This is a genomic window from Flectobacillus roseus (assembly GCF_030056595.1).
Taxonomy (GTDB): Bacteria; Bacteroidota; Bacteroidia; order Cytophagales; family Spirosomataceae; genus Flectobacillus; species Flectobacillus roseus.
In genome coordinates this window covers 1-57,671 of sequence record NZ_JASHIF010000017.1, presented here as the reverse complement: position 1 = coordinate 57,671, position 57,671 = coordinate 1, and the positions used below count along the sequence as shown (strand labels likewise).

Below are 57,671 nucleotides of genomic sequence, written 5' to 3'. Positions count from 1 at the left end.
TGCCCTTGGAATCAAAAATAAGAAAGAAGTCAGCACCCTTGTTTTTAAATCAAAACGACCTTCCAGAAACTCATAAGCGGTATAAACGTTGAGTTTTTTAAACATCGGGATAAAGGTCACCGACAGTACAATCATGGCTAAGGGCAAACCAAAATAAAATTGCACAAAGCGCATACCGTCGGTATATGCCTGCCCTGGAGCCGACAAAAAAGTAATAGCACTTGCCTGTGTAGCCATTACCGAAAGTGTAACATGATACCAAGGTAATTGCCTGTCAGCCAACAAGAAGCCTTCAATATTTTGTCTAGAAGCACGCCCCTTCCACATACCAAATCCTACAATTCCCCCAAGGGTAGCTACCAAGACCAACCAGTCGATATTCTTCATCTATTTAATCAGTTATAAAATCAAAGCTTGCGATTTAGAAATACAAAATTCATAAACTATAACCAAGCTTTTACTAGTGGTATTTTAGTCTAGCGAAAATATTCGCTGAAAAGTTGGAATAAACATATCATCAGTACAAGGTTGACGACAACAATCCAATATAATTGCTTCCACGAGGAAACAAACGGTGGTAATGCTTTATCTTTCTTAGTTTCTGGTTTCATAAATCATTAATCAATAGTCCATATTCAATCAGCAATAAACCTTCTGCAAGATAAGACATTTGAAATGGAATTGAAACATCGTTTACAAAGTGCTTATATCTTGTGTTTTTGAAAAAATACTTTTAAATTTAGTATGCAAGCATAATATTTTATCCTAAAACAATCTTAACTATCGAACCAATGAATGCCAATCAGATTTTTAGTCTTGAAAATAAAGTAGCCCTCATCACAGGTGCCAGTAAAGGAATCGGAGAAGCAATAGCCCGTCATTTTGCAGCGTGTGGCGCCAAAGTGGTCATCAACTCTCGGAAACAAGAAGAGTTGGATAAAGTTGCGGAAAGTATTCGTGCCGAAGGTGGATTCTGTGTAGGTATGGCAGCTAATGCTGGCGATATCCCTAGCTGTAAAGCGCTTATTCAAAAAGTAGTTGATGAACTGGGCGGTATCGACATTCTTGTCAACAATGCAGCCACCAATCCTGTATATGGTCCAGTATTAGACTGCGAAGAATGGGCATTTGACAAGATTATGAACATCAACGTAAAAGCCCCTTTTGAAATCAGTAAGTTAGTTCACCCAATCATGAAACAACGTGGAGGAGGTTCTATCATCAATATTAGCTCTATCGCAGGTCTCACCCCCGACCCAGGCTTAGGCATTTATTCAGTATCGAAAGCAGCATTAAATATGCTGACAAAAGTTACTGCTAAAGAATGGGGAAGCGCTGGTATCAGAGTAAACTCCATCTGCCCGGGGCTTATCAAAACCAAGTTTTCAGAAGCACTTTGGCAAAACGAACAAGTACTCAATCATTTCGTAAAACGCCTGCCCATTGCTCGCATGGGAACTGTAGACGAAATAGCTGGTCTAGCACTTTTCTTAGCTTCCAACGCCTCTGGCTATTGCACTGGAGGCATTTACGAAGCCGACGGCGGGACAACAATATAACTCGAACAGAGAATTGGTAGTGTATGAAAGGAACTAGGATTTGTCAATTTCGGATTTCTGATGTCGGATTTCGGAAGTGTAATCCACCTGTTATATGGTATTTCATAAAACAGAAAAGTTTTGAAAAGTTTTACTTTATTTCCGAAATCAGAAATCCGATATCCGAAATTATTGGAAATCCTTCGTACACTACTAATTCACAATTCACCAACTCACAATTCACTAATTCTCTAACTCACTCAACAAATCTACTCTGTATCTTTCCATTCGCCTTTTTTGAAATAGACATGATGATATTTTTTTGATTTAAAAACTAAAAATAGTTCGTTGTCTTTCAAATACAATCGTGGATTTGTCTTGAGAATATGGTGCGTTTGGGGCTCCATGTGTAACACCAAATTTTCATTAGTATCTAATTTGACAGTAGAAATACCTCCACGATAGGTCTTGTTGATTTTTGTCCCATTAGTCAAATGGAAATAGATAGAGTCATTATCTTTTATTTCAAATCTAAAATGGTCGTATTGCCAGTCTACTTGCTCACCCGAAAAAAACTCTCTCGCAATGACATAGGAACCATAATAATGCTTTTTCTCAATAGGAATATTTACCAGTTTTTCTTCAGGAGCAGAACCACGTCTACTATATAGGTATACAATCCCGACGCCTCCCCACAATAATACCAGAAGCCATAGGTAGATTTTCTTTTTGGTAAGATCCCAAGCACCCACAAAAATTCCAGATATAGGAATGATGATTAGAATAAATACCCAATTCGCACTAATTTCCATGTTTTAAAAGTTTATCAATTTTAGGCAATAAAGACAGTCAAAATTGCTTCCTATTTCTCAAACTTATTAGTCCGAGTTATTATTCGGCTTCTTCAACTTAAGTTCTCAGAGAATTCTGTAATTTCAAGATAACATCTCTAAAAACTGTACTATTTTCATGAAATCTCTATTTAGAATACTGTGTAAAAGTATTTTCTTACTTCTAACTTTTCACAACGGTCAAGCACAAACGTCTCCTGAAGGCATTATACAATCAGAATTCATTTTTCCAACAAATGAATTTCCCGAATGTCATGCTTCAAGTATTGTCCAAACTAAGGATGGTTTCTTGGTTACGTGGTTTGCGGGTACACACGAAAAAAATCCAGATGTTTCTATTTATGCTAGCAGATATAGCCACGGAGCGTGGTCTAAGCCCATCGAACTAGCCAATGGTATTCAATCTTCGGATGTGCGTTACCCTTGTTGGAACCCCGTGTTGTTTCAGGTGCCCCAAGGTGATTTATTATTATTTTACAAAGTAGGTCCCGACCCTGTACATTGGTGGGGAATGATTAGACGGTCAAAAGACGAAGGCAGAACTTGGTCTGAACCCGAAAAGCTTCCAGAAGGAATTTTGGGTCCTATCAAGAACAAACCCGTTTGGTTACAAAACAACACAATCTTATGTCCTACTAGCACCGAGCTAGATGGCTGGAAATTGTACTTTGAATATAGTAAAGATTTAGGAAAAACATGGCAAAAGACGGCATTTTTAAACGATGGCAAAAATATTATGGCCATCCAGCCAAGTGTACTGTTTCACCCTAAAGGCAAACTCCAGCTACTTTGTCGTAGTCAAAACGATGCAATTTTAGAAGCCTATTCAAACGACAATGGTATGACGTGGAGTGAAGTTCAAAAAACCAACCTTCCTAATCCAAATTCAGGAACAGATGCCGTTACACTCAAAGATGGTAGACATTTATTGGTATATAACCATACCATCAGATACGCAGGCAAATGGGGAGGCCCTCGCTCTCCCATCAATGTTGCCATTTCATCTGATGGTAAAAAATGGCTAGCAGTGGCCGAATTAGAAACCGAACCTGGGGAATTTTCATACCCTGCTGTCATTCAATCGACCGATGGAATGGTACATATCATCTACACTTGGAAACGCAAAACAGTCAAACATGTAGTTTTAGATCCCAAAAAGATTTCAGGTAAAGAAATCATGAATGGACAATGGCCGAAGTAATTGACAAAGTAGCGTAGATTGAACATTGAAACTACATGAATATATCTTATCGTAAATTTTTATTTTATTTTTTCAAAAAATATCTCGAAACAATCTACTGAAAGACAATTAGTTGCAACACAAACAACAAAAAACAGAAAAAATATTTTCATTTTTTTTCGTAAAAAGTTTGGAATGACGAATCTCTTCACTAATTTTGCAACTCCAAAACGCAAGCGGGCGTGGTGGAATTGGTAGACATACCAGACTTAGGATCTGGCGCCGCGAGGCATGGGGGTTCGAGTCCCTCCGCCCGTACTATCTCAAAGCCCTCTCAACCGACAAGGTTTTGAGGGCTTTTTTGATTGTGGATACACGGGTTGCGGATATCAGATTTACACATTTAAGTAAACGAAAATGTAGAAAAGTTTAGGACAGCCTACAGATAAAGCGCCTATCCATTTCTATATCCTCCATTTCAGAGATGACTCATTCTCGCATTACTTAAACGTAAATTTTTGATTTCAACAATTATCCACCTTCAAGTATCAAGCCGCAATCCTTAATTGCAAATCAGAAATCTCAAGAAAATGAACATTACGCTCGAAAAAAGTAGCAACGTAAACGCCAAGCTTATCGTAGCATTGGTTGAGGAGGATTACAAATCACAAGTTGAGAAAACACTTAAAGATTACCGTAAACGTGCTAACATCAAAGGTTTCCGTCCTGGAACTGTACCAATGACTGTTGTACAAAAAATGTTCGGTAAATCTGTTTTATTAGATGAAATTAACAACTTGTTGGGTAGTTCTGTTCAAGAATATATCAAAGAAAGCAAGTTGAATATCGTTGGTGACCCAATGCCAGTAGTTGAAGACCAAGAGTCAATCGACTGGAACACTCAAAAAGAATTTACATTCACTTATGAGTTGGGCTTAGCTGGAGATTTCACTGTAGATTTCGACGCAATTCCTGCTATTACTTCTTACGAAATTCAAGCAACTGAGAAAGAAGTTGAAGAAACTATCGACAACTTGAAAAAGCAATTTGCTGAGCAAATCCACGCTGAGTCAGTTGAAGATGGAGATATGATTTTCGGAACTTTCTCACAAGGTGAATGGTCAGAAAAATCTGCAATTCCTACAAAATCAATCAAAGACGAAGCTAAAGCTACTTTCGTAGGTGCAGCTAAAGGAGCTACTTTGACATTTGATATCGACAACGTATTTGTTGACGAAAAATCAAAAGGATTAGCTACTAATAAAAAAGGTGACGATGTTGCAGCTTTGACTGGTGAAGTATCTTTCGCTATCGAAGACATCACTCGCCAAGGTGCTACTGAGTTGAACCAAGAATTGTTTGACAAAGTTTTAGGTGCAGGTAAAGTATCTTCTGAAGAAGAATTCAGAAAAGAAATTCTTTCTATCATCGAATCTAACTACGTTCGTGAATCTGAGTATTTGTTGAGAATCGACGCTGAAAAAGCACTTCTTGAAAATATCTCAATCGAACTTCCTGAAGAATTCTTGAAAGAATGGTTGGTGAAAGTAAACGAAGGTAAATTTACAATGGAACAAATCGAAGCAGATTTCGAAGCTGTGAAGCGTGACGTTCGTTGGAACTTTATCAAAAACGAAATCGCTGACAAATTTGAAGTAAAAGTAGACTATCCAGAAGTAATCGAAAAGACTAAAGACATGGTTCGTGGTCAATTCGGTATGTACGGTCCTGGCGATGCTCAAATGGAAGAAATGATTGAGCGTATCGCTAATGGTTACTTGACTGACAAATCGAAGAAAGACAACTTTATGAATATGTTCAACCAAGTATATGCAGACAAAGTAGCTGCTGTAATTGTTGAAAAAGTAAAAGTTGAGAAAAAAGCTATCGATGTTGAAGAATTCAAAACTATCGCTGGTGCATAATTAAGAATTTGAATAGTAAAAAAGGCTAAATCATATGTGATTTAGCCTTTTTTATGCCAACTTACTTTTGTTTTACTGTATCGGATGATTCTATCGTACTAGTAGAATCTCCCCCCCAAGCCCTTACAAGTTGTTTCTTCTTATTCCATGGGGCAGTGGTATTTCTAGCCATATCAATAGCAAGAATTACGACAATAGTTGTAAAAATAACAAATACCCAACGAAGAATTTTTTGATTTTTGTTCATAACACTCTAACATTTTTGTTCCAATAAACTAGAGAGACTCTACGACTATTTGCTGTAAATGTAATATTGACTAGCCTATTTTTGGTAAAAATACTACCAGATTTGCATCTATCCTATCGTTATTACGCACACTTTACCATTAGCATCATAGACGAGATATCTCGATAGTTTCTACCATTTACCTCAAAATGTCTATGTCTAAAAAACTACTTATTTTTGCTCTGCTACTTTGCTCTAACTTATGTTTTTCACAGCAGTTTTATTCCATTTTTTTTGAAGAGTTACCAAGAGACTGGCAACTTTACCCTCGTAACAACAACAACCTTGCTATTATTCCAATAAAAGGGCGTATCGAAATTCCAAACTGGAAAAGTATGTCTGTACAGGTTTTAAGAAACAAAAAGCCGTATTCTTATCAGAAAGTTGCTATTAATTACACCGCTAGTAAAGATACTGGAACCTTTGTGCTATCGCCAACTATCAAGGCTGAATTGGCAGAATATGATGTCAAAGTGTATGCTATTCACAACGATCAAGACTCTGTATTGATGGTAACCAGAGAAAATCTTGTGGCTGGTGATGCATATATTATTTATGGTCAATCTAATGCTCGTGGATGGGAGGAACTTGACCCCTATACCAATGAATTTTGTAGAACCTATGGATTCGGCTATGACACCAATCAGTTTAAATGGGGACTTTCTAATTCGGACTACACTGGTTATAGTTTTGATAGGCAAATCGTAGGTCAATGGGGTATTAGTTTTCAAAAATATATTATGAATACCTATGGTATTCCTACCTGTGTTATCTCTCATGCCTCTCCTGGACAGCCAATTCGTAATCTTGTAGAGCGTAATCCCACTAATCATGCCGATATTAGTACCCAATATGGTCGATTACTAACTTATGTCACACAAGCTAAACTCAATAATGCAGTAAAAGGACTTTTTTATTGGCAAGGAGAAACAGAAGCTTCGCATATTCCTAGCGAATGGAAACCATTATTTGACAAACTTTATAAAGAACTTATTGAAGATTACCCATCGATACAACAATATTATATTTTTCAACTTCCTTTATTTGGGGGGGCTTCATACAATGAAGAAGTCGGTGTTATGCGCGACTATCAACGACAGTTGGAAGATATTTATCCTAAAGTAAATAGCTTTGCTGCTTTAGGAGCAACAGGATGGGACGGTTTTCATTATAAAACTGCAGGCTATCGCCAATTAGGAACAGAATTAGCCAAGATGACATCTTTCCATTTTTATGGAGAAAATAAAAAATATGCTTCTCCAAATATTCGTCGTGCCTACTACTCTTCGCCTACTCGTGACGAGATTACCTTAGCTTTTCAAGATGACCAAAAGGTTATCTATCCGAATGATACAACGACTGATAATTTTATCATCAATAAAACAGGAACACTTAGTCTAAAAGACTTTTTTTATCTTAATGGAAGGTGGAAAAAAGTAGCAACAGGGTACGCTTCTGAAAATAAAATTATCTTAAAGCTTAAAGAACCTGCTTCTTTACAGGATACTTTAATCAAGTATTTACCTTCTGTATTCCCCTATTCTGGCGACTATGACTATGTGAGCGATATGCCATGGGTATATCTTGGACCTTTCATTAAGAATACAGATGGCTACAGAGCTTTTGCCTTTCACAACGTAAAAATTGGTAATTATATCGAAACACCAGTTTTGTTTATCGACAATACCACACACAACCAAATCACCTTGAAATGGGAAGTGAGAGATAATAACCTAAAATATATTTTAGAAAGACGAATAAAAGATATTGGAGACTTTGTTCCAGTATTCGAAACATCTCGGGCAAATAGTTTTATCGATAATGATCTAGAGCCAGATCAGGTTTATGAATATAGATTGAGGGTGCAAACCAATACAAGTGAAGCTAGCTCAATAACAGAAGGTAAAACACAAATCCCGCTTGCTACCTCAGCTGAACTTAATCCTTCAGTGTTAATTTATCCCAATCCAGCCAGAGGTATAGCTCATATCACGTTGATTAAACCTATAAGTGGTGAGATACAAGTTTGGGATTTAAGCGGGCAATTGCGGATTAATCAAAAGATTCAAAATCAGGAAAAGATAGCACTTTCTTTATCTAATCTTGAAAGTGGTACTTATACTATTATGGTTAAATCGTCGATGAATGATGCAATCTATAGCCACAAACTAATGGTGATGTCTGAATAAAAATCAAACATGCGTCATCCAGAATTTTCTCATGAAAAAGTAAACTTTAAAAGATTTCAACGTTTTGGGATTCGTTCTCCTCCTTACTTTTTGCCTTGATGCAAAAAGTAACAAAAAAATCAAGAATTCCTAAACTCGCTTCGCTCAAACAGTAGGAATTCGTTACTCTCCAATCATAAAAAAGCAGTCGAAAAACTAATTTCGACTGCTTTTTTATGATTTTTAAAATTCGGGATGACTCATGTTTGATGCTGCTATACTAGAAATTAATTGGCTTAAGACGCAATCATTGCGTCTCTACTGATGGAATACATTTTTTTACATAATCTCTCACTTGCTCAATCACTAAATTAGGGATAAGTCATGTTTGATAACTGGTGAGATATTTCACATATCTGAGCATTTGGGCTTTCGGCAAAAATATTCTCAATGAATTCAAACAAGCATTTTGACTTAATTTCTAAAGCCTTACAGCCTATAGAATATTAATGCAATTTAATGCTATCCAATACTTTTAAATATATGATTGTCAAATAATTATATTCAAATTCCACAACATAGCATTCATGCTACTCTATTAGTCTAATTTTATTCCTAAAATCGAATCAGGCGAATCATAAATAAACATATCTCCTGTTCTTTTAGAAACTTCCGCCCATGTTAAGTTCTCAAATGTCATTCCTACAACTGCACAAGTTGGCATTGAGCCGATATCTTCATGTGTTAGATACTCAGCAAAATAGCTGATACTTGGATTATGTCCGACCAACATTGCCGAGGTAATGTTTTCTGGTATGGCATTGATGGCGTCGAGGTAATATTTTGGGGTACTTTCATACAAAGAAGCCTCCTCTTGAATTATTCCCTCATCCAACTTCAATTGTTCACAAAACACCTGCGTTGTCATACGTGTACGTTCCGAATTTGAAGTAAGAATTAACTGAATGCCTGCCAATTTATCGGCTAAATGTCTGCTCATACGTGCGGCATCAATCATTCCACTTGGTGTAAGGGGACGAAATATATCTGGACTTACCGAACTCGACGCTTGTGCGTGACGCACCAAAAATAATGTTTTTTTCATAGACCAATAGCGGTTTAAAATTGTTGGTAATACCTGTTAAAAGGCTATATATTATCTAAAAATCTATCTCTTTATCGAACCACTACCGTTCCTAATTCTTTGGCTATCTGTTTCTCTACTTCCTTGGCTTGCATAAACTGCATTAACAAAGTATTTTGTTCTTGCGGATCTTTGGTTTGCGATAGTTGCTTCATCAATGAGCTTAAGTGATCATCATTAAATGACTTTTTCAAACGCAAAATATTTGTATAAGCCATATCTGCCAGTTTATCCAATTCGGTTGGCACAAATATTTCATGCTTACTCAACCATGCCTCCGAAACAGAGTGCTTTTCGGCTACTAGGTTGATTGATTCAGACTGTATTTCTGCAATCGGATGTGATAAAAAGTATTGTGTATCTGCCACTGTTCCTTCCAGAAATTTCTGACGACACAGCATCAACATTTCTTGATAAATAGGAGTATTAAATTGTAATCCGTCTATTTCACCCAAGACATATTGCATAAGCGTAATGCCAGGGGCAACTGCTGGATCGACCTCTCGGGTACCATGATTAATCAATAAACGAATACACTCTTGCTCATGTAAAGTGGTGGCATAATGTGCTATCTGAGGTAAAGGGCTAGGCTCGGGCGTAAGTGGCGCAGTGGCTGGTGCTCCTCCAAACTCTTCATAACCAAAATTATCTTCTTCCGAAAAGCTCATCATACCTTCATCAAAAGAAGGCAGGTTGTTTGTTGATAAGGTTATTCCCGAAGGCAAGTCATTTTGAAGCCGTTGGCGATTGGTATCTCTTTGTGCGTCTTTTTCTTTTTGCTTAGCTTTTTCAAGTGTCAACTTATTGCTTTCTGTAATCAATAATGCCTCATCGATTTGCATTAAGCCTGCTGTTTTTTGAAAAAACACTGAGCGTTTTATTGAGTCTGGAATTCTGGAAATACTTCCTACCATATCCTTAATCAACTCGGCACGCTTGAAGGGGTCGTTACCCGCTTCTTTCAGGAATAATTCGGCTTTAAAAGTAATAAAATCGGAGGCGTGGTCTGCAATATATTGCACAAATGCATCAGAGCCAATCTTTTGAACATAACTATCAGGGTCTTCTCCTTGTGGGAAAACTACCAATTTCACATTCAAACCTTCCTCCAAAATCATATCCATTCCTCTCAATGATGCCTTGATACCTGCAGGGTCACCATCGTAAAGAACCGTAATATTTTGTGTAAATCTCGCAATCAAGCGTATCTGCTCAAGCGTCAAGGATGTTCCTGAGGACGCCACTACGTTTTCGATACCTGCTTGATACAATGAAATCACATCGGTATATCCTTCTACCAGATAACAAACATCCTTTGAACGGATTGCATTTTTGGCTTGGTAGATTCCGTAAAGAATATTGGATTTGTGATAAACTTCTGTTTCGGGAGAATTAAGATATTTGGGTTGATTTTTATCCGCTTTGAGAATCCTAGCCCCGAAAGCAATCGTTTTACCCGAAACATTATGAATAGGAAAAATGACACGATTTCGGAATCGGTCAAACATTTTGTTTTCTTCTGGCTTCCGAATTGTCAACCCTGCCTTTTCGAGTACATCGATACTATAGCCATTCTTGAGAGCATCTTTGGTAAAAGCATCCCAGATATCGAGACTATATCCCAACTCGAAAGCTTTGATCGTTTTATCAGAAAAACCTCTTTCTTTAAAATACGGATATCCTATTGACTGCCCTTCTTCATGCTGAAACAGGTTATTTTGGTAATAGTTCTTGGCGTAGTTCAAAGCTATATACAAACTCTCCCGTGCATTTTGAGCTTGTAATTGTTCATCCGTCAAAGGCGATTCTTGAATAGCGATACTATATTTTTTGGCAAGGTGACGAAGTGCTTCGCCATAACCTAAACCCTCGATGTCCATAATAAAGCGAACCGAATCGCCAGCTTTTCCACAGCCAAAGCATTTGTAAATACCCTTGGCTGGAGACACCGAAAATGACGGTGACTTTTCTCCATGAAAAGGACAACAAGCCCATAAATTCGCCCCTTTCTTCTTCAACGACACATAGTCGCCTATCACATCTGCAACTTGGGCAGCCTGTTTGATTCGCTCTATGGTTTCTTGGTCAAGTCTCATTTCAATAATTTCTAAAAATACTTACAACTTAAGGATTCGCTTTTACAAGCATGATGTCTTCTTTACTAAAAACAATACTAAATTAATGAATGTCTCATAGATTTTGTCGAAATCCTTAGTTATTCCATAAAACGGTCTATTTTTTCATTTGAGTATCTTCTTAGAAATCTACATTTACCAAACCATCGTTTTGATTTATATCATCAAAACAACACATTCTTAGGCATTATTTTTGTGTGGAGATAACCTTGAAAGCAACCGCCCATTACCAATCACACTACTTTTAGTGGTAGTTTACGAAAGAATATGATGAAAAAAAAATTACTTCACTCCAGACTGTCTGTAGTTAAACAGCTGTTTGTACTTGGTCTCTTTACTATTTTTCTTGTAGGATGTTCTAAAAACTCTGATGTTAATCCCTCAAATACAACTAATCCAGCTGATGCCTTCACATACGAAATAGCCTCTAATTGGGCAGAATTGCAGCTTAATCTCACCAAAAGTACCAGTGGATATACTCCTCCTGTAGCTGCCAGAGCTTATGGCCTTGGCGGACTTACGATGTACGAATCTATTGTTCCTGGTTTGTTAGATCATAGCTCTTTAGCTGGTCAACTTTCTAATTTAAGTAAACTTCCAACCATCGAATCTGGAAAAAGCTATAACTGGGCATTGGCACTCAATGCTGGACAAGCCACTATCTTGAAAGCACTATATGCTGAAAGCTCTTTAGCACAGGCTTCTAATAATCAAAAGAAAATTGACTCGCTCGAAACGGCTATGACTGCTGCTTTTAAGGGTAGCTCCAATACCGATGAAATCGAACGCTCTACTACTTTCGGGAAAAACATAGCCAATGCCATTTTCGAATGGTCAAAAACCGATGGTGGGCATGAGGGATATAAGCGTAATTTTCCTTCAAACTACATAGTTCCTATTTTTCCTGGGGCTTGGCAAGCTACCGAGAATGGGCAAAAAATCCCTATGCAACCCACATGGGGCAACAATCGTACTTTTGTTCCCGTGAATGCCTCTCTTGTTCCTCCAGCGCCAATTGCTTTTTCGACTAGTATTACATCTCAGTATTTTGCACAATATTTGGAGGTTTATACCAAAAATAAATCTTTAACGTCTGAAGAAAAAGAAATTGCCGTTTGGTGGGCCGATAACCCCGTCGAAACTTTTACACCTCCTGGGCACTCATACAATCTGGCTAACATTGCAGCCAAAACCTCAAAAACTACTTTGGGCAAAGCTGTTGAGGGATTTGCTCGCACAGGAATTGCTGTTGCAGACGCATTTATCCTTTGTTGGAAATGCAAATTTCTATTCAATAACGAACGCCCTTACACTATGGTGAGAAGATCCATAGATCCAACATGGAAACCTTTCTGGCCCGCTCCACCTTTTCCTGGGTATTCGTCGGGGCATGCAACTCAGTCAGGTGCTGCCGCCGAGGTTTTGACGTATGTATATGGAAACAACTTTAAATTCGTAGACAATTCGCACGTAGGTCGAGGAAACGATGCTGCTACAGGTACGCCTTTTAAGGCTAGAAGCTTTAATAACTTCTATGAATTTGCCGACGAATCGGCCATGTCACGTTTTTATGGCGGCATTCATACTCGTCAGGATAATGAAGTTGGTTTAAGAGAGGGTAAAAAAGTAGGAAGAAACGTCAATAGTTTAGCTTTCCTCAAATAACATACAAGGTTTATTCTAAAAAAAGCCCTAATCACAACAACAGATTAGGGCTTTTTGCTGATAGAAATAATCAGACAAAACTAGTTTTATCTCCATCAAGTGCCCTGTAAAACTTGTACATTCCTAAGAATCGAATTTTACCCTGATTTTTTTGGTATATTTTTCTGTAAATTTGTTCTAGAATCATTGTGCAAATATCTATCCGTTGAAACGTATTCTTTCCATATTACTGGTTGGGCTCCTTCTGTATAACATGATGGGGTATTCGGTAGTCTATTGGTTTGAGACCAATAGAGCCGAAAGTTCGTTTGCGCATACGGTTCAGCCTATTTCAGGGAAAGAAGACTATGTGCTACTCAAAATGCCATTATCGCTTCCTTACCAAACGGATTGGAGCACAGACAAAAAAGTAAGTGGGACTATCAGACAAGGAGATGTTCATTATCAAATGATTTCTCAGAAATTGGTCAATGATACCCTTTATACGGTTTGTAAAATAGACAAATCTGCTCGTGATCGCTTTTTCAACCTCGCATCGCACATCAACGAGCATGTGGCAGATAAAGCTGGCGACTTCTCTAAAAAGTCATCTTCTCAATTACTCAAAAACTTCTTGAAGGAATACATGTCTTCTGACAAGAAGCATATCGTATTCGTCATTGACTGGGTACAACCACGTCAAAACACCATTCATTTATTCACGCCAGAAACTCGTTCTGTCGATACTCAATCGCCGCCTCCACGGCAATGCTAATTTGTACGATTTGTTGGCAGTAGCTGTAGCTATTGCATAGGTTGTCTTGGATAAATTTTATCCAACAGAGCCTCTATGTCCATACAAAACGCTAAAATTCAGCATTATATGAAAAAATTCTCCTCAATCGCAATTATCTTTTTTTGCATTTTTCTAATAAATTTTAAAAATTTTTCACAAGGATGTGTAGCTGTTCGTCACATGAGCTGCTCAACAGGTAGCGGAACTAGCTCTTCATCGATGTTACAGCCAGGGCAATGGCAAGTTTCATTAGGGTTTAGAAACCTTCATTCGCACAGACATTTTGTGGGTACAGAAGAACAAACCCAAAGAGCTCTAAACAATACTGAAGTAATCAATGATTCTCAAGGTTTTGATTTAGGCATCTCTTATGCCTACAACAGTCGCTTGAGTTTTGCATTGAATGTTCCCTTTGCTGTCAATGTTCGTGCCTCCAAATATGAACACTACGGCAATACCGCTGCAAATTCTCAATACTTTGATACTCATTCAACAGGTATTGGCGATATGCGTCTGACTGCCACTTACTGGTTATTAGATCCATTAGATCATGCAAAAGGCAATATTGCTTTAGGTCTTGGTGTAAAAGCACCAACGGGCAATTCGAACGTACAAGGTCAATTTCATAAGCTAGACAAAGAAGGAAAAGATTATCTACTTACTAAGGCTGTAGACCAATCGATTCAGCTTGGAGATGGCGGATGGGGTGCAAACCTAGAAATTCAAGGTTATCAACAAGTACTTCCTAAGACTGTTCTTTATTTCAACGGATTTTATTTATTCAACCCACGTAATGTAAACAATACTTTGAATGCTGTTTCTAAAGAAGCCGCTGCCAATGAGATTGTGGTATACCATTCAGTAGCAGATCAATTTGCAGGTCGTGTTGGAGCAAGTTATGCACTACTTCCAAAAGCTGGCTTAGCGGTAAGCTTTGGCGGTCGTATCGAGGGTGTTCCTGCACACGACGTTTTTGGCAAAAGCGAAGGTTTCCGTCGTCCTGGTTATATCATCTCAGTAGAGCCTGGAATTGTTTACTCAAAAGGGAAAAACACCTTTGCTCTCACAGTACCTATTGCTACTACTCGTAACAGAATTAAGAGTGTAGCAGACTTGAAATACGGTAAGCATGGCGATGCCGCTTTTGCGGATTACTTTATTTCGGCAACCCTTTCTCATCGCTTCTAAACTCTATTTAGACGGGTCGGGGTGCTCTCAGATGCACCCTATGACCCAATGATGAACTATTTTGATAGTAAAATACCAATTTATATATAACAGTATGAAATTTAGACTATTACTCGTATCAAGCATTCTTGCATTTAGCTCATCGCTTTTTGCACAAAATATGACGGATGGTATTTTCATGGCAAAAAACAATTTTTGTGGTGGAATTGGCTATACACATGACACATGGAATAAATACTGGGAGGGCACACTTTTCAGAGAAAATAAAAACTTAGGGAATGTAAATACCCAAACTATTACAGCCATGGGTAACTATGGTATTTCTGACCGTTTCAATGTACTATTTATGCTTCCGTATGTAAAAACCGAAGCAACCAAAGGTACTTTGAAGGGTATGAGTGGAGTACAGGACCTTACGTTGGCCTTGAAATATAGACTCGCTCAAATCAAAAACTTATCAGTAATTGGCTCTGTGGGTGGATCTCTTCCTACCAATAACTATGTTGCAGACTTTTTGCCATTGGCAATAGGTATGCAAAGTAAAACCGTTTTCGCTCGTGGAATTTTGTATTATACACTTCCTCACGAATTGGCACTAACAGCTCAAGGCGCTTATATTCATCGTAGTAATGTTCGTGTTGACCGTGAGATGTATTTTTCTGACCAAGCATACTTCACGAATGAAATGATGATGCCAGATGTGGTAAACTTAGGTGCTAAGTTTGGTCACTATTCATACCGTTGGCAATTGGAAGCCACTTATGAGCAAAATATCGTAAATGGAGATATCGACATTCGTAGAAATGATATGCCAGGTTTATGTGCCAAAATGGACTTGACTCGTATTGGTTTAGTGGCAGCATATCGTATTCCCCAATTGAAAGACTTACAAATTATGGGAACAATTGGACAAGTAGTTGCAGGTAGAAATGTGGGAAAATCTACCACTTTCTCCATTAGTATTCTTCAATATATCGACTTGCGTAAAAACAAAGGCGGTGGCGGTATCCCAACAGGTCCAATTTGTCGTCCTGGTGATGTTAATCATATGAGCAATATGTCGACAGATGAACATAAAGACGGGCATAAATAAATGGGCAGCCTCAAGAGTGTAAAATTTTGATTATCATTTCTGTTTGGTAAATCAAACCTTTTCTCACACTTGATTAGCTATCTCTTAAGGTTTTTAAAACCTTTTCTTGATAATATTCCTTAATCATTGAAATTTTTGAATCATGAAATCTTCATTCATATCTATAAAAAAGCTTTTTGCAGCAGTTTCAGCATTAGTGGTTATTTGGGCTTGTGAAAAAAGTTTAGATAAAGACGGAACAGAATTAGAAACCCTTGTACCTACGAAAGTAGATGCTGATGCAGGTACTTGGAAACCATATATTTTACAGACAGCTACCGAAGTAGCATTAACGGCACCTGAAGATGTAAGTTCAGCAAACTATCAAAAAGAGCTTCAGGAAGTAAAAACAGCGATGGGTAATATTAGCGACGAGCAGCGCTTGGCTATCCGTTATTGGGCTGGCGGTGGAATTTTACGTTGGAACCAGATTATGCGTAGCTTGGTTGCTAAACGTAACCTTCCTCCTGCTGAAAATGCCACTGGTGAGTACCCTATTCCAAACTCGGCCAACCCAAATGCAGACCCTATTTTCCCATTTGCCAATCCTCCATATGCATCGCGTGCCTATGCATATGTATCCGTGGCACAGTATGATGCCTTGGTAGCGGCAATGGCTTACAAACAACAATATAAAAGAAAAGCACCTTATCAGGTAGATGCTAGCATTACTCCTGTAATTGTGAGTAAGTCTACTTTGCCCTCTTTTCCTTCTGAGGATGCTGTTATGGCAGCGGTTTCTTATGAATTCATGAAGCGTTTATTTCCTGCAACAGAAGATACTTTATTCTTGTATAAAAAGAAAGAAGAACAAAAATGGTTTAAACTGTGGGCTGGTGCTTCTACTCGTTCAGATATTGAAGCTGGTGAAAAATTAGGAAAAGCAATTGCGACTAAAATTTTGGCTCGTTACAGTTCAGACGGTATGCGTAATGCCATTGGTGTAAAAGCACAATGGGACAGTCTTGCAAAACGTGTTGAAGTAAAAGGTGAAGTTGCATGGAAATCATTAGAAGATGCTCCTCGCCCTCCTATGCTTCCTTTCTTTGGCAATGTCAAGCCATGGAATATGACTAATCCAGAATTGCAGCAATTGAGTGTGCAGTTCCCTCCTCTTTCATACAGTTCTGAGGAATTTAAAAAACAAGTAGCTGAAGTAAAAGAGTATGTAACGACAAAAGCTACGCGTGAAAATATTGCTATTGTACATTTTTGGGCAGATGGTGCTGGTACTTATACTCCTCCAGGCCACTGGAATGCGATTGCAGAAAAATATATTGTGGCAGATAAACAGTCGGAGTTTCGTACTGCACGTAACTACGCATTGTTGAATACCGCCATGATGGACGCAGCGATAAGTTGTTGGTATACAAAAACCTACTATTACTTCCCTCGTCCTAGCCAAGCAGACCCAAGCATCAAAACGCTTACGGGCGTACCAAACTTCCCTGCTTTCTCGTCAGGACACTCTACGTTTTCAGCAGCAGCAGCTACAGTATTGGGATATTTATTCCCTTCTGATGCTGCCAAATTCAGCGCTATGGCTTCAGAAGCCTCAATGTCACGTTTGATGGGTGGTATTCACTACCGTATGGACTGCGAATTTGGATTGAAATACGGTAAGCTTGTGGGAGATAAAGCAGTAGCTCGTGGGCAACAAGACGGCGTAAAATAATTGAAATTGAAATTTGAAGAATAAAAAAATCACCTGTCCTTGGGAAGACAGGTGATTTAACCTCTAAATAAAGATAATATATAAATGGTTAGTGAACGACACCTGTCTGGATATTCTGGGCAGGTGTTTTTATTTTCTAACGATTTACTTTAGCCTCTACTTCCTGCTGAAGTTTGGCATTTTCTTTTATCAGTGACTCTGCTTTGAAATAGAAGTACACAGCCAAAACCAAAAATATTTTTGATAACACAAATACCGCAATAAAGGCAGGGCGCCAAAACTTATGTACTTTTATGTGTGTATTGTCGTATTCTACCTCCAGATAACTAGCATCTTCTTTAGGCTTTTCTTGATGCTGTCTACCTTGCTCAGTAAACTCCCATTTTTTGAGGTCATTCGTTTCTTCTTTGTATTTCAATCTATCACGAATCACTGGAGGAGGGGGTACCGCTTGTACCATAAAGTGCTGATTGATTGTCACACTCAGTTGGCTAAGGGCATCGGCAATTTCTGGAAACTCATAAGCATATTGCTCTACCTGTTGTTGCTCTGACTCATTAGCCACGCCCAACAGATAGGCCTCCAAAACGCCACTTTCTATGTATGTTTGCGTATTCAATTTGGTTCAAAATTAGGATTAACGAAATAGTTTAAAATACTCGTTGAAAGCCTTCAATACCCTTTCTCTTGATATATTGAGTTTTTCGGCAATCACTTCAGGCTTTAGGCCTTGTCTAAACGATAAGTCAAACACTAGTTTTGGGATGGCGTCTTCCGAAACTAGGTTTTCGTTAATGGGAGGTGAGGTAGAACTCGTGTATTTTGCTTTATATTCAACGGCTTTTGCTCGTGCATTACGTATAATACAAATAGTTTTATTCACGACATTTTCATTGCATCCATGCAAGGATACTGAACTAAACAGCGACACTAGCACCTCCTGTGCTAATTGTTCATTGGGAATAATTTGAAGAATTACCCCATAGGCTAATGCTCCATACTGATCATACATAGTAAGATGATCAGAGTAAACAGCTGGCTTTTTTCCCAATAGATGATTATTGTCTGACGGCTCCAATATACTCATTTGGTTTGATGAATTTTACCCTAAGGGAAATGATTAAAAGGTGGTAAAATGACCAGAATGGTCAATAAATGATATCAATTTGGTTTATAGATAATCTAAGTAAAGCTAAGTATTATGCCGTGGGTTTCCAAATTTAGTGATGCTTTTCCATCCCCTTCTTAGATTGATTCTAACCAAAATCAATTTCTATATCTACACTTAAGAATTTTTAACACAAAGTATCAAATATTTTTTCCAACTTTGTGTTATAATAAGGTATACGTATAGAATCATACCTTGTTGAGTGTCAATTATTGACCTATTTTTTTACATATTCAAAAACATTTACATTCATGAAAAAGGCTTTACTCGTAAGTTTACTACTGGGAGGTGCAAGCACAGGCACAATTGCTCAGTCCGTGGATGATTCAAAGCCATTGACGATCACACCTCAAGTATCTATTGAACAGTTTAACTGGATTGAAAATTATACGACAGGAAAAGCAGGAATAAAGTTTGAGCTAAAACCCTCCAACAAACTCAACATCAATCTGGATTTAGGAGCTTATAAAAATATTAACAAACCTTATGCCACACAGTCAAGTGGAAATGCCTTAAGCATAAACTTTAGCGATTATAAGACTTCTCCGCCTTATTCTGCCAGTATTAATCCGCTTTACAATCAACCGAAAGCTAATCTCTCAGGCTTTTATGCTAATATAGATGCTGGTGTTCCTTTCAAGCTTAGTGATACCTCAAGAATAAGCATCGAGCCATTTATCGGTTTAGAAGGCAAAATGTGGAGCCGCTCATTGATTTATGGACAGGAAGGAGAGCAAACTATTTTTGAAGAAAAATATAAGTTTCTTTCTCCAAGTCTTGGAGCCAAATTGAATTATACATCCAAATCAAAAGTTAAATTAACCTTGAGGATAGGCGTAAGTTATCCAGCTGTTTCAAAGCTAAAAACGGATGAAAAAAACCTTACTGCTCCTAATACAGAATTTAATTTATCAAAGCATTTGTCACCTTCAATAGAGGCCGCTGCAAAGATCAAAAAGCTTACTATTAAGATTCGATATGAAAGGCTAAACTTAGGCTCTACAGACTCATTAAAAGGTGTTACACAACCTTCTACCAAAGCCAATGTAACAGGATTCTCGATTGGCTATGATTTCTAGGATTTCAGCTTGTAAATTGACATTTTATCTAAAAGATATATCAACAAAAAAGGGAGCTTGCGGCTCCCTTTTTTGTTGATATATCTAAACTTTAGAAATTTCTTTCTCCTGCTTCTCTCTTACCTAACATTACTGCACCTACCATTGCAACAAAGAACAAGATAGATACTAATTCAAAAGGAAGAAGATAGTTACGATACAAAAGCTTACCCAAATTCTCAACCATACCCGTTTGAGAATCATAAAGAGCGTTATCAGCTCCTGTACCTAGATTGATCTTGCGTGTTGCTGCAATGATGATTACTAATACTGTACCTCCAACAACAGCCCCAGCCAACTTAGTTAAGTTAGTTTTCGAATCAGGGGAGTTGCGTCGTAGATCGAGCATCATGATTACAAACAAGAACAATACCATAATAGCACCAGCATAAACGATGATATTGACCGCCATCAAGAACTGTGCATTAAGCAATACATAGTGTCCTGAAATACAAAAGAACGTAAACACCAAATACAATACACTGTGAATTGGGTTTTTGGAAAGTACAACCATCAACGCACTAATTAACGTAAGGGCTGTAAGAAAGTACCAAAATTGCATATTTTTCGAATTTAAACAGGTAAAAATACCTTCTGCTGTTAAATCTATAAATGTTTCTTATTTCCAACCATCACGTAGATAACGGTCATCCATTTTCTCTACAAGTTTATCTTTACCGAAAATCACTTCGTTACGGTCGTTGAAAACAGGTACCATTTTGTCGTGACGCAAGAAAATAGCTTCCTTAGGACAAGCTTCTTCGCAAAGTCCACAGAAGATACAACGAAGCATATTGATTTCATATACTTTAGCGTATTTCTCTTCACGGTACAAAGTTTCTTCTCCTTTTTTACGTTCTTCGGCAACCATAGAGATTGCTTCAGCAGGACAAGCTACGGCACAAAGACCACAAGCTGTACAGCGTTCTGCTCCGTTTTGATCTCTTTTCAAGATATGGTGCCCACGAAATACAGGACCTAAATATCTTTTTTGCTCAGGATAACGAATGGTTACTGGCTTTTGGAAGAAGTGCTTGAGGGTAGTTAACATCCCACCTGCAATCGCTGGCAAATAAATACGCTCTGCTAGCGTCAATTCTTCTTGTTCTAATACTTTCGTTCTATTACTTAATTTCATACTAAGTCAGTAAAAGTTGGGATATTGAAGGCTATTAGGGATTAACGAGCCAATGCTGTTTTCTTTTTCTTTCCTCCAGCAATCGAGTGATAAATAAACAAACCTACAATCAAAACAGGAATACCTGCGATTGCGATACCGATTGAAGCCAAGCTCGACAAATTAAATTCAGCTGGTAACAAAATGATAAGACCAGTCCAAACTACATTGAACATTGCGATTGGAATCAAACCTGTCCAGCCTAAGTTCATCAATTGGTCATAACGGAAACGTGGTAATGTCCAACGAACCCACATAAACACAAATACAAAGAATAAAGCTTTTCCGATTAATGCTCCAAAACCAATAAAGTTTGCCACATTTTCGCCAAATGAATTTACTACAGTTTCGTAAAAAGGATAGTCATAACCTCCGAAATACAAAGTAGCCATCACAGCACCTGAAACAAACATGTTGATGTATTCTGCAAATAAATAGAAACCTAATTTCATTGAAGAATACTCTGTGTGGTAACCACCAATCAACTCAGTTTCACATTCGGGTAAGTCAAATGGAGTACGGTTACATTCTGCAAAAGCACAAATGATAAAAAGAATAAATCCAACTGGTTGGTAAAGGATATTCCAATGTCCATTTTGCTGTGCTTCAACGATTGCCTTAGTTGACAAAGACCCTGTCATCATCAAAATAGAGATGATTGAAAGACCCATAGCCAATTCGTAAGAGATATTTTGCGAAGCCGCACGAATAGCACCCAATAACGAATATTTGTTATTTGATGCCCAACCTCCTACTAATATACCATAAACACCAAGTGATACGATACCAAATACCCACAAAATACCAATATTTACATCGATACCTTGTAAATCAAATTTCACACCATTACCCAAGTCGATTGTATCGCCAAAAGGAATTACAGCCGAAGTCATTAGTGCTGTAAACATTGACAAGCATGGACCTAGAATAAAGAGCCATTTACTTGAATTAGCAGGAATAAAATCTTCTTTCATAAACATCTTAACAGCATCGGCAAGAGGCTGTAAGATACCAAATGGTCCCGCTCTATCTGGACCAACACGGTCCTGAAAGAAGGCAGCAAAAATACGCTCGAAATAAGTAGAGTACGCTGCTACGCCCAAGGTGATAGCAAAGATAACACCTACATATATGGCTTTTGCGGTAAATACTGTGGATGTAAGTTCCATGAATATACAATATTAGTGCTATTGACTACTGTTGACAGTAGCGACAAAAATTATTTCAACTGCTTTTGTGGTTCCAAGAATGAACGATCACGATTATCGTCAATTTGCTTATACTGTTCAGCAGCTTGTTTCAATGGGAAAGCAGGTTTAATAGAACTTCCTCCATATTTGTTCGCTGAAATCACAGAATGACGAGCTACTTTCATTGGTCCTTCGATAGTCCAATCAGAAGTTTTCTTACGCTCAAAACGACAAGTATTACAGATAAAGTCTTGTACTTCGCCCCACTCATTTTTACGAGCAGTTACACGAATTACCTCATCGCCACGATACCATAAAGTTACTTTACCTGAACATTTGCCACAATCACAGTGAGCATCTACTGGCTTAGTAAACCATACACGGTTTTTGAAACGATACGTTTTATCAGTCAAAGCACCTACTGGACAAACATCAATTACGTTTCCTGAAAAATCGTTATCAATCGCCTTCTCGATATAAGTACTAATTTCGGCATGGTCACCACGGTGCATTACACCATGAACACGTCCTTCAGTAACTTGATCTGCTGTGTACACGCAACGATAGCAAAGTACACAACGATTCATATTCAATTGGATATATGGACCCAAATCCTGTGTTTCGAATGTGTTACGCTCTTCGATGGTACGAGTTTTTGATACACCATGCTCGAACGCAAAATCTTGCAAGTGACATTCCCCTGCTTGGTCACATACTGGGCAATCAAGTGGGTGATTCAACAACAAGAATTCAACTACACCTTTACGAGCATCAAGCACTTGTGGGTTAGTTGTATTTTCCACAATCATACCATCTTGTACCTGAGTAATACAAGAAGGCACTAATTTTGGCATAGGACGAGGATCTTTTTCAGAACCCGCAGTTACTTTCACCAAACAAGCACGACATTTACCACCCGAACCTTTGAGTGGTTCGTAGTAACACATCGCTGGAGGGGCAACATGCGCACCGATTTGACGAGCCGCCTGCATAATGGTGGTACCCGGTTCTACCTCAATAGTGATGTTATCAATAGTTACTTTCATTGTTCTCTTATTTGAAGATTTGAGAATTTGAAGGTTTTTCCTTAAATAATCAAATTTTAAAAGACTTATTAATAGAAAAATATGGGCAAATCTTACAATGTCCAACTAGCGCCTTCACGCATAAACACCGCACCTGGCTTTGTAGCTTCTTCTGGGTGTTTTACGTGCCATTCAAACTCGTCACGGAAGTGACGGATAGCTGCAGCCACAGGCCATGCTGCTGCATCACCTAATGGACAAATTGTATTTCCTTCGATTTTCTTCGCAACATCAACTAACAAATCAATGTCTTCCATACGGCCTTTTCCATGCTCGATACGGTGAATCACTTTATCCATCCAGCCCGTACCTTCACGACATGGAGAACATTGTCCACAAGATTCGTGATGATAAAAACGAGCAAATGTTAAGGTATTATGCACGATACAAGTAGTTTCATCCATTACAATAAAACCACCAGAACCTAACATTGTACCTGTTGCAAAACCACCATCAGATAACGATTCGTAAGTCATCAAACGATTTTCACCGTTAGTTGTTTTCAAGATTAATTCTGCTGGTAAGATAGGTACTGACGAACCTCCTGCTACAACAGCTTTGAGTTTGTGTCCATCACGAATACCACCACACCATTCATCAGAATAGATAAAATCTTCTACGGTAATACCTAGTGGAATTTCATAAACACCAGGTTTGCGTACGTGTCCAGATACCGAAATCAATTTGGTACCAGCACTACGTCCTACGCCTATTTTAGCATATTCTTCGCCACCATTGTTTACAATCCAAGATGTAGCGGCAATAGATTCTACGTTATTAACTACGGTTGGGCACTGATACAAACCTTTTACCGCAGGAAAAGGAGGCTTGTTGCGTGGATTACCACGTTTTCCTTCCAAAGACTCAAGTAGAGCAGTTTCTTCACCACAAATATATGCACCACCACCTGGTTGTACAAAAAGGTCAAGATCATACCCTGAACCTAAGATATTTTTACCTAATAATCCTTTGTCGTAAGCTTCTTGAATCGCTTTTTCAAGGATGTTAATCACATACATCAACTCACCACGTACATAGATGTATGAAGTATTGGCACCCAAAGCATAAGAAGATACAATCATACCTTCGATTAAGGTATGTGGCGACTTCATCATCAAATAGTGGTCTTTGAACGTACCAGGCTCTGATTCGTCGGCATTACAAACCAAATAGCGAGGTACACCCTCTGGTTTAGCCAAAAATGACCATTTCATTCCTACAGGGAAACCTGCACCTCCACGACCACGCAAACCTGATTTTTTCACTTCTTCAGTTACTTCATCTGGCGCCATTGTCTTGATGGCTTTTTCTACCGCTGAATATCCACCATGCTTACGATAAACGTCGATGGTTTCAATACCAGGTACATCAATATGTTGGGTTAATATTTTCATGTGATTAAAAAATACATTAAAGCATGAAATGTTATTTTCAAAAAAAGTAGGAAGTGCTTATTCTGTCCAGTCTTTTCCTTGTGAAATAATATCTTCTTGTGCCAAATTTGCAGGGTTTGCATAAATTGCTACCCCATTATAATAGCTTGTCTGAGACACATCTTTAGTTTCTGCACGATGCTTAGGTTGTGCTTGTACTGTCGAATAATGACAAACAAATGACTTACGTGTCATTTCAGCATTATTGATACGACTTCCGCCATGTGCTAATGCTCCGTGCCAAATCAAAATATCGCCTTTTTTAATCAAAAGTACTTTCTTTTGAATGCCAAACTTAGCACATATTTTGTCCAAATATTTACCAAATTGATCTGGGCTAAATAGTGACAAACCATGTTTGTACAAAATTCCCGTCACGCCAAAATGAAACTTTGGCAATTTATGAGAACCCGGATAATAGAACAAAGGTCCAGAATCAGGGTGTACATCTTCTAATGGAATCCAAGCAGCAGCTAAGTGGCTCGGTACACCTGATGTTACCCAAGGATAATCTTGGTGAGTACTTTGTTGGCTACTATACTTGAATATTAGGCTTTGAAAAGCAGTGAGGTCATTATCTAACACTGCACGCAAAAAGGCTACAATATTAGGATGAGTCATCACCTTTTTTGCTCCAATTGAAGCATTGTGATAATCATTGATACGAGCCCCTATGCTTTTAAGCTTATCTTTTGGTATATCCTTTAGCTTCGCATCCTTAGTATTATTAAATTGATATACTAAGGCTGTCATATCATACTTCTCATGATTCTCGATTGTTTCCTCGACTTCATTCCAAAGGTTATCTAACCATTGGGTTGGTAAAACATTTTCAAGAACCACAAAACCATTCTCTCTCCAGAATGCTAGCTTTTCTTTTAAATCGAAAGGCAAAGACCCTTCAATTTGAACTTTATCAATTACTTGTTCTAATGAAACATCCTTATCAACTAACGGTAATGTTTCGCTATCAAAGTCCTTTGGTCCTTGGGGCGCAACATAATGTCTAATATGGTGATAAGGTCTTCTAAAGGTATTTTTCAAAAAAGCTATCATTGGGTAGAGGAATTAAGTATCAAATGGTTTATTACAGTTATTTCGAAAGCTCTTCGATGATGGCATCTACTTTTTCAGTCGTAAGATTCATATAGTATTTCTCACGAATCTGAAAAACTGGTCCCCAGCCACAAGCAGCCAAACATTCTACTTCTTTCACTGTAAACTTTCCATCTGCTGAAGTACCACCAGTATCAACTCCCAATTTTTTCTTTAAGTGGTCATATACTTCACCACCACCCATTAGGCAGCAAGGTCCTGTACGGCAGTATTCAATTACGTGTTCACCTACAGGTTCAAGGTGGAACATAGTATAAAATGTAGCTACCTCATAAACCTCAATTGGTTTGATATTTAATAAACCAGCTACGTAATCCATCACTTCAGGACTCAACCAACGCCACTCAGCTTGTGCTAAGTGTAAAATTGGAAGTAAAGCTGACTTTTGTTTACCTTCTGGATATCGTTTGATAATTTTGTGTACCCTCTCCAACGTATCTGCTGGAAACTGAACGGTTTGTGTGTTCGTCATGTTCGGTATTAGCATTTCGGAAGGAATATTTTTAGATATTCCTTTTCGCTTCTAACTAAATATTTCTACTAAAACTATTGGGTCGATTTATTTGAAATGGAAATACACTAGGTATCCAATTCTCCAGCAATCACGTTCATAGATGACATCGTAATAATGGCATCAGAAAGTGTTGATCCTTTAATCATTTCAGGGAAAGCCTGATAGTAAATGAAGCAAGGGCGACGGAATTTCAAACGGTAAGGTGTACGTCCACCATCCGAAACTAGATAGAAACCTAACTCACCATTACCTCCTTCTACAGAATGATATACCTCGCCTACAGGAGCATCAATTTCACCCATTACAATTTTGAAGTGATAGATTAATGCTTCCATGTTGTTATAAACTTCTTGTTTTGGAGGCAAATAATAATGAGGAGCATCAGCATGATAAGGACCTTCTGGAAGATTGTCCATGGCTTGTTGAATAATGCGTAAACTTTGCCACATTTCTTCACCACGAACCAAGAAGCGGTCATAGGTATCTCCAGTTGTACCTACTGGAATTTCAAATTCGAAGTCTTCGTAAGAAGAATAAGGGTTCATCACACGTACATCGTAGTCAACACCCGTTGCACGTAAGTTTGGTCCTGTAAAACCATAATTTAAAGCTCTTTCAGAAGAAATAGCACCTACACCTGTAGTTCTATCCATGAAAATACGGTTACGTTTAACCAAACTTTCAAACTCTCTAAGACCTTTAGGGAATTCACTTAAGAAATGTTTGATTTTACGAATAGCTTCGGCAGAGAAGTCACGCTCCATACCACCAAAACGCCCCATGTTGGTAGTCAAACGAGCACCACATAGTTCTTCATAAATCTCATATATATGCTCTCTCCACTGCATTACATACAAGAAACCAGTCATGGCACCAGTATCTACAGCGAGTACCGAGTTACAGATAATGTGGTCAGCGATACGAGCCAACTCCATCATAATCACACGCATATATTGTGCCCTTTTAGGCACTTCAATACCCAACAGTTTTTCTACAGTCATATGCCAACCCATATTATTGATAGGTGACGAACAGTAGTTCATACGGTCGGTAAGCGTTGTGATTTGATAAAAAGGACGACGTTCAGCGATTTTTTCAAACGCACGGTGGATATACCCTACCGTTTGTTCAGAATCGATGATTGTCTCCCCGTCCATGGTAAGGATATTCTGAAAAATACCATGAGTGGCAGGGTGAGTAGGACCAAGGTTGAGGGTGGTCAACTCATTAACATATTTTTTGTTTTCTCCTGATTTGGCGATTCCTACATTAGGACTCGACACTAAAGCAACATCTGACATATTTCGCTTGGGTGAATGAGCTACCGAATAGCAACCCGATAGTTACCGATTATTATCTTCCAAATAAAGCATCAATCTTATCTTGACGAGTAGCATCCTCCATTGGATACTCTTTGCGCATAGGATGATAGTCCATATCTTCTACATTCAAAATGCGGATAAGATTTGGATGTCCTTCAAAGATAATTCCATAAAAATCGAATGCTTCACGCTCCATCCAGTTAGCTGTAGCATAAAGCCCTGTGATGGTTGGCACTTTAGGAGACTCAAGAGGAACATACAATTTGATAATCAATCGTACATTGTTTTCGAGACTATGCAAGTGATAGATGACACCGAATTCCTGACCTACAGCATCGGGAAAATGGATACCCGCTAAATCGGTAAGAAATTGGAACTTGAAAGTGGGATGTTGATATAAATAATGCAAAAGAGGTACAATAGTATCTACAGAGGTTGTTACGTTCAAAAGACCGTAATTTTCCATAATTCCGTAAATTTTATCCTCTCCGAATTTCGCTACTAAGTCTTGAGCAATTTGTTCGTTTGTCATTGTAAACGCTGAAATGATAGACTAATGAAAAAGGGATATTTAGTTATAAAATTTTGCTTTATAACTATTCAATACCATAAGAAGACAATAACGCCTTGTATTCAGGAGATTCTCTTCTTCTTCTTTGTTCTGATTTAGCTAGCTCCTGAATTTCCATAAAGCCATCTAGGATTTGTTCTGGGCGAGGAGGGCATCCAGGCACATACACATCGACAGGGATAATACGGTCGATACCTTGTAAAACAGAATAAGTATCAAACACACCGCCAGATGATGCACAAGCTCCAACTGCGATTACCCAACGAGGCTCGGCCATTTGAAGATATACTTGTTTTACAACTGGAGCCATTTTTTTAGCAATGGTACCCATTACCATCAAAACGTCGGCTTGACGTGCTGAGAAAGAAAGACGTTCTGCACCAAAACGAGCTAAGTCATAGTGCGAAGCCATGGTTGCCATAAATTCGATACCACAACATGAGGTAGCGAATGGTAAAGGCCAAAGGGAGTTTGCTCTCGCCAAACCAACCAAGTCGTCTAGTTTTCCAGCGAAGAATCCTTGACCTTCTAGTCCCTGTGGGGCATCTACTGTCTTTATTATTCTATCACTCATTGTCTTATTCAATTAATAATATTTGATGTCTTCCTACCTAACTAGTTGTTGAGGCAGAAGGTTTTATAGAGAAAGAGGCTTCGAGAATTATTTTTCCCAGTCAAGCACTCCTTTTTTCAATACATAAATAAAGCCTGCTAAAAGAAGACCCATGAAAACTACCATTTCCAAGAAGCCGTCCCATCCTAATGTTTTGAAATTTACAGCCCATGGATACATGAAGATAATTTCCACGTCGAAAAGTACAAATAGAATAGCTACCAAGAAGTATTTTACAGAAATTGGCGTACGAGCGTTTCCAACTGACTCGATACCACATTCAAAAACATCATCTTTGGCTTTACTATGTCTTTTTGGCCCTAACCAGTGAGTAGCCACCATTGTCAATACGATGAATGCAAGTGCTGCCCCTATTTGGACAATAATCGGAAGGTAGTCTGATGGTTGATAGTTCATTTCTTTGTCTTTAAGTTTTGAAATTTGCCTACAACGGCTCTTCTCTCTCGGTGCTTTTAGTCAAAATATTCTGAATGAGAGACTTGTGTTTTGCTCGCTGCTAGATTGATTTTGCTATCACACCTTTTAGATGGTCACCTAGCAACAATTTCAGAAATCAAGTCGCAATTTACTGATAAAAATTTACATGAAGTGTTTTTTTTACCTGAAAAAGCTACGGAATTATTGTGCTTGAGCATGATTACTTAGATGTTTTTCAGGATTTTTGCTAATTCAGAATTATTCTAAATTAGACAACTACTTTTGTTTACATTGAATTAATATCTGCCTTTCTTTCCCAAAATATTAGAATCCGAAGCCTATTCTTCCGTTTGATTTTGTAAAGCATCTGGTTGTTTGACTACAGGGGCATTTTTGGTCAAAATACTGTTGATAATTTCTTGAAAATATTGTCCGTTCTGTGGACCGTACCAATTCATCACACGGGTCTCATAACTATTCAAATCATAACGACTATCTTCTGTGATATATCCAACATAACTTCCATCAAAACTAGTTACAATAAGATTTAGATGCTGGTTCTGAGCGGTTTTGAGGACATCTGGCATTAATTCGCCACTGTAATCACAAGGTGTGCCTATAAAAATGGTATTACCTAACTGAAATACTTTCATTTCGGCTGGGTATTCTCCAAAAAAAGTTTGAAATACCCAAGGACGAAAACGTAGGTCTTGCGACACTCGCACCTGCGGGTCACGCATTGATATTGGAATCACCGAAGCATGAAGGTTATCCACAAGCGTGGTTTTAATTTGTGGATTTATTTTGGCTATTTTTTGATAAAGACCATCAGCCACGCGGTTGAGTTGTGCATAATCATCCTTCATCTCCTCTCCTATTGGACCAGTACTGCCAACAGAGCCAGCCATAAACATGGCAAAATCGGCTTGGTCTTTTTCGAGTTTATCTACCAAGACCCCAGGATAATCTCTTGACAAAACCATCTTATCAGCATTGAGCGTAGTGGCATGTGCCGAATACACACAAATCAGAGCATTTTGCCCATTGTCTTTGTGAATTTTCAATAATCGTAAAGTCGGGTCTACCGTACCTTTTTCATGAACTAATCTATTAAAAACTAGCTCTGGGGTATCTATTTGACCATAACCTATTTCGGCAGCGGTAGTATTTGCATCCGCTAATTGGATAGCCTTAACAATTTTGTTAGCGATGTCCTCCACCACTTCGGGGTGATATTTTCCAGCAAAAAGTTCTCCGATAGCATTTTTACCCCATGCACCTATGCTATTGTGCGTGTGGGTAGCACCTATAAACACGTGCTCCCATGAAAAGCCGATTTTGCCGAGTTTATCTTGTAGACTCAAACGTACCTCTGGCGGAATAATCAGCAAATCACAAGAAACCATCGCAAATTTACGACCATTATCAAATACCATAGCTCGTACATAAATCGAATCATGCACGCTCTGATAGGGTTTGCCGTCACGATTGCCATATCCTGCTGTAGCCAATGGCTGTGCAGGTGTTAGGTTTACTTTTGCCCAACCTACATATACCGAATCATATTGAGGATCGGTATCGGGTATGTAGTTAGCCAGCCAGTTTTGCGTTTGAGCATAAAACTCGGTCTGGTGCAATTCTGTTCTGTCTACCGTCGTAAAAGTCCCGATAGCGGCTATTACAATAAGCGCCAAAAAACCTAAAATGATATTTCTGAAAATCTTCATGAGCAGTTTGTGATTAAACCAATAAATGTTTGAGCATATTTTCATGAATAAGTCAATTACACTTTTACACTTTTCTCAAAAATAAAACTCCTCACCTAAATTTAGATGAGGAGTTTCAAGAAAAATGCTTTTGTATTAATCTCTTCTATTTCCGAGTAAACGAAGTAGATATAAGAATAAGTTGATAAAGTCTAAATACAAGGTCAATGCCCCCATGATAGCTTCTTTGTGATCTTCGTCTGTGCCTTCGTTGCCGATGATATTCATTTCTTTGATTTTTTGAGTATCATAAGCTGTTAAGCCTACAAAAATCAATACGCCAATAGAACTTACTACCATACCAAACATATCGCTACGCAAGAAAATGTTGACCACCCCCGCAATAATCAAACCTATCAAACCCATCATCAAAAGACTACCCCATGAGGTCAAATCCTTTTTGGTATAGTAGCCATAAGCCGCCATTGCCATAAACATGGAGGCTGCAATACCAAATACATATACAATCGAATCGGCAGTGAATACAAAGAAAATGACCGATAATGTTAATCCATTCAAAATCGAATACAGAAAAAACCACACCGTAGCAGAAGTAGCCGACATAGATGCCACTCGCGACGATAACCACCACACTACCCCAACTTCAGCTATCATCAATCCATAAAAGGTAAACTTGCTACTAAAAATAATTTCAACGATTTGAGGTGTACTCGCTACACCAAATGAAACCGCTGCTGTAACAATGAGAGCCAAAGACATCCAACCAAATACTTTGGTCATATAACGAGCCTGTTCGGCCTGAACAGCCTCTTGTGAATAATAAGGTGAATACTGATTGTTTTGCATACGTTTGTTGTAATTAGATTGTAGCACAATTTTAGAAAAAAAAATCATTTACACAAGAAACCTCTTTTTTCTAATACGGACTTAATGATACCTAAACAGTATCAGCCTTAAATTTTAAGCCATTAGCTTTCGACAGAAATCCGAAAGCTAATGGCTCAATGCTACAAACTACACAAATTTCGTTTTGCCAGGTACTGCTACAGGATACAAACCATTTGCATCTGGTTTGAGTGGCATATCTGCATCCCAAGCAAATGTTTTTGGCGCAAGGTCTAAGCCTGAATTTATAGCTTTGTCCCAAGTTATTACCTGACCAGAATAAGTAGCCATTCTTCCTAGAATAGAGGTCATGGTTGATTTGGCTCCGTTTTCGGCATCAGCAAACTTATATTGTCCTTTGGCGATTACTTCAAACAATTCGTCATGCTCTACTTGGTAAGGGTTAGGGTCTTTGCTACCATTATGTTTAAACAAGGTATTTCCTTTGTAGTCGGTAATATGTCCTGCATCAAACATAATTTTACCTTTTGTCCCTACTACTAATTCATCAACTTTTGCCCAAGTTCCCTTGATATGGCGACATTGAGAGTTGAGAATCGTCCCATCGGCATATTCAAACTCAACGATATGGTGGTCAAAAATTTCGCCATAATCTTTTCCTTTTCTTACCTCACGACCGCCCGTTCCTCTAGCTTTGACAGGATAAGAGTTTTTAGCCCAGTTGATTACATCTATATTATGAATATGTTGCTCAGTGATATGATCGCCGCATAACCAGTTAAAATAATACCAGTTACGCATTTGATATTCCATTTCGGTTTGACCCGCTTTTCTTGGATTTACCCACACACCATCATTATTCCACCAAGCCGAAGCAGATACTACATCTCCAACCATTCCATCTTGAAGGCGCTTCATGAGCTCACGATAAGAAGTTTGGTAATGACGTTGCAAACCTACTACGACATTCAGTTTTTTCGCTTTTGCTTTTTCGGCAGCGGCTAGCACTCGTTGTACACCAGCTGGGTCTGTGGCTACAGGTTTTTCCATAAAAATGTGTTTACCTGCATTCACAGCTGCTTCAAAATGTAAAGGGCGGAAACCTGGAGGCGTAGTCAAGATAACCACATCTGCCAAAGGAATTGCTTTGAGATAAGCATCAAATCCCACAAAACGTCTGTCGGCAGGGACATCAATTTTTGATTTCAAGTTCTCAAAATCATCGCCTGTTATTTCTTTGTAGCAACTGTCTAAACGGTCTTGGAAGGCATCTGCCATAGCGACCAATTTTACATTTTGCTTGGTACTCAATGCCTGAATAGCAGCACCTGTACCACGTCCACCACAACCTATCAAGGCAACCTTGATGGTATCGTCGACAAGACTATTAAACATACTTGCTTCCGACAAAAACGGAGCTGCAATTAAACTTCCAGTAATTAGCGATGTGCTTTTAACAAAATCGCGTCTAGTTTGACTCATAGTTAGAATTAGTTAGAAAATGTGAGGTATTTTAATATTGGATTTCGGATGTTGGATTTGGGATTGAGGAAGTTTTCGCTACTTTTTACAAAAAACAAATACGTTTTTCATATCTCCGAAATCCGATATCCCAAATCCGCAATAATTTTAGAGCTTTCGGTAAGAGCAACTTGCCTTAACACTTTGTAACTTTGCTTCTGTTCACATACAACCTACTTTAATACTTTTGCAAAAAAGGCTTCGACTTCTTCTGCCGAAGGTTGTTGTAAAGGTTGTACAATTCGGAATCCGACAAAAGGCGCATCGGCATTCCACCATTTACTTTTGGGTACTTGTGGGTCGCGACGATTCCAGATAGGGTCGGATTTCAAGCGATTAGCACTGCGCAATTCTTTCGCTTCATCTTTATAATTACCTCCGCGCACTGTACTCGGATAACGCTTTAACTTTTCGGAATAAGGATTTTCTTGGCCTGCACTCAGTTTTTGATAAAATCCTTCATCGTATTGGTCCATTGTCCATTCGGCTACGTTGCCCAACATATCATATAATCCCCAAGGATTTGGCTTTTTTTCACCTACTCGATGATAATGTCCGTCGGCGTTGGCACCATACCAAGCATATTGAGCAAGATCTTTTTCACTTTCTCCAAAAAAGAAACGAGTTTTACTCCCTGCACGACAAGCATATTCCCATTCGGCTTCGGTAGGCAAACGATAAAAAATTCCTGTTTTATGATAAAGCCATTTGCAATACATCAAAGCTGCATACTGCTGCATTGAATTAGCAGGAAAACCTCCCACTTTACCCATGCCCAAAGTAAAATCTATATACGGTGGACTAGGACGGGTAATAGCATCAGGCTTTGGCTCAGGGTCACGTTCCTCCTCAAAAAACAGTTGATATTCGTCGTAGGTAACTTCCGTAGCACCCATCCAAAAAGCTGAAAGCTTTACCTTCACTTGTGGTGATTCGTCTGGCTCATGTCCCGATTCACTTTCAGGGCTACCTAAGGATAATTCGCCCGCTGGAATCGCGACCATTTTAAATTTGACAGTAGTATTAGGAATTGTTTTTTCATAGGATTGAAAGTTTTGAGCTTTAGAGGCACCAAAAATCGCTGTTAATAAGCTCAAGGTCAAAAGAGTTTTTTTCATAGAAAATTACAAGGTTGATAGTCAATATTAAATTGAGATAACTATAACATATATAGAAACATACTTTACTAAAATACTCCTTCTATTTCGGCACCTACCCAATAGACCCTCACAGTATGTCTGTGGTTATTGAGTGGTTGAGTGATTTAGTGGTTGAGTGATTTTAAAAATTTATTCTAATTATCAGAGACGCAAGCATTGCGTCTCTACTATGTTACACTTTGTGCCTATGTGCCCTTGCCACTTTGCCCCTACTCTAACAATATTATCGGGCTTCGATAATTCGATTGGAGACGCAAGCATTGCGTCTCTACTGTTTTACACTTTGTGCCTTTTTGCCTATGCCACTTTGTGCCTACTCCATCATTTTCTCAAAATAACTATTTTGCCATCTGAAAAGCATTGTACCTTTTTTCTCTGCAATGAGTAATCCTGTGTTGGGAAAACTATCACAAAGTTTCAAGGCTTTTTTTACGGGTAATACACTACAGGCTGTAGCAAGCCAATCGGCAGTGGCGCCATCGGGAGCAATAACGGTAACATTGCGTTGATGCGAAAGTCCTAAGCCTGTTTTGGGATTCAATATGTGAGAATAATGCTTTCCATCTATCTCAACAAATTGATACATATCTCCTGATGTGGCAACAGCAGCATTTTGAAGCAATAGATATCGAGGTAATAACTCTTCGGAAGAAGGTATATTTACACCAACACTCCAAGCTTTTTTACTTGGAGGTGCTTGTCCCATGGCTAAATCGCCCCCCGCATCGACCAATGAAGCACCCAAACCCTCCTTTGCCAAAAAGTCTACTACCTTTTGAGCTATATATCCTTTGGCTATTCCTCCTAAGTCTAGTTGCATAGCGCTTTTGTTAAGCTTAACCGCATGTGTCTTTTCGTTCATCTGTACCCATTTAAACCCTACGCTTACTTGGGCTTTACGAAGTACTGAATCAGCAGGTAACTGTTTTTCTTTTCTAGCTTTTCTCCAAAGCTTAACTAGCGGTCCTATCGTAATGTCAAACGCACCACTACTTTTTTGATATGCGACTTGTGATTGCTTTAAAATATCCCACAAAGCATCGGATACGCCTGCACTTTGTCCTTTCTTAGATAGGATACTTAGCTCACTTTGAGCATCATAATCACTGTAAACTTGATTAAGAGAATCAACTAACTTATAGGCTCTGGCAGTTGCACTAGAAGCCTTCACAGAATCGTTGCTATATACAATAATAGAAAATGGCGACCCCATTTTGGGTTGTGTAAAAGTCCATTTGCGAAAAGTTTGAGCTGAAGATTTGGTAGCAAAAATGAGTACCAAAAGAATCATTAAAGAAAATCTTGTTTTCACAGAATCAATACGTTCGAGGTTTGAATGTTACCAAATAATAGGACAATTTAAGAAATAATCATCTGTTAACTTGCCCTGTTTTGCGGAGTCTTATCTCTGATTAAATCGCTATTTTGTTTCTATATACTATGGCGTAGTACCATTCTTTTGTGTGATAACATCGGAATTTATACATCTAACAAGGCATTCGGTCGAATAAATCGGCCTATTAGCAGTAAATCCACTCAGATGCTCACTCGGTCTATTAAAATTATCCTAATTTTATGCCGTTTTCAAAAGTATTATCCTGCTATAATTGGCGTATTTTAACTATACTATTTTTCAAAAATATTCCTGTAGCGTTTGACTTTTTCATTTTTCTATGGTCAAAGCAAAAAGTTTTCAAACTTTCTCTAAAACTAGATATTATCTAAAATTGAGAATTGATATTGTGATTAAACAAAGTTTCTAATTTATATTTGTACTAATTCTAAATAAGCAAAGCTTATTTGTTTTGAGTCGTCAAAACTTCAACCCGATAAAACATACATATTTCAAATGAAAAGAATCTTCATTGCTGCATCTTTGGCACTTTTTAGTTTTGCTGCAAGCGCACAAAGAAATACCTTATTAGAACAATCTTTTTGGAGAACTCAACCAAACGCTGAAGCGGTCAAAGCTGAAGTAGCAAAAGGAAGTAACCCTTCTGAACTAAATAGTCAGGCGATGGACCCAGTAGTAATTGCCATTAATACTGGTGCACCAAACGAGGCCATCAAATATTTGTTGGAACAACCTGGTAATGATGTAAACAAAATCACGCACGATGGACGTATCTACTTGCACTGGGCTACTGCTAAAGGTAATATCGAAATCATGCAGTTGTTGATTGATAAGGGCTCAAAAGCAAGTATGGTAGATGCCCATGGAACTACTCCATTAAACTTTGCTGCTGGTAACGGACTTACACCAGAAGTAATCGACCTTTGTGTAAAAGCTGGTGCGAACTTGAAAAAAGATGTAAACCAAGACGGTGCAAACGTATTGTTACTTGCTGTTGCTGGAGATAAAGACTTGGCGATTACTAATTATTTAGTATCAAAAGGTTTAGATATTAAAAGTGTTGACAAAAATGGCAATAATATTTTTGGCTATGCCGCTCGTAGCGGAAACGTTAATCTTTTGAAAGCTTTAGTACAAAAAGGTATCACGCCAAACGATAACGCCATTGTGGTTGCTTCGCAAGGCGGTAGAAGAGGTACAACTCTTAATTTAGAGTTTTTTGAATACTTAGAAAGTTTAGGTGTAAAACCTACAGCAACAACTAAAGCTGGCGAAAACGTTTTACATTTTTTGGTTCGTAGACCAAATCAAAAAGAAATTATTGAGCATTTCTTGGCAAAAGGTGTTAACGTAAATCAAGCTGATGAAGAAGGCAACACCCCTTTTATATTTGCAGCCGCATCTAACAGAGATTTAGCGACATTAGGACTACTCGCTTCAAAAGTATCAAACATCAATCAAACTAATCTTAAAGGAGAATCTGCTCTTTCATTAGCTGTTAAAGGAAACTCTCCTGAGGTTGTTAAGTTTTTGATAGAAAAAGGTGCTGATGTAAAAGTAACAAACAAAGACGGGGAAAACTTGTTAGCTTATTTGGTACAATCTTACAGTGCAGGTGGTTTTGGTGGTCCACAAGGTGCTCCGCAAGGCGGATCTCAAGGTGGAGGTGAAGGTCGTGGTGGTTTTGGACCAAAAACAGAAGACTTCGATGCCAAGTTGAAAATGTTGGAGGAAAAAGGATTAACAGCAGCTACCCCACAAAAAAATGGCAATACCTTATATCACTTGGCCGTTATGAAAAATGACTTAGGTCTATTAAAACGTATTCAGGCACTAGGTATTGACGTAAATGCTAAAAACTCAGAAGGTATCACAGCGCTTCACAAAGCGGCCATGATTGCCAAAGACGATACCGTTATGAAATACTTGGTATCTGTTGGTGCTAAAAAAGAAGCGGTTACTAATTTCAACGAAACGGCTTTTGATTTAGCTTCAGAAAACGAATCACTTTCAAAATCTAAAATATCTATCACATTCTTAAAATAGTAAAATGCTTAAATTCTTAAAACTAGCCGTTATTACAATAATCGCTTCATTGGGTGTTGCTAGCGCTGCTCAAGCTCAGACAACGAAGTACAAATGTATGATTCAAATGACTAACTATATGGGCGAAGGAGCCTATATGGTTGTGTCTATCGTAGATGCTAAAGGTGCTTATGACAAAACTTTGTATGTATTAGGTTCTGACAAAAAATGGTACAAAGACCTAAAAGAATGGCATAAAGCATTTTCGAAAAAACCTAGTAACTTAAGCGCTATCACAGGTGCATCGGTAACAGGTGGCGACCGTAGTGTGGTTGTACTTGAAATAGAAAATGCGAAATTGAATGCCAACTACAAAATTCGTTTTGAGAGTGCCGTTGAGGATAAGCCTTATTACGTAAAAGATTTGGAGGTTCCATTAACAACAGATGGCTTAGCGGCTAAAAGTGAAGGAACAGGTTATATCCGTTATGTAAGATTTAGTCCTGCAAACTAGCATAAGAGGACTCAGACACAAAGTAACAGCGTTCAATTGCTTTACTTTGTGTCTTTCCCATCAGTTAATCAACCAACTCTCAAAATATGAATCTCTCTATCTGGAGATACAGTCACCTCACGTTGGCGGTATCTTCTTTTCTTTTTCTGGCCCTTGCTGCTATTACTGGTATCATTCTGTCGTTTGAACCAGCTTTAGAAAAAATCAACAGACCCAACACTCCATCACTTAGTCAGGTAACATTGGCAGAAAGTATTCCTGTTTGGAAAAAACAATATCCTTCAATTAGTCAGGTAGAAGTAGATGATTTTCATTCTTTGGTAGCAAAAAGCTCTGATTTTCCGAAAGATATTCAGGAGGGATACATTCATCCCAAAACTGGAGAATTTTTGGGTGCATCCAAGCAAAAAGGTGCTTTCTTTGAATGGGTTAATGCTTTGCACCGCTCTCTATTTTTACATGAATTAGGGCGTTTTTTTGTAGGGCTCACCGCTTTCCTCCTATTCTTAATTACGATTTCGGGTATTTTACTGCTTATCCAACGTCAACAAGGTATTCGTAATTTTTTCAAGGGTATCCCCAAAGATAGCTTCGCTCAATACTATCACGTTGTGCTAAGTCGTTGGTCGTTATTGCCCATTTTGCTCATTGCTTTGACGGGAGCCTATCTTTCATTGGTGCGCTTCGAGGTTTTTCCTGCTGCCAAAATAAATCTTGAGGTGGATTTTGATAAAATAAAAGATACACCCCAAAAGAAACTGGAAGATTTTCCTATTTTCAGGAATACATCCCTCGCTGAAATAAAAAGTATTGAATTCCCCTTTTCTGAAGATCCTGAAGATTATTTTACTATCAAGCTCAAAGACCGAGAAATTGCTGTAAATCAAATTACAGGTGAAATTCTTGCCGAACAAGCTTACCCTTTTACGCAAATTATGAGTACTCTCAGTCTCGATTTGCATACAGGTAGAGCGAGTATTATTTTGGCTATCATTCTGGCTATTGCTTCTGGAAATATCCTATTTTTTATCTACACTGGCTTTGCCATTACTTTCAAAAGACTTTCTGGAAAATCTAAAAATCAATTTACAGCTGAAGAAAGCCGTTTTGTTATCTTAGTTGGTTCTGAAAATGGTAGTACTTGGGATTTTGCGAATGGTTTTTATCAACAACTGGTCAAACTTGGTGAAAAAGCCTATATCTCGACGCTCAACGAGTATCAAAGCTATCAAAATGCCGAACATTTGGTAATATTTACCTCTACTTACGGGGCGGGTGATGCCCCAAATAGTGGTAACAAATTTCAGGAACTACTTGAAAATATTTCACAGTCTCAAAATATTCACATTTCGGTATTAGGCTTTGGGTCACGTGCTTATCCAGATTTCTGCCAGTTTGCTTATGAAGTCCATCATGCATTAAGCAGCAAATCATGGGCGACACCTTTGTTGGATATTCATACCGTAAATGACAAATCAGAGGAGGATTATGCCCTTTGGGCAGAAGCTTGGTCAACAAAAACAGGTATCAGTATTTCGAGTAAAGCACCGCTAAAGCAACCGAATAATTTTAGAAACTTAGAGGTGGTTTCAAATACATCGAACCAACACGACGATACTTTCTTGATTAAGTTTAAAACTAAAAGATGGACAAAAGTAAAATCAGGAGATTTATTGGCGATATATCCTGCCAATGACCATCGTGAACGCCTGTATTCGATCGGAGTTGTAGATAAAAGTGATATTCAGTTAAGTGTAAGATTACATGAAAATGGACTAGGCTCAGGATTTTTGCATCGACTCAAAGCTGGAGATACATTCAAAGCTAAAATTGTTCAGAATAGCCATTTCCATTTCCCTAAAAATAGTCCCGAAGTCATCATGATTTGTAATGGTACAGGTATCGGTCCTTTTTTAGGAATGCTTAGTCAAAACACCAAACAAATACCATGTCATTTGTATGCAGGTTTTAGAGATAAAGGCTCGCTTAGTTTGTATCAAGAACAATTGAATACCTACAAAGAACAAAAGAAATTAAATGCGCTGGCTGTCGCTTTGTCACGTGAGACGGAAAAGTTGTATGTTGGAGATTTGATTAAAAAAGATGCCCATCAAATAGCCACTATCTTAAAGAATAGAGGCGTAATTATGATTTGTGGGTCGTTGGCTATGCAAAAAGATGTAATGGTCGTACTAGAACAAATCTGTGAAAAAGAGCTCCTTCAGTCCTTGAGTCACTACCAAGCACACGAACAAATTCTTTCAGATTGTTATTAATTTTTCCGATAGAGTGCGACTTCAGTCGCACTCTAATCAAAATTGTATTCAACCTCTGATTACTGGACAAAATTGAAGTTACTAGTTCAAGACTTAGTCTTGGACTCATTTTTTTAACAGTTTTAAACTGTTCTTAAACATTCATTGAAAAAGTCTAAATACCTTTTCTCTTTTTGTCCAGTAATTAGATTCAACCTCCTACTTTAAGATAAAATCCCTGATATTCATATTTTTAGTAGTTACCACCTTCCCCTCATCTGTTATCAAAATCGCACTATATTCTGGGTGTTTTTTCAAAAGCTTCAATCCTTTATCTTTTCCCAAAACCATAATGGATGTACTAAAGCCATTGGCTGTTTCGGCACTTGGACCAAAAACAGTTACGCTACAAAGTCCAGTCGCAGGGTATCCCGTTACAGGATTGATGATGTGCGAATAGCGTTTTCCATTAAATACCACAAATTTCTGGTAGCTCCCCGAAGTTACTACAGCACTTTTAAGAAGTGGTACTATCGCAAAAACGGTATCTTTTTTCATAGGATTGGTAATACCGACTGTCCAAGGCGTACCATCTGGTTGGTTACCCCAAGTATTCATATCTCCCGAACCATTGACGATACCCGCCTGAATACCCCTTGCCAACATCATTTCACGGCAACGGTCGGCAGCATAACCTTCACCTAATGCTCCAAAGCCAATTTTCATTCCCTTTTTCTTTAAAAAAATTGTGCTATTGGCTTTATCTAACTCGATGTTTTTGTAACCTACTTTTTCTACTGATTTTTTGACGGCTTCTGGCGTAGGCATTTGTGTCATAGAGCCATCAAACTTCCAGATTCTATCCATTGCTGCAAAACTAATATCAAAAGCTCCGTTTGTTATTTCAGAAAAATGTAGTGCTCTTTCTGTCAACTCAAATACTTCTGGGTCAACTTTTACAGGTTTGATTCCTGCATTACGATTTACATCCGAAATCTGAGTGGTACTTTTCCAATCTGAAATCAAGTATTCAATTCTAGAAATTTCAGCAATGATATCCTCAATACTTTGTTTGGCAGTTGCCGTATCCTTCGCAACAACAGTAATGTCAAACCTTCCTCCCATCAGCAAAGTCGTTTTCTTTTTAAGAACCTGTGCTTGAGAAGCAATTGAGCAAAGAAATAGAAATACAAATATTATTTTACGCATAATATGGGAGCTTTCGTTACCGAAATAACAGTGAATAAATAGTAGTGCTGAATTATAATCTGTGAATCAGAACTGTACGAAGGAATTCTAACTATTGCGGATTTTGGATTTCTGATTTCGGAAATACAGTAAAACACCTTTGTTTTTTGCAAAATATAGAAGATTATACTTCCGAAATCCAACATCCGATATCCGAAATAAACAGTTTTTATAATCCTTCGTACAGTACTATCTGTGAATTGTGAATGTATTTTTCTATATCAAAAATTGATTTTACCTGCATTCATAGGCTTTATGTTTTTAGCTTACAGCATATTGCTTAAAGCCTAGAGCAAGTAAAATTGGTTTCATTTTGCCCGATAACTTGAGGCATTTTTACTTTCATCAATGACCATCTAAATCATCAAAAGTTTAATTTCTACAACTAGATTAAAACATAAGCTATTTAGATTTATTATAAATAATCACAAATTTAACGAATTGATTTTAAGAATCTATTAATTAGATATGATGCTTATCTAAAAAATGTACTAAAAAAAATATTACTAAAATTTTGCGATTCAAAGACAAGAAAAATGGTCTTTAAAGCGAAATAGCGTGATTTTGAAGATAATATGACAAATTAAAATGAAGACGTACTATGAATTTTACAAAAAAATAATAATCATTTTTTGATTTTTCTTTTAAAAGTACAAAACTCGTCGTAAATTTGTCTGGCAAATAACAAATCAAAGCTATTTGCCATGTTAGACACATCCAAGTTCTTATACGAAGCATTAACATACGACGACGTATTGCTTCTTCCTGCTTACTCAGAAATTCTTCCGAGAGAAACTAGCACTCAGACCAAACTTACTCGCAACATCACGCTTAATACTCCAATGATTTCGGCTGCTATGGATACAGTGACCGAAGCTGATTTGGCTATTGCGATGGCTCAAGAAGGAGGTATTGGTATTATCCACAAAAATATGACCATTGCACAGCAAGCTGCGCAAGTAAGAAAAGTAAAGCGTTCGGAATCAGGTATGATTATCGATCCTGTAACACTTACTGACGGTCAAACACTTGGCGATGCACACCGTATCATGCGTGAATTCAAAATCGGTGGTATTCCAGTTATCGATTCAGAAGGTAAACTTATCGGTATTTTAACAAACCGTGATTTACGTTTCCAAAAAGATTTGACTAAAACTGTTAATGAAATCATGACGAAAGATGGTTTGATTACAGCTCAAAAAGGAATCTCTTTGGACGAGGCAGAAAGCATCTTACAAGAATTTAAAATTGAAAAATTACCAATCGTTGACGAAAACAACAAGTTGATTGGTTTGGTAACCTATAAAGATATTATCAAGCGCAAAAACAATCCGTACGCATCAAAAGACACATTGGGTCGTTTGCGTGTAGGTGCTGCGGTTGGTGTTACACCAGATTTGTTGGAGCGTGTTCAAGCTTTAGTAACCGTTGGTGTTGACGTAATCAGTATTGATACAGCTCACGGGCACTCTAAAGGTGTAATTGAAGCTTTGAAACGTGTTAAAGCTCAATTCCCAGACCTAGATGTAATTGTGGGTAACGTTGCTACTGGCGAAGGCGCAAGAGCCCTAGCTGAAGCAGGTGCAGACGCTGTTAAAGTAGGTGTTGGACCTGGTAGTATCTGTACAACTCGTATTATTGCTGGTGTAGGTATGCCACAGCTTACAGCCGTATACGAGGCAGCTAAAGCAGTAGCTGATTTAGGTGTTCCTATTATTGCTGATGGTGGTATCCGTTTCTCTGGTGATATTGCAAAAGCAATCGCTGGTGGTGCTAGTACAGTAATGATTGGCTCAATGTTGGCTGGTACTGACGAGGCGCCAGGAGAAGTTATTATCTTCGAAGGACGTAAGTTCAAAACATACCGTGGTATGGGCTCTCTTGAAGCTATGGAAGATGGTTCGAAAGACCGTTATTTCCAAGATGCAGAAGACGACATTAAGAAATTAGTTCCAGAAGGTATCGTAGGTCGTGTACCATTCAAAGGTTCTGTATCTGAAATCATTTACCAAATGGTAGGTGGTTTGAAAGCAGGTATGGGATACTGTGGTGCTAAAAATATCACTGAAATGCAAAAAGCACGCTTCGTGAAAATTACAGCAGCAGGGGTAAAAGAAAGCCATCCACACGATATTACTATCTCGAAGGAAGCTCCAAACTATAGCGCGAAGTAAGCAACATCCGCAGTTTATAATCATAAATTATAGCTTTGTAGAAATTCAAAAGGCTCAGTACGATTTGTACTGAGCCTTTTTGATAAGGTCAAAGAATTGTGCATTGGGGATTTCTGATTGCGGAAGGATAAAAAAGACTCCCTAAAAAGTAGGTTATATTTCCAAAATCCAACATCCGAAATTTCCCTTAAGCTTGATATTCCTTTACGGTATCGATAAAGCATTTTACTTTATCTGGATTAGTATCTGGATATACGCCATGACCTAGGTTTGCGATGTATTTCTGTGTTCCAAATTGCTGAATCATCGAACGAGTATGTTTTTTGATTTCGTCGAATGAACCATACAATACACATGGATCAAGATTTCCTTGCAATGTTTTTGAATCGCCAACCAATTTTCTTGATTCAGCAATATCCATATTCCAGTCAAGACCTACTACATCACAATTCAACTTACCCATATCTTCACGAGCAAAGAATGCACCTTTAGCAAATACTGTCACAGGTACTTCGGTAATAGCATCACAAATTTGAGCAATATATGGCAATGAATAAGTACGGTATTGTTCAGGAGAAAGAATACCAGCCCAAGAGTCAAAAATTTGAACCAAATTAGCTCCTGCTGCCACCTGTGCTTTCAGATAAGCAATGGTAGTATCAGTGATTTTCTGTAAAAGAGCATGAGACAATTCAGGCTCAGAATACAAGGCTTTCTTCGCTTTAGAGAAGGTTTTAGAACCTCTTCCTTCAATCATATAGCAAAGTAACGTAAATGGCGCACCAGCAAAGCCAATTAAAGGCACACGGCCATTCAATTCTGATTTTACAATTTTGATGGCATCCAATACGTATTTAAGCTCCTCTTCTGGATTGGCAACATGTAGCTTTTCGACATCTGCCATTGAGTGAATAGTAGTTGGAAAAATAGGACCTACTTTTTCTTCCATCACATAAGGTAAGCCCATAGCTTCGGGAACTACCAAAATATCAGAAAAAATAATGGCGGCATCTACACCCAAAATATCTACTGGTTGGATAGTCACTTCGGCAGCTAATTCTGGCGTAGTCGCCAATTGTATAAAGCTTCCTGCTTTTTCGCGAACGGCACGGTATTCAGCTAAAATTCTACCCGCCTGACGCATCATCCAAACAGGCACACGCTCTACTTGCTGCCCACGTGCAGCTCTCAATATTAAATCGTTCTGTAAGTTTTCCATTGATTCAGCAATTCGAGTGCCTTGATATGTATGTCATAGTAGGCTGGCTCGTATAATATTACCGCAAATATACGGCAATATTTCGGTATGGGATTTTGAAAAAGAAGATAAACCCAAAGAATCCTATTTCGAGGTGGTCTTTTTGTATTTCAACAAGGTTTTTATCAGATATTCAGGAGGGAAAAAACCTTTGAGTCGTTCTAGCTCTTTGCCTCTTTCATCCAAAATAATAGTAATAGGATATTCTGAAACTTTATAGATATCAGCCACATCCATACCCACAAATTGTTCTACATCTACTATTTTGGCAATATATCTTAAGCTTAATACAGAAGCTACCTCTTGTTGTGAGAAACTTTCTGCTTCAAGCTTTTGACAAGGTTGACACCAACTGGCCGAAAAAGTAAGAAAGATAGGCTTGTGTAACTTTTTTGCTTCAAGTAATACTTCTTGGTAGGTTCCTTGAAAAAACGTTGCCTCTAGGATATTATCAATAGGCGTTACCTTATCCTGAGCTTTTAATGAATGGTTCAGAAACAACAACAAGCTTGATATCAAAGAAAACAATTTCATAGAAGTGAATGTCAAAAGAAAATAGTAATGTTCATCAAATTACAAATTTTAAGAAACCTTTGTATGCCGATGCTTGCCTTTTATAACGCAAAAAGCTCCGTAGTGTTGCTACGGAGCTATGCTATTAAAATCCTTAAATCCCTGTTAGTTATCGTTCAAGCCTAAGGCTTTCAATGTTTCGATATTGATATTACCCAATGGAAGGTTGTTATCTTTCTGGAATTGAGTCAAGGCAGCACGAGTTCTTGGTCCAATTACATCATCGATAGGACCTGGGTCGTAACCTTTAACTTTCAAAGCACGTTGGATTTGGATAATTTTTTCAACAGTCAATTTGTTACCACAAATTACTTCTACCCAATCCGCGTACATATTGTCAGCCACTTTAGTAGTAGTTACGAAAGAGCCATACTCAGCAGGAATTGTTTTTTCCGTAGTTTTTGCCGCAGACTTAACTACAGTACGAGTATAAGTTTTTGACTCAGCAGGAATTTCGGTTTCTTTAGTAGTAGCTTGAGCTGCTAACAACTGACGAACACGTGTTTCGTATTGAGCTGGAGTTTCAACAACCTTTGTCGTAGCTGGAGATACCAGTACTTGTTTTTGGCGAGTAGCATATACTGCTGGAATTACCACTTCACGTGTAGAAGCAGGAGCAGCAACAATTTGCTTCGTCAATACTTGGTAGCAGCTTTGTCCGTTTGGAAGTTTGATGCTTGCTACAGCAGCATTTGGCGTAGTACCAGGCGCTACACAAGGCGTAGGAACATCAATTTCAACAGATTTTGCTGGCGTGCCTACTACTTGTTTTGTACGAGTAGCATACACAGCTGGAATCACTTGCTCTTTTACCTCTGCATCTTTCACCAAAACTTGTTTAGTAACCGAAGCATACTCTGCAGCAATAGCTGTTTCACGAGTTGTAGCCGACTTTGCAATTACAGTTTTGCTGATAGTTTTGTATTCAGCAGGAATTTCTTTTTCAACAACTCTCGCAGGTTGATCTACCACTTCTTTAGTATAAGTTTCGTACTCAGCAACCACATCTTTAGCAGAAGCCAAATCAGCAGGAGCAACTAATACTTGCTTTGAGAAAGTTTTGTATTCAGCAGGAATTACAGTTTCCTTCACAGTAGCAGGCGAAGCCAAAATCTGACGAGTGATGGTAGTGTATTGTGCTGGAGTTACTACTTCTTTAGTACCCGCTGGAGTTTTCAATACTTGCTTAGTAATTGTTTTGTATTCCGCAGGAACTGTTACAAGACACAAGATACGACAGTCATCAGGGTTAGCAGACAAACATGATGGGTCGGCTTTACCTTTTTCGTATTTTGTATATTCATCACGAATTTTTACTTTTTCAGTAACTGTTTCGTACACAGGAGGGGTTGTCACCAAAGCAGTAGTAGCTTCTTTTACTAATACTTGCTCAGTTACAGTTTTATATTGAGCAGGAACAACTTCCAATTTTTTAGAAGCTTCTTTTACCAATACTTGCTCGGTTACAGTCTTGTAAGTAAAGGCATTTGGAGTCAAAGTTTTTGAAGCTTCTTTTGTTAAACGCTTCTCTGTTACTTTTTTGAAAGTTCCAGGAATTACCGTCAACACTTTAGACGCTTCTTTCACCAAGATTGTTTCTGTAACAGTTTTAAACTCTGCAGGAACTACTTCCAAGCGAGAATATGCTGGCTTCACCACATATTTTTCTGTTTCAGTTTTGTACACTGCAGGAATCACAGTGTAGCTTTTTGAAGCAGGTTTAGCTACGTATTGTTCTGTTTCAGTTTTCAATACAGCTGGTACTACTTCTAATTTTTTACATGGAGAGCCTGTTAATTCAGAACCATCCGGACGAACAAAAGATCTGCGTTGATTATCCCATAAACCAGCCATATAAGAGCCAGTTGGACATCCGCCTACAAATACTTGTTCTGTTACTGTTTTGTACTGTGCAGGTACAACTTCCAGTTTTTTAGAAGCCTCTTTTACTAAGATGGTTTCTGTTTCTGTTTTGTAAACCGCAGGAATTACTGTAACTGTTTTGCCTGCTTCTTTTACCAATACTTGTTCCGATACTGTTTTGTAAGCAGCAGGAACTACTTCTAAGCGTTTTGCAGCTTCTTTTACAACAATCGATTTTGTTTCTGTACCTAATATTGCAGGAACTACTGATAAAGTTTTGCCTGCTTCTTTAGATACAAATTGTTGTGACTTAGTGGTAAATTGCGCTGGCTTCAAACATTTCGCATAACACTTGCCATTAACAGCGTTAGGCGGTAGGTCATTTTGGGCGTCAACTGCCGTCGAGACCGTACTTAGGGTTGCTATCGTTAACAATAGCGAATAGTAATTTTTCTTCATGGTTAGAAAAATTTATCAGGTGTTAAGGATTTAATAACAAATTTACGTGTCGTTACAATAAAAAAAAAGTGACATTAATAAACCACGTCACCAACAATTACGTCATATAGACGTAATCAAATCCCATCTGTCACTATATTTTACAATTAACTCTTATATGTAGAGTAAGAGAGCGGATAATTAAAATTGTGTAAATTTGCGGATGTTTGTTAAAACTAACAAACTTATTTGACACAAAGACACCCTGAGAGGGCATTATTTGTGCTAATATATTACTATTTCTTGCAAAATGCTAGACTTAGTAAATTCATAATTTAAAAAAAGAGGAGCTTATCGCTTTTCACCATAAATTTTAGCGCCATGAAAATCAATCAAGCGTCTTTTTTAATGAGTAATTCCACTTATCAGCAATGTCCTAAGCCTGATAAGCCTGAATATGCCTTTATCGGAAGATCCAACGTAGGAAAGTCATCTCTTATCAATAGCATTGTTAGAAAAAAGAACCTTGCTAAAACATCCCAAACTCCAGGAAAAACACAACTTATCAATCACTTTTTTATTAATGAAGATTGGTACTTAGTCGATTTGCCTGGCTATGGTTATGCAAAGGTGAGCAAAGTGGAGCGTGAGAAGTTTGAAAAAATGATTAATGAGTATCTTACCCTCAGAACCAACCTTGTATGTACTTTTGTACTGATCGATGTAAGACATGAGCCACAGAAAGTGGACGTTGAGTTTATGCAAAAACTTGGAGAAAATGGACTTCCATTTTGTATTGTATTTACAAAAGCTGACAAACTTTCAAACACTGCGGTAAATAAAAATCTTGCCATTTATGAACAAATCATGCTAGAAACATGGGAAGAAATGCCGCAATATTTTGTGACTTCGTCCGTTAATGGGACTGGTCGGGAGGAAATCTTAGCCTATATAGATGAGCTAAATCAAGGCTTTAAGCCATAATTGAGAATAATTTTAGGTCTTTTTCACGAAATACTCATAACAAGTACACTTGTCAAAGCCTTAAATAACTAATTTTGTAAAAACAAATTATTAAGATATCATATGGAATTACTAAAAGAAGTAGCTAATATTTCAGGTAAAAGCGGATTATACAGAATTTTAAAACCTACTCGTACTGGCGTTATCGTAGAAAGCCTTGATGGAAAAAAAGAACGTTCTGTGGTAGGAGCTAATGCTCGCGTATCAGTTTTGAAAGATATTTCAGTATATATGTCTGATCACCAAGATAGTTCAGTTCCTTTGGCTGATATTTTCTTTGCGCTTAAAGAAAAATATAACGAAGGTGTTGAATTAAATACAAAAACTGCCTCAGACGAAGAACTATACGCAATTTTAGGTGAAGTTGCTCCTGACTTTGATCGTGAGCGTGTTTACCCTTCTGATGTAAAGAAAATCATCAACTGGTTCAATACACTTTTGAAAAACTTGCCAGAAGCATTCGAGGTAAAAACAGAAACTGCTGCTCAATAGTCGTTATTGAAAAAGTTATAAAAACAAATGAGTGATAGGACAGACCTATCACTCATTTGTTTTTATATAGCAGGAAAGATTAAATCAAAAGTATCTCTGAGGTAAAAATCGAAAATATTTTTTGAGAATGAGTGTATTATTATAACTGATACACTGTTAACTAACAACGTCTTCTTACTTATGACTATTAGTTCATAACAAGCTTTGGAAAACGATACAACTGAGAATCATAAATTACCAGTTGTTCGACTTCTACAACCCACTTGTGATATATGGGCGATTTCTCTAAAGTTTGTAGCACTTCTTTCTTACTATTAGCATTCATAACAATCCAGCCTTGGGTCGACTCTGCCGAAATCGCATACGAATCTATAATTCCTTTCTGAATCAACTCTCCTATAAAGTTACGATGTTGAGGTACTTTTGAGAGTAGCTCCTCGTCAAGTTCAAATTGAAAAATTACCTGATATTTGTGCATAGTCGTAGCGATTAGATATAAACCTTGGCCTCTCTCCTAGTTTTTAAATTCTATAAAGTGATTTTTATCATAACACAAAAAAGAGACCATTAGTTGTACTTTCCAATAATTTAGCGCCCTAAAAACAAAAAACCTTGATAATGATGACATTACCAAGGTTTTTTACAGAATTGTAAAATTCTTATTTCTTCTTTCTCAACGAGTTAATCCAAGTAGCGATTTTGATAGCATCGTCTTTTGGAACGTTTTTCATCGCTGCCATTGGAGGATAACCAGGCCAGTTAGATGGCTTTGGATTAGCGATTAATTCAACGATTTTCTCGTTAGTATATTTTTTCTTAGCAACATCTGTGTAAGCTGGACCCACCAAACGAGTATCTACTTTGTGACAAGCAGTACAAGTATATTTAGTCATCAATGGTTTGATGTCTTCTGGGAAATCTTCTGCTTTTGCATTGATGGCAAATGCAGCAAGTATTAGAGAGCTCAAAACAACTTTTTTCATTTGTAATTCAAAGGGTTTCTTAAGGAATTGTATAATAAAGTAAAATAAAATTTAAGATAGTAAGCATATCACCAAATATTATTTTACCAATCTTCTCGAAATACAAAATAAAGACAAAAAGATGATTTATTTATCATTACCTATGTGTTTCTTGATTTTTCGGTAAAATTTAATGTAGAAAGCTACTTAAATAGAGATACAGGCATTAGGTTTTAGGTCATAAACTTAAAATTGAACTTTGTTGTTTACAAGATAAACGCCATATCACTTCAAAAAACCTTATAATGGTACTTCTTAAATTTTTTCTATACTCTTTCAACGACAATATTAAGCCAAAAGTACTGAGCTCGGTGTTAATGGTTTGTTAACGCAAAGAAGAACGATAAGCATCTATTGCCTTACGAACACTTCCGTGCTCTTGTAAGAGAGTTTCAGCAAGGGCTTTGTCAACGCCTAATTCTCTGATAATCATATTTTCAGCTCGTGCTACTAATTTATGGTTGCTCAATTGCATATCTACCATTTTATTACCACGAATGCGTCCTAATTGTATCATTACCGAGGTCGAAATCATATTAAGAATCAGCTTTTGTGCTGTACCTGATTTCATACGTGTACTACCTGTTACAAATTCTGGCCCTACGACCACTTCGATAGGAAATTCTGCTTCTTTTGAAATCTCACTTCCTATGTTACAAGAAACCGAACCAGTCAATACACCATTATTGCGAGCAGTACGAAGACCACCGATTACATAAGGAGTACGACCCGAAGCCGCAATTCCTACTACTGTATCTAGCTCATTGATATCATACTGTTCAAGGTCCTTCCAAGCTTGTTCTTCATCATCTTCGGCATACTCAACAGCCTTACGAATAGCAGTATCGCCACCTGCAATGATACCAATAACCAAGTCAAAAGGAACACCAAAGGTTGGAGGACATTCTGAGGCATCTACGATACCTAATCTGCCGCTAGTACCTGCTCCAATATAAAACAGGCGACCGCCTTGTTTCATCCTTGGAACAATTTGACTAACTAAGGCCTCAATTTGCGGAATAGCCTTCTCCACAGCATGGGGTACTGTTTTATCTTCATTGTTAATACCTTCCAAAATGGTCGTAATAGACATTTCGTCGAGGTTATTATATTTTGAGCTTGCCTCGGTTGTGAGTGTTTCTAAGTTGATTTCTTGTGACATAGTTTTACAAAACAAAATATTGGGTCTGTTTCTTCTTGAAGGGTTTGAAATAGATTCCCACTCCTAAACCGCTATAGTATCGAATGGAACGATATTGTACAAAGTGGCAATTAAGTATTAGTGTTGAATTGTGAATTAGTACTAAACGAACGATTATAAAAACTGTTTATTTCGGATATTGGATGTTGGATTTCGGAAGTGTAAGCTTCAATATTTTGTAAAAAATATAGTCATTCTACTTTATTGCCGACATCAGAAATCCCAAATCTGAAATAGTTGAAAATTTTAAATAACCATTATTTTACCTACTAAATTGACTCAATCATATTCGGCCGTAAGTTGTGGGCAAAATTACATTTAAGTTTTTTTATTTTAGGGACAAGGCAACAGGCACAAGGCAAAGAGTGTTAAAATGTTTTTTAATAACCACACATGCTTTTTTCAAAGCCCACCGCCGAAAGCCGTTACCTGAAAGCTTAAATTTTATTTTGCCCACCAACTTAATACCTCCTTAAATTTAGTTTTTAGCTATCGAGGTCCAACTCTTTACTTTAAACTAAAAGTTTGTTTTTCTTCTGTAAGAGCTCATCTTTTGTTTAAGGTCAAACACTACCAATACAACAAAACAAAGCACTTATGGGCTCATTATTGAGCCATTTCTGCGTAATATTTAAAGAACAACGGAATTGTTTCTATTCCTTTGTAAAAATTGAATAAGCCATAATGCTCATTTGGCGAGTGAATCGCATCAGAGTCAAGTCCAAAGCCCATCAAAACCGTTTTTACTTGCAACTCTTTTTCAAATAAAGCCACAATTGGAATACTTCCTCCTCCACGTGTAGGAACAGGCTTTTTACCAAATGCTTCCTCCATTGCTTTTTCTGCTGCCAAATATTCAATTGAATTAGTTGGTGTTACATAAGGTTCTCCTCCATGATGAGGACGAACTTTCACTTGAACACCCGCTGGTGCAATAGATTCAAAATGTTTAGTAAACAACGCTGTAATTTTATCTGATTGTTGGTTTGGTACTAAACGCATCGAAATTTTAGCGTATGCTTTAGAAGGTAAAACGGTTTTAGCTCCTTCTCCTATATAACCACCCCAAATACCATTTACATCAAGTGTAGGACGAATTGAAGCACGCTCGATGGTCGAATAACCTGTTTCGCCATATACTTCATCAATCGCTAAATCTTCTTTATATGCGCCCAAATTGAATGGTGTTTGAGCCATTGCTGCACGCTCCTCTGCTGTCAAATCTACCACATCATCGTAAAATGTTGGGATAGTGATATGATTATTTTCGTCATGCAACGAAGCAATCATTTTACTCAACACATTGATTGGGTTTGCTACTGCACCTCCATACACACCCGAATGCAAGTCACGGTTCGGTCCAGTTACTTCAACCTCAAGATAACTCAATCCTCTCAAACCAACATCAATAGATGGCGTATCATTAGCGATAATAGCGGTATCCGAAATTAAGATAACATCTGCTTTCAATCTATCCTTATTTGCCGCTACAAAGATACCAAGGTTATCCGAACCGATTTCTTCTTCGCCTTCAATCATAAATTTCACATTGCATGGCAAAGTGTTTGTTGCCATCATAGCTTCAAAAGCTTTGATGTGCATATAAAACTGGCCTTTGTCATCACAAGCTCCACGAGCGTAGATTTTACCATCTTTCACAACTGGCTCAAATGGAGGAGAATTCCACAATTCGTAAGGGTCAGCTGGTTGTACATCGTAGTGACCATATACCAACACGGTTGGAAGGGTTTCATCGATGATTTTTTGACCAAAAACGATAGGATGACCCGCCGTTTCGCATATCTCTACTAAATCAGCTCCTGCTGCCTGAATTTTTTCGGCTACAAATTCTGCTGCTTTACGTACATCACCCTTAAATTTTGAATCGGCACTCACCGATGGAATTCTCAATAAATCAAGAAGTTCATTCAAAAACTTCTCTTTATTTTGCTCAATATAGCCTTGCATAGACGTTGATGATTGATTTCAAAAAAATACCTCCAACTACTGAGTAATTGGAGGTACAAATATAGTAAGTTATTATGGAGTTATCATTACGAGTTTGGTATCAACCGATGTCATAATCGCAACGAAACATCTACATCAGAATTATATTACCAGTTAAATGATTACTCTTTCTTTTTTCGGAGATAAATACGACTTTCTTGTCCTCTCATTAATCGTACAATATTTTTGCGATGCGTAATCACAATCATCCCAAAAAGCATAAATCCAAAGACAATTACCGATTCATTTTCTTTACCAAATGTACGTAACAATAAAAGCACTGGAAATGCCAAAGATGCAATAATAGCTCCTAGTGATACATAATGAAACGACATAAATACTACAAAGAAAATAACCATACACACCAAAGCCGCCTCAGGATGCACCGACATGACCATACCCAATAGCGTTGCCACGCCTTTTCCTCCTTTGAAGTTTGAAAACACAGGGAAAATGTGTCCAACCACCGCTGCAAACCCAAACACCAACTTTAATGTTTGGCATTCGTTCCATTCAACCATGTGACCGTAATAAAGCATCAATGCCAACGAAGTAGAAATCCACCCCTTGATAGCATCAATCAACAACACGACAGTTCCTGCTCTTTTGCCCAACACTCTGAAAGTATTGGTAGCGCCAGCATTACCACTTCCGTGCTTGCGCACGTCGATTCCAAAATAAGCTTCGCCATACCAAATAGCCGTTGGGATGGAACCTAACAAGTAGGCAAGTACTGTACAAACAACAACGAGTAGGGTTAACATTTTTTTGCTAGTAGATTATTAAGTATAAAATCGGAATGTTGTAATAAAAGCAACGTCTAACATCTGGGTTCTCGAAACATGAAGAGTTTCATTTGTGTATTTTGGCGAAAGATTTATCTCTAATTCTTACCATAAAAACACCGAATAACTTCTGTTCAACTGGAATTTCTAAGCTTATAACCTCTATGTTACTTCTTATCTATCCGATTTCAAATTTTAGCACTTTTGTTGAGTAATAAATTGCTCTCTAAACAAAAATAAATGAAACTTTATGCAAAACCTATTAAGCAATAAAAGTTCTTAGAATAATCCAACGGGTTCAAAATAAATACAAATTAAGTGGTATTTACATGAAAAAAGCTGCCTGTATTGCTACAGAACAGCTTTTATATGAACATATATTTTGAAACAAAAAAATACTTTTAGGTTTAGCGATCGAGATTTTCAAACAAGTTTAAATCCTTGATTATGTGATTTTTCAGAGAAATCATAACCAATGATCTAAGCTGCAAATCTTAATTTGTCAACCTTTTATCAATCAAAGTTGCGCTATCTTTATCTTTGAAGAAAATACTTCCTTCAATAACCTTCGTAAATTCTTCTGAATAGGTATCCCCAATCGGAATACGCACTACTTTATCGAGTAATACTTCGTCGCCTTCGATGCCCGTAATTTTTTCCATCGAGATAATATAAGAGCGATGTACACGCATGAATCTGTCTGAAGGCAATCGTTTTTCTAAATCTGACAAGGTAAGATTGGTAGAAATACGTTCATCTTTCATGTAAATAGAAGCATAATTTTTTTGGGCTTCCATGTACACCACATCCTTAAATAGTACTTTATGAAACTTACCTTTTACATCTACCTTTACAAAAATAAACTCCTCTTTTTTGGCAGGTTGAGGCTCAGGCGCCGCTACAGGCTTAGGCTCTTCGACCAAAGTCATGTGAAAAGGCATTTTGTTGACAGCCTTCAAAAACCTTTGGTATGAAAATGGTTTTACCAAATAATCAAGTACTCCATATTCAAAGCTTTTAAGCGCGTATTCTTGATAACCAGTAGTCATGATAAATTTCATGCGACCATCAAAAAGACTCACTAGGTTCATGCCATTCATACGAGGCATTTGAATATCTGCAAATACTAAATCAACTTCTTTAGTTTGTAAGATACCAACCGCTTCCATGGGATTTGTAGTGGCCGCAACTAAGTTTAGAAATGGGGTATCGTTGATATAATCTACCACAATATCCAAGGCAGATTGCTCATCATCTACTGCGACACAGTTAATCATATTCCGTTCGGGTTATAGTTAAAGTTTAAAGTAAAAAATACAGCATAATCATCCTTATCATCTATCACACTCAATTCTTGAGCTTCGCCATGAACAACCTTCAGGCGTTTTTTGATATTGTCGATACCAATACCTGTTTGACCTTTATCAGTGATAGGATTATCATCTTTTCTTTTCAAATTCCAAGTAGAGAACGTCAAAATATCATCTTCGAGAATCGCACGAATTTGGAGTGGACTCTCTGGGTCATGAAGCTCGCCGTGTTTAAAGCTATTTTCTACAATGGTAATTAGTACCATAGGCATGATTCTAAAATAGCTAAAATCGCCTTGTTCTTCATAATCAATAAAGATATTGTTATTAAAACGTTGTCTTTGTAGTTCGAGATATTGCTTGACAAAATCCAATTCCCCTTCTAAGTCGACGGTATCTTGCTGCATTCGAGTACTAGTAGCATAGCGCATCATTTCAGCAAATGTCAGGATAATATTTCCTGCTTCTTTGGATGCACCACGTACCTTGCTGTACAGCATGTTTAGGGTATTGTACAAAAAGTGAGGATTGATTTGCGCACGTAAAAAGGCCATTTCGGCGAGAGTTTTCTCTTTTGCTAAAATTGCCAGTTCTGCGTCTTGACGTGCAATTTCTGCATCTTTTTCCGCAATTGCAATTTCTTGATGAGCAATTTCTTTTTGCTGTTTAATCGACTTCAGAGCAAAAAAATACCCTACACTAAACATCACATATGTATTTCCATTAAAGATAGTTAAAGAAACCATCTGCGCTATTTTAGTACCTACTGTATCAAACAATCCTGGCATTAAAATATACTCTATCCACGCCCGCCAACCTAAATACAAACCAAGCAATACTAAAAATGACAGAATTAGCTGAAAAATTTTCGATTTTGAAAAAAAACGGGGCAAAACTACCAGCGCAAGCCCATAAAACAGCATGGCGTCGCCAATCCTATACACGATTGCCTGTAGAACGAACTTTGGTGTAATAGGCTCACCATAGAAGAAATGAAGAAGTAAGCTAAAATAAATGGTGTATAAGACCCAAATCATTACATGCGTACTCACTTCTCTTGACGCCCACCAAGTCCTTTTCTGTGTATCTGCTGTTCGATTCAACATAGAATTTTTTAGGATAATTAAAAAATTAAAATAGACAATCTTCCTATTCGGATTGATAATAAACGGATTAATCCGATAAAATAAATAGGCCAAAATCTTTTGAACAACTTTGTATCATCACTTCGCAAGAAGCTTATTACTAGACACATAACTCAATAAATAAAAGATTTTTGCCATGAAAAATATTACAACTAACAACAAGCTTTCTGTTTCTAAGTCTACTGTAGCAAAATTCAACAACCAAGATAGCCTTAACCACAAAACGGCTTCGATTATCTCAAACGTTGGCGCTCAGTACACCGCCTCGATCATTTCGAATTTCAATGATAACAATACCGCTTCGATTATCTCGAATTTCTAAG

The 57,671-nt window shown here is 37.8% G+C and carries 51 protein-coding genes and 1 tRNA gene (1 of these 52 running past the window's edge); 18 read left to right on the top strand and 34 right to left on the bottom strand.

All coding sequences use genetic code 11. The features are described 5' to 3' along the window. On the bottom strand, positions 1-387 hold the 5' portion of the coding sequence (locus tag QM524_RS17885) for a sodium:solute symporter (RefSeq protein WP_283345597.1). The gene continues 1,317 nt to the left of window position 1, outside the view; the window shows 387 of its 1,704 coding nt (coding positions 1-387); it begins with the start codon at positions 385-387; its stop codon lies beyond the left edge, outside the window. A 404-nt stretch (positions 388-791) separates the two neighbouring features. On the opposite strand from QM524_RS17885, the gene QM524_RS17880 reads away from it, so the two are divergent. Next, complete coding sequence (locus QM524_RS17880) at positions 792-1,559, top strand: SDR family NAD(P)-dependent oxidoreductase (RefSeq protein WP_283345596.1); 768 nt, start codon at positions 792-794, stop codon at positions 1,557-1,559. Between the two features lie 248 nt (positions 1,560-1,807). Here QM524_RS17880 and QM524_RS17875 read toward each other — a convergent pair whose 3' ends face one another. Beyond that, positions 1,808-2,350 (bottom strand): hypothetical protein, encoded by a 543-nt coding sequence (locus tag QM524_RS17875; RefSeq protein ID WP_283345595.1) that lies wholly within the window; start codon positions 2,348-2,350, stop codon positions 1,808-1,810. Positions 2,351-2,507: 157 nt separating this feature from the next. Here QM524_RS17875 and QM524_RS17870 point away from each other — a divergent pair, with 157 nt between their 5' ends. The 3 genes from QM524_RS17870 to QM524_RS17860 all read left to right on the top strand — a co-directional run bounded on the left by QM524_RS17870 (position 2,508) and on the right by QM524_RS17860 (position 5,494). Then, positions 2,508-3,590 carry a sialidase family protein gene (locus QM524_RS17870; protein ID WP_283345594.1) on the top strand — a complete coding sequence of 361 codons (1,083 nt, stop codon included), beginning with the start codon at positions 2,508-2,510 and terminating at the stop codon, positions 3,588-3,590. 215 nt (positions 3,591-3,805) lie between these two features. Beyond that, positions 3,806-3,887, top strand: a tRNA-Leu gene (locus tag QM524_RS17865). Positions 3,888-4,159: 272 nt separating this feature from the next. Next, a complete protein-coding gene (locus tag QM524_RS17860; protein ID WP_166578076.1) occupies positions 4,160-5,494 on the top strand; it encodes a trigger factor in 1,335 nt (444 codons plus the stop codon). Between the two features lie 61 nt (positions 5,495-5,555). Here QM524_RS17860 and QM524_RS17855 read toward each other — a convergent pair whose 3' ends face one another. Next, positions 5,556-5,741 carry a hypothetical protein gene (locus QM524_RS17855; protein WP_095161412.1) on the bottom strand — a complete coding sequence of 62 codons (186 nt, stop codon included), beginning with the start codon at positions 5,739-5,741 and terminating at the stop codon, positions 5,556-5,558. A gap of 194 nt (positions 5,742-5,935) precedes the next feature. Between QM524_RS17855 and QM524_RS17850 the strand changes: the two genes are divergently transcribed. Next, positions 5,936-7,969 (top strand): fibronectin type III domain-containing protein, encoded by a 2,034-nt coding sequence (locus tag QM524_RS17850; protein WP_283345593.1) that lies wholly within the window; start codon positions 5,936-5,938, stop codon positions 7,967-7,969. A gap of 577 nt (positions 7,970-8,546) precedes the next feature. Here QM524_RS17850 and QM524_RS17845 read toward each other — a convergent pair. Together QM524_RS17845 and dnaG are read right to left on the bottom strand one after the other, a co-directional pair. Next, entirely contained in the window at positions 8,547-9,053 is a 507-nt protein-coding gene (locus tag QM524_RS17845) for a SixA phosphatase family protein (protein WP_095161410.1), read from the bottom strand. Between the two features lie 71 nt (positions 9,054-9,124). Then, a complete protein-coding gene (gene dnaG, locus QM524_RS17840; protein WP_283345592.1) occupies positions 9,125-11,188 on the bottom strand; it encodes a DNA primase in 2,064 nt (687 codons plus the stop codon). Between the two features lie 306 nt (positions 11,189-11,494). Here dnaG and QM524_RS17835 point away from each other — a divergent pair, with 306 nt between their 5' ends. From QM524_RS17835 to QM524_RS17815, 5 genes are all read left to right on the top strand, one after another. Beyond that, complete coding sequence (locus QM524_RS17835) at positions 11,495-12,892, top strand: vanadium-dependent haloperoxidase (RefSeq protein ID WP_283345591.1); 1,398 nt, start codon at positions 11,495-11,497, stop codon at positions 12,890-12,892. A 253-nt stretch (positions 12,893-13,145) separates the two neighbouring features. After that, complete coding sequence (locus QM524_RS17830; RefSeq protein ID WP_283345590.1) at positions 13,146-13,646, top strand: hypothetical protein; 501 nt, start codon at positions 13,146-13,148, stop codon at positions 13,644-13,646. 201 nt (positions 13,647-13,847) lie between these two features. Next, positions 13,848-14,855 (top strand): hypothetical protein, encoded by a 1,008-nt coding sequence (locus QM524_RS17825; protein ID WP_283345589.1) that lies wholly within the window; start codon positions 13,848-13,850, stop codon positions 14,853-14,855. A 94-nt stretch (positions 14,856-14,949) separates the two neighbouring features. Next, positions 14,950-15,948 carry a transporter family protein gene (locus tag QM524_RS17820; protein WP_283345588.1) on the top strand — a complete coding sequence of 333 codons (999 nt, stop codon included), beginning with the start codon at positions 14,950-14,952 and terminating at the stop codon, positions 15,946-15,948. Between the two features lie 142 nt (positions 15,949-16,090). Continuing rightward, complete coding sequence (locus tag QM524_RS17815; protein WP_166578083.1) at positions 16,091-17,662, top strand: phosphatase PAP2 family protein; 1,572 nt, start codon at positions 16,091-16,093, stop codon at positions 17,660-17,662. A 136-nt stretch (positions 17,663-17,798) separates the two neighbouring features. Here the strand turns inward: QM524_RS17815 and QM524_RS17810 are convergent, their stop codons facing one another. Both QM524_RS17810 and QM524_RS17805 read right to left on the bottom strand, forming a co-directional pair. Next, complete coding sequence (locus QM524_RS17810; protein ID WP_095161404.1) at positions 17,799-18,281, bottom strand: hypothetical protein; 483 nt, start codon at positions 18,279-18,281, stop codon at positions 17,799-17,801. A gap of 18 nt (positions 18,282-18,299) precedes the next feature. Next, complete coding sequence (locus tag QM524_RS17805) at positions 18,300-18,749, bottom strand: hypothetical protein (protein WP_095161403.1); 450 nt, start codon at positions 18,747-18,749, stop codon at positions 18,300-18,302. A 332-nt stretch (positions 18,750-19,081) separates the two neighbouring features. Here QM524_RS17805 and QM524_RS17800 point away from each other — a divergent pair, with 332 nt between their 5' ends. Continuing rightward, complete coding sequence (locus QM524_RS17800) at positions 19,082-19,909, top strand: hypothetical protein (protein ID WP_095161402.1); 828 nt, start codon at positions 19,082-19,084, stop codon at positions 19,907-19,909. Positions 19,910-20,000: 91 nt separating this feature from the next. On the opposite strand, the gene QM524_RS17795 is transcribed toward QM524_RS17800, so the two are convergent. The 16 genes from QM524_RS17795 to QM524_RS17720 all read right to left on the bottom strand — a co-directional run bounded on the left by QM524_RS17795 (position 20,001) and on the right by QM524_RS17720 (position 35,973). Continuing rightward, positions 20,001-20,510 (bottom strand): NADH-quinone oxidoreductase subunit J family protein, encoded by a 510-nt coding sequence (locus tag QM524_RS17795; protein WP_095161401.1) that lies wholly within the window; start codon positions 20,508-20,510, stop codon positions 20,001-20,003. 57 nt (positions 20,511-20,567) lie between these two features. Beyond that, entirely contained in the window at positions 20,568-21,086 is a 519-nt protein-coding gene (locus tag QM524_RS17790; RefSeq protein WP_095161400.1) for a NuoI/complex I 23 kDa subunit family protein, read from the bottom strand. Positions 21,087-21,127: 41 nt separating this feature from the next. Further along, complete coding sequence (gene nuoH, locus QM524_RS17785; protein ID WP_095161399.1) at positions 21,128-22,294, bottom strand: NADH-quinone oxidoreductase subunit NuoH; 1,167 nt, start codon at positions 22,292-22,294, stop codon at positions 21,128-21,130. A 50-nt stretch (positions 22,295-22,344) separates the two neighbouring features. Then, a complete protein-coding gene (locus QM524_RS17780) occupies positions 22,345-23,361 on the bottom strand; it encodes a 2Fe-2S iron-sulfur cluster-binding protein (protein ID WP_283345587.1) in 1,017 nt (338 codons plus the stop codon). 92 nt (positions 23,362-23,453) lie between these two features. After that, the gene (gene nuoF, locus QM524_RS17775; protein ID WP_095161397.1) at positions 23,454-24,794 is read right to left on the bottom strand and encodes an NADH-quinone oxidoreductase subunit NuoF; all 1,341 of its coding nucleotides are present in this window, start codon (positions 24,792-24,794) and stop codon (positions 23,454-23,456) included. 57 nt (positions 24,795-24,851) lie between these two features. Further along, complete coding sequence (locus QM524_RS17770) at positions 24,852-25,889, bottom strand: phytanoyl-CoA dioxygenase family protein (protein ID WP_095161396.1); 1,038 nt, start codon at positions 25,887-25,889, stop codon at positions 24,852-24,854. 37 nt (positions 25,890-25,926) lie between these two features. Beyond that, positions 25,927-26,421: an NADH-quinone oxidoreductase subunit NuoE family protein gene (locus QM524_RS17765; RefSeq protein ID WP_095161395.1), complete on the bottom strand. Its 495-nt coding sequence runs from the start codon at positions 26,419-26,421 to the stop codon at positions 25,927-25,929. 107 nt (positions 26,422-26,528) lie between these two features. Beyond that, complete coding sequence (gene nuoD, locus QM524_RS17760; protein ID WP_095161394.1) at positions 26,529-27,764, bottom strand: NADH dehydrogenase (quinone) subunit D; 1,236 nt, start codon at positions 27,762-27,764, stop codon at positions 26,529-26,531. A gap of 52 nt (positions 27,765-27,816) precedes the next feature. Continuing rightward, on the bottom strand, positions 27,817-28,317 hold the full coding sequence (locus QM524_RS17755) for an NADH-quinone oxidoreductase subunit C (RefSeq protein WP_095161393.1): 501 nt from the start codon (positions 28,315-28,317) through the stop codon (positions 27,817-27,819). A 64-nt stretch (positions 28,318-28,381) separates the two neighbouring features. Next, the gene (locus tag QM524_RS17750) at positions 28,382-28,930 is read right to left on the bottom strand and encodes an NADH-quinone oxidoreductase subunit B (protein ID WP_095161392.1); all 549 of its coding nucleotides are present in this window, start codon (positions 28,928-28,930) and stop codon (positions 28,382-28,384) included. A gap of 87 nt (positions 28,931-29,017) precedes the next feature. Continuing rightward, positions 29,018-29,386 carry an NADH-quinone oxidoreductase subunit A gene (locus QM524_RS17745; RefSeq protein ID WP_095161391.1) on the bottom strand — a complete coding sequence of 123 codons (369 nt, stop codon included), beginning with the start codon at positions 29,384-29,386 and terminating at the stop codon, positions 29,018-29,020. A gap of 359 nt (positions 29,387-29,745) precedes the next feature. Then, a complete protein-coding gene (locus tag QM524_RS17740; RefSeq protein WP_283345586.1) occupies positions 29,746-31,134 on the bottom strand; it encodes a neutral/alkaline non-lysosomal ceramidase N-terminal domain-containing protein in 1,389 nt (462 codons plus the stop codon). A 135-nt stretch (positions 31,135-31,269) separates the two neighbouring features. Beyond that, positions 31,270-31,980 (bottom strand): Bax inhibitor-1/YccA family protein, encoded by a 711-nt coding sequence (locus QM524_RS17735; RefSeq protein ID WP_388046549.1) that lies wholly within the window; start codon positions 31,978-31,980, stop codon positions 31,270-31,272. Positions 31,981-32,148: 168 nt separating this feature from the next. After that, positions 32,149-33,462 carry a Gfo/Idh/MocA family protein gene (locus tag QM524_RS17730; RefSeq protein WP_283345585.1) on the bottom strand — a complete coding sequence of 438 codons (1,314 nt, stop codon included), beginning with the start codon at positions 33,460-33,462 and terminating at the stop codon, positions 32,149-32,151. Between the two features lie 212 nt (positions 33,463-33,674). After that, positions 33,675-34,619, bottom strand: coding sequence for a formylglycine-generating enzyme family protein (locus QM524_RS17725; protein WP_283345584.1), 945 nt, complete (start codon positions 34,617-34,619; stop codon positions 33,675-33,677). Between the two features lie 355 nt (positions 34,620-34,974). After that, on the bottom strand, positions 34,975-35,973 hold the full coding sequence (locus tag QM524_RS17720; protein ID WP_283345583.1) for an FAD:protein FMN transferase: 999 nt from the start codon (positions 35,971-35,973) through the stop codon (positions 34,975-34,977). 537 nt (positions 35,974-36,510) lie between these two features. Here QM524_RS17720 and QM524_RS17715 point away from each other — a divergent pair. The 3 genes from QM524_RS17715 to QM524_RS17705 all read left to right on the top strand — a co-directional run bounded on the left by QM524_RS17715 (position 36,511) and on the right by QM524_RS17705 (position 40,830). Beyond that, positions 36,511-38,061 (top strand): ankyrin repeat domain-containing protein, encoded by a 1,551-nt coding sequence (locus QM524_RS17715; RefSeq protein ID WP_283345582.1) that lies wholly within the window; start codon positions 36,511-36,513, stop codon positions 38,059-38,061. 4 nt (positions 38,062-38,065) lie between these two features. Next, complete coding sequence (locus QM524_RS17710) at positions 38,066-38,554, top strand: DUF2271 domain-containing protein (protein ID WP_095161383.1); 489 nt, start codon at positions 38,066-38,068, stop codon at positions 38,552-38,554. 86 nt (positions 38,555-38,640) lie between these two features. Continuing rightward, positions 38,641-40,830 (top strand): PepSY domain-containing protein, encoded by a 2,190-nt coding sequence (locus tag QM524_RS17705; RefSeq protein ID WP_283345581.1) that lies wholly within the window; start codon positions 38,641-38,643, stop codon positions 40,828-40,830. A gap of 198 nt (positions 40,831-41,028) precedes the next feature. Here the strand turns inward: QM524_RS17705 and QM524_RS17700 are convergent, their stop codons facing one another. Next, entirely contained in the window at positions 41,029-42,018 is a 990-nt protein-coding gene (locus QM524_RS17700) for an FAD:protein FMN transferase (protein ID WP_283345580.1), read from the bottom strand. Positions 42,019-42,761: 743 nt separating this feature from the next. Between QM524_RS17700 and guaB the strand changes: the two genes are divergently transcribed. Continuing rightward, positions 42,762-44,231, top strand: coding sequence for an IMP dehydrogenase (gene guaB / locus QM524_RS17695; protein WP_095161381.1), 1,470 nt, complete (start codon positions 42,762-42,764; stop codon positions 44,229-44,231). A 187-nt stretch (positions 44,232-44,418) separates the two neighbouring features. Here the strand turns inward: guaB and hemE are convergent, their stop codons facing one another. The 3 genes from hemE to QM524_RS17680 all read right to left on the bottom strand — a co-directional run bounded on the left by hemE (position 44,419) and on the right by QM524_RS17680 (position 48,384). Further along, positions 44,419-45,450, bottom strand: coding sequence for a uroporphyrinogen decarboxylase (gene hemE, locus QM524_RS17690; protein WP_283345579.1), 1,032 nt, complete (start codon positions 45,448-45,450; stop codon positions 44,419-44,421). A gap of 123 nt (positions 45,451-45,573) precedes the next feature. Beyond that, positions 45,574-46,023 carry a thioredoxin family protein gene (locus QM524_RS17685; RefSeq protein ID WP_141234704.1) on the bottom strand — a complete coding sequence of 150 codons (450 nt, stop codon included), beginning with the start codon at positions 46,021-46,023 and terminating at the stop codon, positions 45,574-45,576. A gap of 144 nt (positions 46,024-46,167) precedes the next feature. Then, the gene (locus QM524_RS17680) at positions 46,168-48,384 is read right to left on the bottom strand and encodes a peptidoglycan-binding domain-containing protein (protein ID WP_283345578.1); all 2,217 of its coding nucleotides are present in this window, start codon (positions 48,382-48,384) and stop codon (positions 46,168-46,170) included. A gap of 360 nt (positions 48,385-48,744) precedes the next feature. Here QM524_RS17680 and yihA point away from each other — a divergent pair, with 360 nt between their 5' ends. Both yihA and QM524_RS17670 read left to right on the top strand, forming a co-directional pair. Then, positions 48,745-49,347: a ribosome biogenesis GTP-binding protein YihA/YsxC gene (gene yihA, locus QM524_RS17675; protein ID WP_095161377.1), complete on the top strand. Its 603-nt coding sequence runs from the start codon at positions 48,745-48,747 to the stop codon at positions 49,345-49,347. Between the two features lie 102 nt (positions 49,348-49,449). Next, positions 49,450-49,878 carry a DUF5606 family protein gene (locus QM524_RS17670; protein WP_095161376.1) on the top strand — a complete coding sequence of 143 codons (429 nt, stop codon included), beginning with the start codon at positions 49,450-49,452 and terminating at the stop codon, positions 49,876-49,878. Between the two features lie 187 nt (positions 49,879-50,065). Here the strand turns inward: QM524_RS17670 and QM524_RS17665 are convergent, their stop codons facing one another. From QM524_RS17665 to QM524_RS17635, 7 genes are all read right to left on the bottom strand, one after another. Further along, a complete protein-coding gene (locus QM524_RS17665; protein WP_095161375.1) occupies positions 50,066-50,356 on the bottom strand; it encodes a hypothetical protein in 291 nt (96 codons plus the stop codon). 181 nt (positions 50,357-50,537) lie between these two features. Next, complete coding sequence (locus tag QM524_RS17660; RefSeq protein ID WP_095161374.1) at positions 50,538-50,861, bottom strand: c-type cytochrome; 324 nt, start codon at positions 50,859-50,861, stop codon at positions 50,538-50,540. A gap of 364 nt (positions 50,862-51,225) precedes the next feature. Next, positions 51,226-52,062 (bottom strand): N-acetylmuramic acid 6-phosphate etherase, encoded by an 837-nt coding sequence (murQ, locus tag QM524_RS17655; protein ID WP_095161373.1) that lies wholly within the window; start codon positions 52,060-52,062, stop codon positions 51,226-51,228. 645 nt (positions 52,063-52,707) lie between these two features. Further along, on the bottom strand, positions 52,708-54,069 hold the full coding sequence (locus tag QM524_RS17650; RefSeq protein ID WP_283345577.1) for a dipeptidase: 1,362 nt from the start codon (positions 54,067-54,069) through the stop codon (positions 52,708-52,710). Between the two features lie 161 nt (positions 54,070-54,230). Beyond that, positions 54,231-54,872 (bottom strand): glycerol-3-phosphate 1-O-acyltransferase PlsY, encoded by a 642-nt coding sequence (gene plsY, locus QM524_RS17645; RefSeq protein ID WP_095161371.1) that lies wholly within the window; start codon positions 54,870-54,872, stop codon positions 54,231-54,233. A 515-nt stretch (positions 54,873-55,387) separates the two neighbouring features. Next, positions 55,388-56,170 carry a LytR/AlgR family response regulator transcription factor gene (locus tag QM524_RS17640; RefSeq protein WP_095161370.1) on the bottom strand — a complete coding sequence of 261 codons (783 nt, stop codon included), beginning with the start codon at positions 56,168-56,170 and terminating at the stop codon, positions 55,388-55,390. Next, positions 56,167-57,309 carry a sensor histidine kinase gene (locus QM524_RS17635; RefSeq protein WP_283345576.1) on the bottom strand — a complete coding sequence of 381 codons (1,143 nt, stop codon included), beginning with the start codon at positions 57,307-57,309 and terminating at the stop codon, positions 56,167-56,169. The genes QM524_RS17640 and QM524_RS17635 overlap by 4 nt, the downstream gene beginning before the upstream one ends. A gap of 175 nt (positions 57,310-57,484) precedes the next feature. Between QM524_RS17635 and QM524_RS17630 the strand changes: the two genes are divergently transcribed. After that, positions 57,485-57,670, top strand: a complete 186-nt coding sequence (locus QM524_RS17630) for a hypothetical protein (RefSeq protein ID WP_283345575.1) — start codon at positions 57,485-57,487, stop codon at positions 57,668-57,670. Position 57,671 lies beyond the last annotated feature (1 nt).

Bases quoted from the DNA above. Each gene is read 5' to 3' on its own strand.
- QM524_RS17880 (WP_283345596.1), top strand. From the start codon at position 792: ATGAATGCCAATCAGATTTTTAGTCTTGAAAATAAAGTAGCCCTCATC.
- QM524_RS17875 (WP_283345595.1), bottom strand. From the start codon at position 2,350: ATGGAAATTAGTGCGAATTGGGTATTTATTCTAATCATCATTCCTATA.
- QM524_RS17870 (WP_283345594.1), top strand. From the start codon at position 2,508: ATGAAATCTCTATTTAGAATACTGTGTAAAAGTATTTTCTTACTTCTA.
- QM524_RS17860 (WP_166578076.1), top strand. From the start codon at position 4,160: ATGAACATTACGCTCGAAAAAAGTAGCAACGTAAACGCCAAGCTTATC.
- QM524_RS17855 (WP_095161412.1), bottom strand. From the start codon at position 5,741: ATGAACAAAAATCAAAAAATTCTTCGTTGGGTATTTGTTATTTTTACA.
- QM524_RS17850 (WP_283345593.1), top strand. From the start codon at position 5,936: ATGTCTAAAAAACTACTTATTTTTGCTCTGCTACTTTGCTCTAACTTA.
- QM524_RS17845 (WP_095161410.1), bottom strand. From the start codon at position 9,053: ATGAAAAAAACATTATTTTTGGTGCGTCACGCACAAGCGTCGAGTTCG.
- dnaG (WP_283345592.1), bottom strand. From the start codon at position 11,188: ATGAGACTTGACCAAGAAACCATAGAGCGAATCAAACAGGCTGCCCAA.
- QM524_RS17835 (WP_283345591.1), top strand. From the start codon at position 11,495: ATGATGAAAAAAAAATTACTTCACTCCAGACTGTCTGTAGTTAAACAG.
- QM524_RS17830 (WP_283345590.1), top strand. From the start codon at position 13,146: ATGATGGGGTATTCGGTAGTCTATTGGTTTGAGACCAATAGAGCCGAA.
- QM524_RS17825 (WP_283345589.1), top strand. From the start codon at position 13,848: ATGAGCTGCTCAACAGGTAGCGGAACTAGCTCTTCATCGATGTTACAG.
- QM524_RS17820 (WP_283345588.1), top strand. From the start codon at position 14,950: ATGAAATTTAGACTATTACTCGTATCAAGCATTCTTGCATTTAGCTCA.
- QM524_RS17815 (WP_166578083.1), top strand. From the start codon at position 16,091: ATGAAATCTTCATTCATATCTATAAAAAAGCTTTTTGCAGCAGTTTCA.
- QM524_RS17805 (WP_095161403.1), bottom strand. From the start codon at position 18,749: ATGAGTATATTGGAGCCGTCAGACAATAATCATCTATTGGGAAAAAAG.
- QM524_RS17800 (WP_095161402.1), top strand. From the start codon at position 19,082: ATGAAAAAGGCTTTACTCGTAAGTTTACTACTGGGAGGTGCAAGCACA.
- QM524_RS17795 (WP_095161401.1), bottom strand. From the start codon at position 20,510: ATGCAATTTTGGTACTTTCTTACAGCCCTTACGTTAATTAGTGCGTTG.
- QM524_RS17790 (WP_095161400.1), bottom strand. From the start codon at position 21,086: ATGAAATTAAGTAATAGAACGAAAGTATTAGAACAAGAAGAATTGACG.
- nuoH (WP_095161399.1), bottom strand. From the start codon at position 22,294: ATGGAACTTACATCCACAGTATTTACCGCAAAAGCCATATATGTAGGT.
- QM524_RS17780 (WP_283345587.1), bottom strand. From the start codon at position 23,361: ATGAAAGTAACTATTGATAACATCACTATTGAGGTAGAACCGGGTACC.
- nuoF (WP_095161397.1), bottom strand. From the start codon at position 24,794: ATGAAAATATTAACCCAACATATTGATGTACCTGGTATTGAAACCATC.
- QM524_RS17770 (WP_095161396.1), bottom strand. From the start codon at position 25,889: ATGATAGCTTTTTTGAAAAATACCTTTAGAAGACCTTATCACCATATT.
- QM524_RS17765 (WP_095161395.1), bottom strand. From the start codon at position 26,421: ATGACGAACACACAAACCGTTCAGTTTCCAGCAGATACGTTGGAGAGG.
- nuoD (WP_095161394.1), bottom strand. From the start codon at position 27,764: ATGTCAGATGTTGCTTTAGTGTCGAGTCCTAATGTAGGAATCGCCAAA.
- QM524_RS17755 (WP_095161393.1), bottom strand. From the start codon at position 28,317: ATGACAAACGAACAAATTGCTCAAGACTTAGTAGCGAAATTCGGAGAG.
- QM524_RS17750 (WP_095161392.1), bottom strand. From the start codon at position 28,930: ATGAGTGATAGAATAATAAAGACAGTAGATGCCCCACAGGGACTAGAA.
- QM524_RS17745 (WP_095161391.1), bottom strand. From the start codon at position 29,386: ATGAACTATCAACCATCAGACTACCTTCCGATTATTGTCCAAATAGGG.
- QM524_RS17740 (WP_283345586.1), bottom strand. From the start codon at position 31,134: ATGAAGATTTTCAGAAATATCATTTTAGGTTTTTTGGCGCTTATTGTA.
- QM524_RS17735 (WP_388046549.1), bottom strand. From the start codon at position 31,980: ATGCAAAACAATCAGTATTCACCTTATTATTCACAAGAGGCTGTTCAG.
- QM524_RS17730 (WP_283345585.1), bottom strand. From the start codon at position 33,462: ATGAGTCAAACTAGACGCGATTTTGTTAAAAGCACATCGCTAATTACT.
- QM524_RS17725 (WP_283345584.1), bottom strand. From the start codon at position 34,619: ATGAAAAAAACTCTTTTGACCTTGAGCTTATTAACAGCGATTTTTGGT.
- QM524_RS17715 (WP_283345582.1), top strand. From the start codon at position 36,511: ATGAAAAGAATCTTCATTGCTGCATCTTTGGCACTTTTTAGTTTTGCT.
- QM524_RS17710 (WP_095161383.1), top strand. From the start codon at position 38,066: ATGCTTAAATTCTTAAAACTAGCCGTTATTACAATAATCGCTTCATTG.
- QM524_RS17705 (WP_283345581.1), top strand. From the start codon at position 38,641: ATGAATCTCTCTATCTGGAGATACAGTCACCTCACGTTGGCGGTATCT.
- QM524_RS17700 (WP_283345580.1), bottom strand. From the start codon at position 42,018: ATGCGTAAAATAATATTTGTATTTCTATTTCTTTGCTCAATTGCTTCT.
- guaB (WP_095161381.1), top strand. From the start codon at position 42,762: ATGTTAGACACATCCAAGTTCTTATACGAAGCATTAACATACGACGAC.
- hemE (WP_283345579.1), bottom strand. From the start codon at position 45,450: ATGGAAAACTTACAGAACGATTTAATATTGAGAGCTGCACGTGGGCAG.
- QM524_RS17685 (WP_141234704.1), bottom strand. From the start codon at position 46,023: ATGAAATTGTTTTCTTTGATATCAAGCTTGTTGTTGTTTCTGAACCAT.
- QM524_RS17680 (WP_283345578.1), bottom strand. From the start codon at position 48,384: ATGAAGAAAAATTACTATTCGCTATTGTTAACGATAGCAACCCTAAGT.
- yihA (WP_095161377.1), top strand. From the start codon at position 48,745: ATGAAAATCAATCAAGCGTCTTTTTTAATGAGTAATTCCACTTATCAG.
- QM524_RS17670 (WP_095161376.1), top strand. From the start codon at position 49,450: ATGGAATTACTAAAAGAAGTAGCTAATATTTCAGGTAAAAGCGGATTA.
- QM524_RS17665 (WP_095161375.1), bottom strand. From the start codon at position 50,356: ATGCACAAATATCAGGTAATTTTTCAATTTGAACTTGACGAGGAGCTA.
- QM524_RS17660 (WP_095161374.1), bottom strand. From the start codon at position 50,861: ATGAAAAAAGTTGTTTTGAGCTCTCTAATACTTGCTGCATTTGCCATC.
- murQ (WP_095161373.1), bottom strand. From the start codon at position 52,062: ATGTCACAAGAAATCAACTTAGAAACACTCACAACCGAGGCAAGCTCA.
- QM524_RS17650 (WP_283345577.1), bottom strand. From the start codon at position 54,069: ATGCAAGGCTATATTGAGCAAAATAAAGAGAAGTTTTTGAATGAACTT.
- plsY (WP_095161371.1), bottom strand. From the start codon at position 54,872: ATGTTAACCCTACTCGTTGTTGTTTGTACAGTACTTGCCTACTTGTTA.
- QM524_RS17640 (WP_095161370.1), bottom strand. From the start codon at position 56,170: ATGATTAACTGTGTCGCAGTAGATGATGAGCAATCTGCCTTGGATATT.
- QM524_RS17635 (WP_283345576.1), bottom strand. From the start codon at position 57,309: ATGTTGAATCGAACAGCAGATACACAGAAAAGGACTTGGTGGGCGTCA.
- QM524_RS17630 (WP_283345575.1), top strand. From the start codon at position 57,485: ATGAAAAATATTACAACTAACAACAAGCTTTCTGTTTCTAAGTCTACT.